This is a genomic window from Pseudomonas duriflava (genome assembly GCF_007830155.1).
GTDB lineage: Bacteria > Pseudomonadota > Gammaproteobacteria > Pseudomonadales > Pseudomonadaceae > Chryseomonas > Chryseomonas duriflava.
Genome location: NZ_VLKY01000001.1, coordinates 288,358 through 342,923 on the forward strand (window position 1 = coordinate 288,358; position 54,566 = coordinate 342,923).

The 54,566-nt window shown below is 52.2% G+C and carries 62 protein-coding genes, 2 tRNA genes and 1 pseudogene (2 of these 65 only partly in view); 40 read left to right on the forward strand and 25 right to left on the reverse strand.

The annotated features are described in order from the left end of the window. Window positions 1-191: the beginning of an NCS2 family permease gene (locus tag IQ22_RS01370; RefSeq protein WP_145136907.1), read on the reverse strand. The gene continues 1,105 nt to the left of window position 1, outside the view; 191 of the gene's 1,296 nt are visible here — the first part of the coding sequence; it begins with the start codon at window positions 189-191; its stop codon lies beyond the left edge, outside the window. Between the two features lie 803 nt (window positions 192-994). On the opposite strand from IQ22_RS01370, the gene IQ22_RS01375 reads away from it, so the two are divergent. Further along, window positions 995-1,213, forward strand: a complete 219-nt coding sequence (locus IQ22_RS01375) for a hypothetical protein (RefSeq protein WP_145136910.1) — start codon at window positions 995-997, stop codon at window positions 1,211-1,213. 515 nt (window positions 1,214-1,728) lie between these two features. Next, a complete protein-coding gene (locus IQ22_RS01380) occupies window positions 1,729-2,283 on the forward strand; it encodes a DJ-1 family glyoxalase III (RefSeq protein WP_145136913.1) in 555 nt (184 codons plus the stop codon). A gap of 24 nt (window positions 2,284-2,307) precedes the next feature. On the opposite strand, the gene IQ22_RS01385 is transcribed toward IQ22_RS01380, so the two are convergent. After that, window positions 2,308-2,634, reverse strand: coding sequence for a DUF3509 domain-containing protein (locus IQ22_RS01385; protein WP_145136916.1), 327 nt, complete (start codon window positions 2,632-2,634; stop codon window positions 2,308-2,310). Between the two features lie 289 nt (window positions 2,635-2,923). Here IQ22_RS01385 and IQ22_RS01390 point away from each other — a divergent pair, with 289 nt between their 5' ends. Genes IQ22_RS01390 through IQ22_RS01400 form a run of 3 tightly spaced genes read left to right on the forward strand, consistent with a single transcriptional unit; the run spans window position 2,924 to window position 6,647 of the window. Beyond that, window positions 2,924-3,451, forward strand: a complete 528-nt coding sequence (locus IQ22_RS01390; protein WP_145136919.1) for a (2Fe-2S)-binding protein — start codon at window positions 2,924-2,926, stop codon at window positions 3,449-3,451. Next, the gene (locus IQ22_RS01395; protein WP_145136921.1) at window positions 3,448-4,437 is read left to right on the forward strand and encodes an FAD binding domain-containing protein; all 990 of its coding nucleotides are present in this window, start codon (window positions 3,448-3,450) and stop codon (window positions 4,435-4,437) included. Before IQ22_RS01390 ends, IQ22_RS01395 begins: the two co-directional genes overlap by 4 nt. Next, complete coding sequence (locus IQ22_RS01400) at window positions 4,434-6,647, forward strand: xanthine dehydrogenase family protein molybdopterin-binding subunit (protein ID WP_145136924.1); 2,214 nt, start codon at window positions 4,434-4,436, stop codon at window positions 6,645-6,647. The genes IQ22_RS01395 and IQ22_RS01400 overlap by 4 nt, the downstream gene beginning before the upstream one ends. Window positions 6,648-6,702: 55 nt before the next feature. Here IQ22_RS01400 and IQ22_RS23295 read toward each other — a convergent pair whose 3' ends face one another. The 4 genes from IQ22_RS23295 to purM all read right to left on the reverse strand — a co-directional run bounded on the left by IQ22_RS23295 (window position 6,703) and on the right by purM (window position 9,533). Beyond that, window positions 6,703-6,876 (reverse strand): hypothetical protein, encoded by a 174-nt coding sequence (locus IQ22_RS23295; protein WP_167654140.1) that lies wholly within the window; start codon window positions 6,874-6,876, stop codon window positions 6,703-6,705. Window positions 6,877-7,097: 221 nt separating this feature from the next. Continuing rightward, window positions 7,098-7,814, reverse strand: coding sequence for a DUF3108 domain-containing protein (locus tag IQ22_RS01405; RefSeq protein ID WP_145136926.1), 717 nt, complete (start codon window positions 7,812-7,814; stop codon window positions 7,098-7,100). Window positions 7,815-7,824: 10 nt separating this feature from the next. Then, complete coding sequence (gene purN, locus IQ22_RS01410; protein WP_145136929.1) at window positions 7,825-8,475, reverse strand: phosphoribosylglycinamide formyltransferase; 651 nt, start codon at window positions 8,473-8,475, stop codon at window positions 7,825-7,827. Continuing rightward, complete coding sequence (purM, locus tag IQ22_RS01415; protein WP_145136931.1) at window positions 8,475-9,533, reverse strand: phosphoribosylformylglycinamidine cyclo-ligase; 1,059 nt, start codon at window positions 9,531-9,533, stop codon at window positions 8,475-8,477. Before purM ends, purN begins: the two co-directional genes overlap by 1 nt. A 277-nt stretch (window positions 9,534-9,810) precedes the next feature. Here purM and IQ22_RS01420 point away from each other — a divergent pair, with 277 nt between their 5' ends. The 3 genes from IQ22_RS01420 to hda all read left to right on the forward strand — a co-directional run bounded on the left by IQ22_RS01420 (window position 9,811) and on the right by hda (window position 12,704). Next, on the forward strand, window positions 9,811-10,848 hold the full coding sequence (locus tag IQ22_RS01420; RefSeq protein ID WP_145136934.1) for a DUF2066 domain-containing protein: 1,038 nt from the start codon (window positions 9,811-9,813) through the stop codon (window positions 10,846-10,848). A 69-nt stretch (window positions 10,849-10,917) separates the two neighbouring features. Continuing rightward, entirely contained in the window at window positions 10,918-12,003 is a 1,086-nt protein-coding gene (locus IQ22_RS01425; protein ID WP_145136937.1) for an AI-2E family transporter, read from the forward strand. After that, window positions 12,000-12,704: a DnaA regulatory inactivator Hda gene (gene hda, locus IQ22_RS01430; protein WP_145136940.1), complete on the forward strand. Its 705-nt coding sequence runs from the start codon at window positions 12,000-12,002 to the stop codon at window positions 12,702-12,704. The genes IQ22_RS01425 and hda overlap by 4 nt, the downstream gene beginning before the upstream one ends. Before the next feature lie 36 nt (window positions 12,705-12,740). Here hda and wrbA read toward each other — a convergent pair whose 3' ends face one another. Together wrbA and arsC are read right to left on the reverse strand one after the other, a co-directional pair. Continuing rightward, complete coding sequence (wrbA, locus tag IQ22_RS01435; RefSeq protein WP_145136943.1) at window positions 12,741-13,346, reverse strand: NAD(P)H:quinone oxidoreductase; 606 nt, start codon at window positions 13,344-13,346, stop codon at window positions 12,741-12,743. After that, window positions 13,343-13,696 carry an arsenate reductase (glutaredoxin) gene (gene arsC, locus IQ22_RS01440; RefSeq protein ID WP_145136946.1) on the reverse strand — a complete coding sequence of 118 codons (354 nt, stop codon included), beginning with the start codon at window positions 13,694-13,696 and terminating at the stop codon, window positions 13,343-13,345. Before arsC ends, wrbA begins: the two co-directional genes overlap by 4 nt. Window positions 13,697-13,805: 109 nt before the next feature. Between arsC and IQ22_RS01445 the strand changes: the two genes are divergently transcribed. Genes IQ22_RS01445 through IQ22_RS01455 form a run of 3 tightly spaced genes read left to right on the forward strand, consistent with a single transcriptional unit; the run spans window position 13,806 to window position 15,798 of the window. Then, window positions 13,806-15,062, forward strand: coding sequence for a YihY family inner membrane protein (locus IQ22_RS01445; protein ID WP_145136949.1), 1,257 nt, complete (start codon window positions 13,806-13,808; stop codon window positions 15,060-15,062). Next, window positions 15,059-15,523, forward strand: a complete 465-nt coding sequence (locus IQ22_RS01450) for a TlpA family protein disulfide reductase (protein WP_145136952.1) — start codon at window positions 15,059-15,061, stop codon at window positions 15,521-15,523. The genes IQ22_RS01445 and IQ22_RS01450 overlap by 4 nt, the downstream gene beginning before the upstream one ends. 2 nt (window positions 15,524-15,525) lie before the next feature. Continuing rightward, complete coding sequence (locus IQ22_RS01455; RefSeq protein WP_145136955.1) at window positions 15,526-15,798, forward strand: acylphosphatase; 273 nt, start codon at window positions 15,526-15,528, stop codon at window positions 15,796-15,798. A gap of 115 nt (window positions 15,799-15,913) precedes the next feature. Here IQ22_RS01455 and IQ22_RS01460 read toward each other — a convergent pair whose 3' ends face one another. From IQ22_RS01460 to IQ22_RS01470, 3 genes are all read right to left on the reverse strand, one after another. After that, window positions 15,914-16,873: a hypothetical protein gene (locus tag IQ22_RS01460; RefSeq protein ID WP_145136958.1), complete on the reverse strand. Its 960-nt coding sequence runs from the start codon at window positions 16,871-16,873 to the stop codon at window positions 15,914-15,916. A gap of 8 nt (window positions 16,874-16,881) precedes the next feature. Beyond that, window positions 16,882-18,597 (reverse strand): proline--tRNA ligase, encoded by a 1,716-nt coding sequence (locus IQ22_RS01465; protein ID WP_145136961.1) that lies wholly within the window; start codon window positions 18,595-18,597, stop codon window positions 16,882-16,884. Between the two features lie 154 nt (window positions 18,598-18,751). After that, window positions 18,752-20,050 carry an OprD family porin gene (locus tag IQ22_RS01470; protein ID WP_145136964.1) on the reverse strand — a complete coding sequence of 433 codons (1,299 nt, stop codon included), beginning with the start codon at window positions 20,048-20,050 and terminating at the stop codon, window positions 18,752-18,754. Between the two features lie 415 nt (window positions 20,051-20,465). On the opposite strand from IQ22_RS01470, the gene IQ22_RS01475 reads away from it, so the two are divergent. Both IQ22_RS01475 and IQ22_RS01480 read left to right on the forward strand, forming a co-directional pair. After that, window positions 20,466-20,903 (forward strand): HIT domain-containing protein, encoded by a 438-nt coding sequence (locus IQ22_RS01475; protein ID WP_145136967.1) that lies wholly within the window; start codon window positions 20,466-20,468, stop codon window positions 20,901-20,903. Then, window positions 20,890-21,096 carry a SlyX family protein gene (locus IQ22_RS01480; RefSeq protein ID WP_145136970.1) on the forward strand — a complete coding sequence of 69 codons (207 nt, stop codon included), beginning with the start codon at window positions 20,890-20,892 and terminating at the stop codon, window positions 21,094-21,096. The genes IQ22_RS01475 and IQ22_RS01480 overlap by 14 nt, the downstream gene beginning before the upstream one ends. Window positions 21,097-21,144: 48 nt before the next feature. Here IQ22_RS01480 and IQ22_RS23490 read toward each other — a convergent pair whose 3' ends face one another. From IQ22_RS23490 to IQ22_RS01490, 3 genes and pseudogenes are all read right to left on the reverse strand, one after another. After that, window positions 21,145-21,378, reverse strand: coding sequence for a cold-shock protein (locus tag IQ22_RS23490; protein WP_244308881.1), 234 nt, complete (start codon window positions 21,376-21,378; stop codon window positions 21,145-21,147). A gap of 75 nt (window positions 21,379-21,453) precedes the next feature. Beyond that, window positions 21,454-21,798 (reverse strand): annotated as a pseudogene (locus IQ22_RS23805) (cold shock domain-containing protein membrane protein); the annotation flags it as partial. 172 nt (window positions 21,799-21,970) lie between these two features. Further along, window positions 21,971-22,441, reverse strand: coding sequence for a Dps family protein (locus IQ22_RS01490; RefSeq protein ID WP_145136976.1), 471 nt, complete (start codon window positions 22,439-22,441; stop codon window positions 21,971-21,973). A gap of 320 nt (window positions 22,442-22,761) precedes the next feature. Between IQ22_RS01490 and aspS the strand changes: the two genes are divergently transcribed. The 16 genes from aspS to nadA all read left to right on the forward strand — a co-directional run bounded on the left by aspS (window position 22,762) and on the right by nadA (window position 35,832). Beyond that, entirely contained in the window at window positions 22,762-24,537 is a 1,776-nt protein-coding gene (gene aspS, locus IQ22_RS01495) for an aspartate--tRNA ligase (protein ID WP_145136979.1), read from the forward strand. 64 nt (window positions 24,538-24,601) lie between these two features. Continuing rightward, a complete protein-coding gene (locus tag IQ22_RS01500; RefSeq protein ID WP_145136982.1) occupies window positions 24,602-25,348 on the forward strand; it encodes a YebC/PmpR family DNA-binding transcriptional regulator in 747 nt (248 codons plus the stop codon). 117 nt (window positions 25,349-25,465) lie between these two features. Then, window positions 25,466-25,990 (forward strand): crossover junction endodeoxyribonuclease RuvC, encoded by a 525-nt coding sequence (ruvC, locus tag IQ22_RS01505; RefSeq protein ID WP_145136987.1) that lies wholly within the window; start codon window positions 25,466-25,468, stop codon window positions 25,988-25,990. 11 nt (window positions 25,991-26,001) lie between these two features. Next, window positions 26,002-26,604: a Holliday junction branch migration protein RuvA gene (gene ruvA, locus IQ22_RS01510; protein ID WP_145136990.1), complete on the forward strand. Its 603-nt coding sequence runs from the start codon at window positions 26,002-26,004 to the stop codon at window positions 26,602-26,604. Between the two features lie 2 nt (window positions 26,605-26,606). Beyond that, a complete protein-coding gene (gene ruvB / locus IQ22_RS01515; RefSeq protein WP_145136993.1) occupies window positions 26,607-27,659 on the forward strand; it encodes a Holliday junction branch migration DNA helicase RuvB in 1,053 nt (350 codons plus the stop codon). A 51-nt stretch (window positions 27,660-27,710) separates the two neighbouring features. After that, a complete protein-coding gene (gene ybgC / locus IQ22_RS01520) occupies window positions 27,711-28,157 on the forward strand; it encodes a tol-pal system-associated acyl-CoA thioesterase (RefSeq protein WP_145136996.1) in 447 nt (148 codons plus the stop codon). Between the two features lie 2 nt (window positions 28,158-28,159). Beyond that, window positions 28,160-28,852 (forward strand): protein TolQ, encoded by a 693-nt coding sequence (gene tolQ, locus IQ22_RS01525; protein ID WP_167654141.1) that lies wholly within the window; start codon window positions 28,160-28,162, stop codon window positions 28,850-28,852. A gap of 11 nt (window positions 28,853-28,863) precedes the next feature. Next, entirely contained in the window at window positions 28,864-29,310 is a 447-nt protein-coding gene (tolR, locus tag IQ22_RS01530) for a protein TolR (protein ID WP_145136999.1), read from the forward strand. Beyond that, window positions 29,310-30,434, forward strand: coding sequence for a cell envelope integrity protein TolA (tolA, locus tag IQ22_RS01535; protein ID WP_145137002.1), 1,125 nt, complete (start codon window positions 29,310-29,312; stop codon window positions 30,432-30,434). Before tolR ends, tolA begins: the two co-directional genes overlap by 1 nt. A gap of 26 nt (window positions 30,435-30,460) precedes the next feature. Then, window positions 30,461-31,732, forward strand: coding sequence for a Tol-Pal system beta propeller repeat protein TolB (gene tolB, locus IQ22_RS01540; protein WP_244308884.1), 1,272 nt, complete (start codon window positions 30,461-30,463; stop codon window positions 31,730-31,732). 53 nt (window positions 31,733-31,785) lie between these two features. Further along, window positions 31,786-32,304 (forward strand): peptidoglycan-associated lipoprotein Pal, encoded by a 519-nt coding sequence (pal, locus tag IQ22_RS01545; protein ID WP_145137007.1) that lies wholly within the window; start codon window positions 31,786-31,788, stop codon window positions 32,302-32,304. Between the two features lie 6 nt (window positions 32,305-32,310). Beyond that, window positions 32,311-33,138: a tol-pal system protein YbgF gene (gene ybgF / locus IQ22_RS01550; protein WP_145137010.1), complete on the forward strand. Its 828-nt coding sequence runs from the start codon at window positions 32,311-32,313 to the stop codon at window positions 33,136-33,138. A 75-nt stretch (window positions 33,139-33,213) separates the two neighbouring features. Beyond that, on the forward strand, window positions 33,214-33,864 hold the full coding sequence (gene queE / locus IQ22_RS01555; protein WP_208733587.1) for a 7-carboxy-7-deazaguanine synthase QueE: 651 nt from the start codon (window positions 33,214-33,216) through the stop codon (window positions 33,862-33,864). 1 nt (window position 33,865) lies between these two features. Next, window positions 33,866-34,540, forward strand: a complete 675-nt coding sequence (queC, locus tag IQ22_RS01560) for a 7-cyano-7-deazaguanine synthase QueC (protein WP_167654142.1) — start codon at window positions 33,866-33,868, stop codon at window positions 34,538-34,540. Between the two features lie 58 nt (window positions 34,541-34,598). After that, window positions 34,599-34,674: transfer RNA gene (locus tag IQ22_RS01565), tRNA-Lys, on the forward strand. A gap of 99 nt (window positions 34,675-34,773) precedes the next feature. Continuing rightward, window positions 34,774-35,832, forward strand: a complete 1,059-nt coding sequence (gene nadA, locus IQ22_RS01570; RefSeq protein ID WP_145137020.1) for a quinolinate synthase NadA — start codon at window positions 34,774-34,776, stop codon at window positions 35,830-35,832. Window positions 35,833-35,861: 29 nt separating this feature from the next. Here nadA and IQ22_RS01575 read toward each other — a convergent pair whose 3' ends face one another. Further along, window positions 35,862-37,298 carry a M48 family metalloprotease gene (locus IQ22_RS01575; protein ID WP_145137023.1) on the reverse strand — a complete coding sequence of 479 codons (1,437 nt, stop codon included), beginning with the start codon at window positions 37,296-37,298 and terminating at the stop codon, window positions 35,862-35,864. A 104-nt stretch (window positions 37,299-37,402) separates the two neighbouring features. On the opposite strand from IQ22_RS01575, the gene IQ22_RS01580 reads away from it, so the two are divergent. Next, entirely contained in the window at window positions 37,403-37,657 is a 255-nt protein-coding gene (locus IQ22_RS01580) for a sulfurtransferase TusA family protein (RefSeq protein WP_145137026.1), read from the forward strand. 32 nt (window positions 37,658-37,689) lie between these two features. Here IQ22_RS01580 and IQ22_RS01585 read toward each other — a convergent pair whose 3' ends face one another. Further along, window positions 37,690-38,160: a peroxiredoxin gene (locus IQ22_RS01585; protein WP_145137029.1), complete on the reverse strand. Its 471-nt coding sequence runs from the start codon at window positions 38,158-38,160 to the stop codon at window positions 37,690-37,692. Between the two features lie 10 nt (window positions 38,161-38,170). Further along, window positions 38,171-38,731 (reverse strand): glycine cleavage system transcriptional repressor, encoded by a 561-nt coding sequence (locus tag IQ22_RS01590; RefSeq protein ID WP_145137032.1) that lies wholly within the window; start codon window positions 38,729-38,731, stop codon window positions 38,171-38,173. Window positions 38,732-38,884: 153 nt separating this feature from the next. Between IQ22_RS01590 and dapA the strand changes: the two genes are divergently transcribed. The 10 genes from dapA to IQ22_RS01630 all read left to right on the forward strand — a co-directional run bounded on the left by dapA (window position 38,885) and on the right by IQ22_RS01630 (window position 47,133). Next, window positions 38,885-39,763, forward strand: coding sequence for a 4-hydroxy-tetrahydrodipicolinate synthase (dapA, locus tag IQ22_RS01595; RefSeq protein WP_145137035.1), 879 nt, complete (start codon window positions 38,885-38,887; stop codon window positions 39,761-39,763). A 14-nt stretch (window positions 39,764-39,777) separates the two neighbouring features. Further along, entirely contained in the window at window positions 39,778-40,959 is a 1,182-nt protein-coding gene (bamC, locus tag IQ22_RS01600) for an outer membrane protein assembly factor BamC (protein ID WP_145137038.1), read from the forward strand. Continuing rightward, window positions 40,898-41,656, forward strand: coding sequence for an MBL fold metallo-hydrolase (locus tag IQ22_RS01605; RefSeq protein ID WP_145137041.1), 759 nt, complete (start codon window positions 40,898-40,900; stop codon window positions 41,654-41,656). Before bamC ends, IQ22_RS01605 begins: the two co-directional genes overlap by 62 nt. A 28-nt stretch (window positions 41,657-41,684) precedes the next feature. Continuing rightward, window positions 41,685-42,395, forward strand: a complete 711-nt coding sequence (gene purC, locus IQ22_RS01610; protein ID WP_145137044.1) for a phosphoribosylaminoimidazolesuccinocarboxamide synthase — start codon at window positions 41,685-41,687, stop codon at window positions 42,393-42,395. An 87-nt stretch (window positions 42,396-42,482) separates the two neighbouring features. Then, window positions 42,483-42,572: transfer RNA gene (locus IQ22_RS01615), tRNA-Ser, on the forward strand. A 485-nt stretch (window positions 42,573-43,057) separates the two neighbouring features. Beyond that, on the forward strand, window positions 43,058-43,804 hold the full coding sequence (locus IQ22_RS23115; RefSeq protein WP_158635395.1) for a hypothetical protein: 747 nt from the start codon (window positions 43,058-43,060) through the stop codon (window positions 43,802-43,804). Beyond that, the gene (locus tag IQ22_RS23980; RefSeq protein WP_425298828.1) at window positions 43,720-44,343 is read left to right on the forward strand and encodes a biosynthetic peptidoglycan transglycosylase; all 624 of its coding nucleotides are present in this window, start codon (window positions 43,720-43,722) and stop codon (window positions 44,341-44,343) included. Before IQ22_RS23115 ends, IQ22_RS23980 begins: the two co-directional genes overlap by 85 nt. Window positions 44,344-45,405: 1,062 nt before the next feature. Beyond that, complete coding sequence (locus tag IQ22_RS01625; RefSeq protein ID WP_145137047.1) at window positions 45,406-45,828, forward strand: DUF3597 domain-containing protein; 423 nt, start codon at window positions 45,406-45,408, stop codon at window positions 45,826-45,828. A 309-nt stretch (window positions 45,829-46,137) separates the two neighbouring features. Continuing rightward, complete coding sequence (locus IQ22_RS23120; protein WP_158635397.1) at window positions 46,138-46,308, forward strand: hypothetical protein; 171 nt, start codon at window positions 46,138-46,140, stop codon at window positions 46,306-46,308. Between the two features lie 633 nt (window positions 46,309-46,941). Then, the gene (locus IQ22_RS01630) at window positions 46,942-47,133 is read left to right on the forward strand and encodes a hypothetical protein (RefSeq protein ID WP_145137050.1); all 192 of its coding nucleotides are present in this window, start codon (window positions 46,942-46,944) and stop codon (window positions 47,131-47,133) included. Window positions 47,134-47,171: 38 nt separating this feature from the next. Here the strand turns inward: IQ22_RS01630 and IQ22_RS01635 are convergent, their stop codons facing one another. The 8 genes from IQ22_RS01635 to IQ22_RS01670 all read right to left on the reverse strand — a co-directional run. Continuing rightward, window positions 47,172-47,879, reverse strand: coding sequence for a DUF3053 family protein (locus IQ22_RS01635; RefSeq protein WP_145137053.1), 708 nt, complete (start codon window positions 47,877-47,879; stop codon window positions 47,172-47,174). Window positions 47,880-48,057: 178 nt separating this feature from the next. Beyond that, window positions 48,058-48,930, reverse strand: coding sequence for a hypothetical protein (locus IQ22_RS01640; protein ID WP_145137056.1), 873 nt, complete (start codon window positions 48,928-48,930; stop codon window positions 48,058-48,060). A gap of 144 nt (window positions 48,931-49,074) precedes the next feature. After that, window positions 49,075-50,319 carry an L-fucose:H+ symporter permease gene (fucP, locus tag IQ22_RS01645; RefSeq protein ID WP_145137059.1) on the reverse strand — a complete coding sequence of 415 codons (1,245 nt, stop codon included), beginning with the start codon at window positions 50,317-50,319 and terminating at the stop codon, window positions 49,075-49,077. A 78-nt stretch (window positions 50,320-50,397) separates the two neighbouring features. After that, entirely contained in the window at window positions 50,398-50,751 is a 354-nt protein-coding gene (locus tag IQ22_RS01650; protein ID WP_145137062.1) for an L-rhamnose mutarotase, read from the reverse strand. Further along, on the reverse strand, window positions 50,748-51,524 hold the full coding sequence (locus IQ22_RS01655; RefSeq protein ID WP_145137065.1) for an L-fucose dehydrogenase: 777 nt from the start codon (window positions 51,522-51,524) through the stop codon (window positions 50,748-50,750). Before IQ22_RS01655 ends, IQ22_RS01650 begins: the two co-directional genes overlap by 4 nt. Continuing rightward, a complete protein-coding gene (locus IQ22_RS01660; protein ID WP_145137068.1) occupies window positions 51,521-52,396 on the reverse strand; it encodes an amidohydrolase family protein in 876 nt (291 codons plus the stop codon). Before IQ22_RS01660 ends, IQ22_RS01655 begins: the two co-directional genes overlap by 4 nt. Window positions 52,397-52,497: 101 nt before the next feature. Continuing rightward, a complete protein-coding gene (locus IQ22_RS01665; protein ID WP_145137071.1) occupies window positions 52,498-53,784 on the reverse strand; it encodes an L-fuconate dehydratase in 1,287 nt (428 codons plus the stop codon). A gap of 79 nt (window positions 53,785-53,863) precedes the next feature. Further along, window positions 53,864-54,566, reverse strand: the 3' portion of a protein-coding gene (locus IQ22_RS01670; RefSeq protein ID WP_145137074.1) for an ureidoglycolate lyase. The gene runs 146 nt beyond the window's last position; 703 of the gene's 849 nt are visible here — the last part of the coding sequence; the start codon falls outside the window, past its right edge — the gene reads right to left on this strand; it ends in the stop codon at window positions 53,864-53,866.

Sequence of the window (54,566 nt, forward strand, 5' to 3'; positions counted from 1 at the left end):
ATGGCCGAACCGATGGCGGCAGCCAGGCAGGTCGCTACGAACACGGCGCCTTTGTCCATGCCGGTCTCGCCGAGAATGCTCGGGTTGACGAAGAGAATATAGGCCATGGCCAAAAAGGTCGTGACACCGGCGAGAAGCTCGGTGCGGACCGTAGTGTTATGGGCCTTGAGTTGGAAAAGTCTTTCCAGCATGGAACGGGCTCCGATCAATGACGGTTACGGCAGAAAAAGGCGCGAATCATACCAGCTGGCGATAAGATCGACAGAGGTGTTGTATCGATCGGTTTCCGTCAGTCAGAAATTAGAGACTGGTGCCCCTGCCCATGTTCGTTGAGCGTATTGCCGGCAACTCGCTTGGGTAAAAAGCGGTCTGGCCTGTTCCGTCAGTCAATAACGGCAGTGACCGCAACCGCCATATGAGAATCCTCGAGTCGGGCACTGCCATTGCCGTGTCATTCCATGAGTTGCCTGCGCAGCCGATGAAAGCCTATAGGCGTTCATACTAACGTTGAGATTTACCTGGGCTCGGTGGAAAACTCGCCTCGTTGAGGTAAAGCCGTAGCGATTACTGGCATCTGGAGTTTTTCCATGAAAAAAGTTGTAGCGACTAGAAGCGCGACCACTATCGCTTGGCGTTCGGATAAAGGCATGGCGAACGGTAGGCGATAAATGTGTCCGCCCTCCTGTTGTCGAAGCCAAAGACGGCATGGCTTAACAGAACACTGGCGCTATTCCACTGTTCTTTCTTCTCAACAAAACATCGATATATCAATCAATTATCTTTATTAAATCCCTCAAGGATTACATTTTTATAGGCAAAAAGCATGTAGTTTTGCTCATATTGATGTAATGGTTAATCTCCTTGTAGCCCGCGTCATGACTGGCTTTACGCTTCGCTTATTGACAGATGAAAGGTATGCATTTTGTCGGATTTAGGTTTGTCAACCTGTCTTATTTGTGTACTGTATATACGTACAGTAAAGAGGGCTCCCTTTATGCAGGACGACCTGTTCAGCACCGATGCGATTTCTCTACGTCAGGAAAATGAACTGTTACGCCATGAGCTTGAGCAACAGAAGTACACCATTGACGGATTACACGTTTCCTATCAAGAAGCGCTGGACCGTATTGAGCAACTCCAGGCACGCCTGGGCCTATGGTCGCCCAGCCTCCGGTCACGTAAAACAACCCGAACCTATCAAGCAGGTGCTTGATCGAGTCTTATCTAAAATGGTCTGTGAGGTGCCGGATGCAACCAACAGCAGGCAAGCGGAACACGAAAAAGCGCCAGCTTGAAACTGGCGCTTTTTCTTTTGAGTGATAGAAAACTTGACCTCTGTCTTCAGCTGAGCGGGCAATACGGATGTATGTCCTGGTCCTGTAGAGTGAAATCCTGCCTATTTCCAGTACGAGCGAAGGGCGGAAGCTTAAAAGCTGTATCCGCGGGTTTGTAAGTACCTTCCGGGTGTAAACAAGCGATATGCCCTGAAAAGTATCCATCAGTATTGGTATCCCTTTCACTCCTGTGTATCACTACTGGCTTCTTACCATTCTGTTGTAACTCTAGACCTATACGAGTGAGCAAATCGCTTTGGCGCAAGGTGTTCTAGTGCCTGTGTGCTCCTGGTTTTACAAATACTCGTGAAATGGATTATCAATCTGAACCGTTTATGGTTTTTCGAACCTATGCTTTGGACTAAGGTAAGCGTCTCTGACAGCAGGAGGTTCCATGACACGCGCATTGCTCGCCGTTGCCGACGGCAATGAAGATATCGAAACCGTTACGCTGATTGATGTATTGCGCCGGGCCGGTATCGAAGTGCTCGTGACCAGTATCGAGGCGCGCCGTCACGTGACGCTTGCCCGTGGTACACGATTAACCAGCGATGTGACCTTGCTGGAAGTACAGGCGTTGTCCTTTGATTTGATTGTACTGCCAGGCGGTATGCCGGGTGCGCAACGATTGGCCGATAGTGTTGCCCTGAGGCAGTTCATGCGCCGCCATGTAGAGGCCGGCAAGCTATACGGTGCGATTTGTGCTGCGCCTGCAGTAGTCTTAGAGACATGGGGGCTTCTGGATGGGCGCCGAATGACCTGTTATCCCTCTTTTATCGAGCAAGTAGAGCAGGGGCAGTATGTCGATGAGCCCGTCGTGGTCGATGGATCCTGCGTAACAAGCCAGGGACCTGCTACAGCCCAGGCCTTCGCTTTGGAACTGGTGCGCCAACTTCTGGGTGAAGAGGCACGTATATCAGTTGCCAAGGCGCTTCTAGCACCGTATTGAATGGACAAGGTGCGCTGACATGGGTCAACGGCGCACCGTGTCAGTGCCTTCGGCCACTGCGTCGCTCGACGGAGTGACGAGCATTTTTTCATTGGCCGGCTCTGATAGGGCTTTCATGACCGACAATCCATGGCCAGCATCGATGGCCAGGCCGAAACGGATCGCATTGATGATCCGCTTCACTTTGAGCGGATCGGCCAGTTGCTCGGCAGTAATCAATCGCCGAATCTTGGTGCCAGCCTGATCCGTCAGGACCAGCACAACGTTACCGTCGAGGCTCTCGATCAAAAAGTTGATGCTGAATTCGGCTTCGAACGCTTGTGCAATAGATTGCAGGGGACTGCTGCTCATTACGCCTTTCCTCGCTGTCTTGACGCACAGCTCAAACACAAGCAAGACATTGCAAAAAACAAGCCTCTCTCGTTGCGGATACCGTAAACACATCCTTTAGTCTCGTTTTAGGCTACCACCAGCAATGCTCTTGCCTGATTCTTCAATGCTGGTATTCCAGCTTTCTCCCCTGCGACGCTGAACCCAGGACCCTTGGTTTAAGTCGTACCTCCTGAAGTAGCCATGTCGACATGGACTCAACAGAGGAGTGCCACCTAAAAGCGCTCCCGCTTATTACCGTGAGGCCCTTATGAACGCGACCCCTGTACGCCAACATCGGCCTGAGGCCGAGAGCGAAACCCATTCGATTTCCCTATTACTGAACGGCAAACAGGTGCAACTGACGGTAGAACCCTGGACTACTCTGCTGGATTTGCTCCGTGAACATCTCAATCTGACTGGAACGAAGAAGGGCTGCGATCATGGCCAGTGTGGAGCGTGTACCGTTCTGGTCAATGGAACCCGCATCAATGCCTGTCTAAGCTTGGCGGTCATGCAGGATGGAGCCGAAATCACCACGATCGAAGGCCTAGCTAATGGCGACCAGCTGCATCCCATGCAAGCCGCTTTCGTCGAGCAGGACGCCTTTCAGTGCGGTTACTGTACGCCCGGGCAGATTTGCTCAGCTATTGGCATGATCAAGGAAGGCAAGGCGAAAACGCGGGATGAAATCCGCGAACAGATGAGTGGAAACCTGTGCCGTTGCGGTGCGTATACCAACATCCTGGCGGCCATTGAACAGGCTATGCCAGCGTGCCAGGGAGAGTCGCGCGAATGAATCGCTTCAGTTACTCCAAACCGCAACAAGTTTCCGAGGCACTCCAGCAGTTAAGCGATACCGGTCGTTTCATTGCCGGAGGCACTAATTTGCTCGACCTGATGAAGGAGAACGTCGCACGGCCCAGCCAACTGGTTGATATCAATGCACTGCCCTTGAATAAGATCGAAACCACCCAGGCGGGTGGGCTGCGCATTGGAGCCTTGGTCAAAAATTCTACGGTGGCGTATCACCCCGATGTAGAGCGTGTCTATCCGTTGCTTGCTCACGCCATACTGGCCGGTGCGTCGGCTCAATTGCGTAATATGGCGTCCACGGGTGGCAATCTATTGCAGCGTACCCGCTGTTATTACTTTTACGATGTTGGAACCCCGTGTAACAAGCGTGAGCCGGGCTCAGGCTGCGGAGCGCTCGAAGGACAAAACCGCATCCACGCCATTTTAGGGCATAGCGAACAGTGCATAGCTGTTCACCCGTCCGATATGTGCGTCGCGCTCGCTGCATTAGAGGCCACCGTACATGTATCGGGCCCCTCGGGTAACCGGAGCATTCCGTTTGCAGATTTTCACCGGCTTCCAGGTGATACGCCTCATCTGGACACCAACTTGGCGCCAGACGAAATCATTACTGCTGTCGAGTTACCGCCCCGCGGCTTTGCCGAGAACTTCGCCTATCTCAAGCTACGCGATCGGGCATCCTACGCGTTTGCCTTGGTTTCAGTTGCCGCTGGACTCGAACTCAATGGCACCAGCATCGGAGCGGCTCGTATTGCCTTAGGGGGCGTTGCCCATAAACCCTGGCGCTGCCCAGAGGTTGAAGCTGCGCTGATCGGCAAGCCGGCTACCGAGGAAAGTTACCGTATGGCAGCCGATGCCTTACTGCAAGGCGCTGTAGGTTTCGAGCACAACCGCTTCAAGATCGAACTGGCCCGGAGGGCTATCGTTCGTGCTCTGAGCGAAGCCGCTGCTGGAGTAAATGCCCAATGACAATCCATCTCGAAAAAGCCGTTTCCCGAGTTGACGGCCCGCTCAAGGTCACGGGGCGGGCATTGTATGCCGGTGAGTTTGGTACAGCTGATCTCTGTACCGGTTATGTGGTCAACAGTTCGATCGCCAAAGGACGCATTCTGCGAATCGATACCACCGAAGCGCTCAAGGTAGTGGGTGTGCTGGATGTGCTCACTCATGAGAATCGACCCGCAGTAGCCTCGTACAATGAAAGCTATACGGATATGGATGCTGCTGACGGTAAACACTTCCGTCCACTTTATAATGACCGCATTCTGTACAGCATGCAGCCAGTGGCGTTGGTTGTGGCGGAAAGTTTCGAGGCCGCTCGCTATGCCGCTTCGCTGGTACGTGTAGATTATGAAAGCGAGCCGCCCCAGGCTGATTTGTATGCCCAGCGCAGCGAGGCGCATAAGGCACCTACAGAGCTACCCCCGGATCGTGGTGATGCGGAGGAGGCTTGGACTCAGGCGCCAGTAAAAGTAGAGGCGGAATACCACTCTGCCGCCGAGTTCCACAACCCTATGGAAATGCATGCTTCCACGGTGATCTATAGCACTGATGGTAAACTGACCATACATGATAAGACCCAGGGGGTGCAGAACAGCGCCCAGTTCATTTCGAACATCTTTGGGTTACCTGATGGTGATGTGCGCGTTGTGACACCCTTTGTCGGCGGTGCCTTCGGCTCTGGTTTGCGTCCTCAGTATCAGCTAGTGCTTGCGACCATGGCTGCGCTTAAGCTCAAGCGCTCGGTACGAGTAGTTTTGTCGCGTGAGCAGATGTTTTCTTTTGGGCATCGCCCGGAAACCCTTCAGCACCTGAAACTGGCCTGTGACCAGGACGGCAAGCTTGTCTCGACGATCCATGAGGTTATGGGTGAAACCTCGAGTTTTGAGGATTTCACCGAAATGGTCGTGGTCTGGTCCGCGTCGCTGTATCAATGCCCCAATGTGCGTTTGAAATATGATCTGGTTCCTCTGGATCTCTATACACCGTTAGATATGCGCGCCCCTGGCGCAGTGCTGGGCGTCTATGCACTAGAGTCGGCTATGGACGAACTGTCCTACGCGGCCGGGATCGACCCGCTGGAGCTACGTATTCGTAATTTTACGGCGACGGATCCGGCTTCCGGAAATAACCCCTACTCAAGCAAAGAGTTGCTCGAATGCTACCGTCAAGGGGCTGAACGCTTTGGTTGGAACAAGCGCAGCCCTCAGCCGCGCTCGATGAAGGAGGGCCGGCAGCTGATCGGTTATGGTATGGCAACCGGTGTATGGGAGGCTATGCAGAATCCAGCCAGTGCCAAGGCGGTCATCACAATCGATGGCAGTGTGGTTGTTTCCAGCGCCACGGCAGATATCGGCACGGGCACCTATACCGTCATGACGCAGATCGCCGCAGAATGCTTTGGCCTGCCTTTGGAAAAGGTCACTTTCAAATTGGGCGACTCTACGTTGCCCAAAGCACCGCTGGAAGGCGGCTCCTTTACCGTTTCGTCGGTAGGCTCGGCCGTCAAGCAAGCCTGTGAAGCGCTGCAACAGCAATTGTTGGATCAAGCCAAACAGGATGATCAATCGCCTTTCAAAAATTTCGAACTTACCGACGTCATTTTCGAAAATGGCACGATGCGTATCAAGGCTTCACCTCAAGAGTGCATAGAGATCACCGAGTTACTCAAGCAGGGCGGGTCGCCCAGCATGGAGGCTTTGGCCAGCGCATCGCCCAAGGAAGAGCGTGATAACTACACCACGGCAACCCACTCGGCGGTCTTTGTAGAGGTCCGGGTGGACGAGGATTTCGGTACGGTTCAGATCAGCCGAATGGTCAGTGCCATTGCAGCCGGACGGATATTAAGTCTTAAGCCAGGACGTAATCAGATCCTTGGCGGTATGGTCTGGGGGATTGGTATGGCGTTGCAGGAAGAGGGCATGCTGGACAAGAAACTGGCCCGCTGGATGAACCACAACATTGCCGAGTACCACTACCCAGTCAATGCCGATATTCATGACCTTGACGTTATCTTTGTCAAAGAGCATGACGAGATCGTAAATCCGTTGGGAGCCAAAGGGATTGGCGAAATAGGAATTGTGGGTGTTGCAGCTGCTATTGCCAATGCGATCTATCACGCTACAGGCAAACGCATCCGTGATTTACCGATTACCTTGGACAAGGTTTTTCAGAGCTAACAGCGTTCTTGAAAGCATAAAGCCCGCTTAACAGCGGGCTTTATTTTAACTGGGCCTACTTGGATCGGCCGGCTCGTTCAATTTCGGCCTTGTAGGCAGCTGCCTCTGCTCTAGAGTGATAAATCCCTACCAAGTGACCCTCCTGATAAACATCCCAAACGGTGAGTCCTAGGGCACGGGCTTCTTGAGACATATGAGTTTCGTCACGCTCAGTAATAGTGATCGTCATTAGCGTATCTCCTTGGTTGCATAAAGGCACAAGGTGTCTCTTCGCTCGATCATAAAGGTTTAGTAATGCAGACCAAGCCTGCATTCCGCAATAAACTGTTACATTTAGGGTGACAATATGTCACATCATGAACCCAGGCCTGTTTAACGCTCAGGTCGATCATCTGTGTAAACGCAACAAAAAACGCGCCTCAAGGGCGCGTTTTACGGTACAGAGGTAGGTTAGTTGCTGCTGCCTTTCACAGGCTTTCCTTCAACGATGCCTTCCTTCAGCATGATCTGATATTCCTTGCCGTCCGTTTCCATTTGATACAAGCGAACTAACAAGTAGCCCCAGTTTTTGGCGAACCACAGCTCAGTCTTACGACTGCTTTTGGTTGGATCACGTACGCGCTCTACCTTGATGGCATCAATCAGCCCCACCTGGGTTCTTACGCGCTCTTCGCCGATGACACGAAAATCATAAGTATCGATTTCGTCACCATCAACGACTTGATAGCTCATGCTTTTCTTGCCATCCGCTACGTCGTGTTGCAAAAGTAGCTGATACGTTGACTTATCGACCAGACCACGATCAAGCGGCAGGCTGACAGGGTCCTTACGATCGGTACCGGTCACTTTCTTGTTGGCCCAGTCGAACGAGAGCTTACTGCCGCGACTCTTACCTAGCCCATGCCGGGAATAGGTATAGCTGACGGGGAGGAACGCATCACCCTGGTATCGGAATGTACTGCTTTCGGAAAGGCCAGCCACCAGCATCGATGCATTGAATTCAAGCTTCCAGATACCATCCTGCTGTTGTGTCAGGCTCCGCTCCGCCGAGCCGCTCATAGGCATCTGTTTCCAGTCGGCGGTATATGTTGCTGAGAATGGTTTCAGGTCAAAGGCATGCGCAGGTAACGCCAGTGCGCATGCGAGAAGGAACAGTAATCGTCGCATGGGATATCTCCTAGGATCGAATGACATGGCCGGTCAGCGGCAATGGCTGACCATCCAGTTCAGCTCCTCGCTCGGTCAGACACAGACGTCCTTGAGCGAACCAGCTGACGGCGAGGGGATAGATCATATGCTCCTGGGTATGTACTCGCTCGGCCAGGGTTTCCGGCGTATCGCCCGCATGAACCGGCACGACGGCCTGGGCGACAACAGGCCCACCATCGAGCTCTTCGGTGACGAAGTGAACACTGCAGCCATGTTCGAGATCACCAGCATCAAGCGCCCGCTGATGCGTACGAAGCCCTGTATAGCGCGGGAGCAACGAAGGGTGAATATTAAGCAGGCGACCTCGATAGTGCGTTACGAATCCTGTACTCAGGATGCGCATGAAACCTGCCAGGACCACCAGGTCTGGTGTGAAGCGATCGATAACTTCCATTAAAGCGGTATCGAACGTTTCGCGGTCCGCAAATTGTGTGTGATCGAGAACATGAGTCTCGATACCAGCCTGTCGCGCACGCTCTAAACCGTAGGCTTCTGCACGGTTAGATACAACCGCGCAGATTCGACTCAAGGATCCGGGTTTGGCCGAGGCGTTGATCAGGGCCTGCAAGTTACTGCCGGCACCTGAAATCAACACTACAACATTACACAGTGAGGGCATCAGTGCGCCTTCAGGTTATTCAACACAACACGTTCGGCACTCTCGTCGCATGCAGCGATCTGGCCGATAACCCAAGGCTGTTCACCGGCGTCACGCAGATTTTGCAGGGCTGTGTCGACCTTATCCTGAGCTACGCAGATCACCATGCCTACGCCACAGTTCAATACACGGTGCATTTCTACTTCTGCAACGTTGCCCTGCTGCTGCAGCCAGTCGAAAACGGGCGGACGCGTCCAGCTGTTCACGTCGAGGACTGCCTGGGTACCTTTCGGCAGCACGCGTGGAATGTTTTCGGTCAGGCCGCCACCGGTGATGTGAGCCATGGCTTTAACAGCACCGGTTTCCTTGATCAATTTTAGAAGGGGCTTGACGTAAATACGCGTCGGCGCCATCAGGAGATCCGTCAAGGGCTTGCCGTCGAGCTGAATTTGTTCGATATCGGCACCAGCTACTTCAATGATCTTGCGGATGAGGGAGTAACCATTGGAATGCGGACCAGACGAGGGTAGGGCAATCAAGGCATCGCCAGTCGTGACCTTGGACCCATCAATAATCTCGGCTTTCTCTACAACGCCCACGCAAAAACCGGCCAGGTCGTAATCTTCGCCTTCGTACATGCCGGGCATTTCGGCGGTCTCACCACCTACCAGAGCACAGCCAGCCTGTTCGCAGCCCGTGCCGATACCGGTTACCACCTGAGCGGCTACATCGACGTTGAGCTTGCCCGTGGCGTAATAGTCCAGAAAAAACAAGGGCTCGGCGCCGCAGACGACCAGATCGTTAACGCACATGGCGACGAGGTCGATTCCAATGCTGTCATGCTTTTTCAGGTTCATTGCTAGGCGCAATTTAGTGCCTACGCCATCGGTGCCGGATACCAGAACCGGTTGCTTATAACCGGCCGGGATCTCACAAAGGGCACCGAAACCACCAAGGCCGCCCATAACCTCGGGGCGTGCGGTCCGCTTGGCAACGCCTTTGATGCGTTCGACTAGGGCTTCGCCTGCGTCGATATCCACACCGGCGTCCTTGTAGCTCAACGAGGGTTGCTTGCTCATGAATCCAGGCCTTTATAAATGCTGCTAAAACAGGCTATAGGGGGTGGCATAGCCTTGGGAGGCGGCGATTTTACCAGAAGCGATTGAAAAACGGCGTCTTTGAAAAGGCTGGGTTGGCAATAAGCTGGGCCGGATATCGGCTTCATTCAGTTCATGTTCAGTCAGGAAGATTGCTGAAATTGGATGGTTATGATGCAGATTCACTGTCAGTATGCTTGCCGCCAAACAGAGGGGCTTTTAAGGTATGTCTCTTCCTTCTTGCTTGCTGAGAGTCCCCATGCGCCGTTTTGCCCTGTCACTGATGCTCTGCCTGCCGCTGCTGAGCCAGCCCGTAACCGCCGAGGTTGTCGAGGGGTTATATCAGGTGCGTGAGCCGGTTTCGTCGCAAAGCCCAGCAGATCGTGACGCCGCGCTTGCTAAGGCGCTGCAGGATCTCGTTATACGCCTTACGGGTGATCCTCAAGCTACACAGAAGCCTGCCCTGGCTGAGATGCTCAAAGATCCTCAGCAATTGATTACGCAGTATGGCTATGATGCCGGTCCGCCGGCCGGTCTGGTCATCAATTTCGATCCGGCGTCAATCAACCGGACATTGACCCAGGCAGGCTTGCCAATCTGGGGCGCGAATCGTCCAGTGGTGCTTGCCTGGTGGCTGAACGATTCCGAGACGGGGAGTACCTTGATTGGAGATGGCCAGGCTGCGGCTGAACCCTTGCGCCGTGCGGCTCGAAATAGTGGGTTGCCCCTGCGCCTGCCTTTGGCCGACCTAAGCGAGCAACTGGTTGGAACTGCGGAAACGATTGATGCAGGTAAGCCCGACGCTTTACGAGAGGCGTCTGAGCGCTATAACGCCGATGCCCTGTTGACTGTACATGCAAAGCAGGTCGGGAATGGCTGGCAGGCCCAATGGCGCATGTGGACCGGTACGGCAACCGAGCAGGGTAGCGCCCAGGGTGCCGATAATGACGCACTGGTCTCCGCTATCCTGCAGGACATCACTACGCGTCTAGCCAGACAGTACGTGGTAAAACCAGGCGCGGCTCAAGCTCTTACGCTGGTTGTTGATGGCGCCAATTTTGAACGTTACGCTCAGCTGCAGAAGTTGCTTGAGCCGATGGGCGGGCGACTGCTTCGAGCTGAAAACGGCCAGTTGCGCTATCAGCTCAATGTGAATCCTGCCCAGTTGCAAGCACAACTGGGCTTGGCCAATTTGGAGCAGACCTCTGCACCGCTCAATGCCGATACGGCGCCTACCCAGCCCCAGGCAGCTGCCGTCGAGCCTGCTCAGAACGTTCTCTATTATCGCTGGCCATAAGCGAATAGGCCGGCCGCATCAGGCGGCTGGCTCCGCTCCTTCAAAAAGTAGTCTCATCGAGTATCAAACATGATTTCACGCCGCTGGTATGTCATAGGCGGATTGGCGCTTGTGCTGTGGCTGTTACATTCTGTACAACCGATTCTTTCGCCTTTTCTGGTTAGTATGCTGCTGGCCTATCTGGGAGATCCCTTGGTTGATCGTCTAGAGCGGCTGGGCTTGTCTCGTACCCTGTCCGTTCTGATTGTTTACCTAATTTTTCTGCTTATTTTATTGGGCCTGCTGCTAATCATTGTGCCGCTGTTGTTCCGTCAACTAATGCGGCTTTATGAGCTCATGCCACTCATGCTCGACTGGCTGCAGTTCAAGGCGCTGCCTTGGATACAAGTAAATTTAGGACTTGCCGACAGTTTCTGGCGTTTCGACCGTATCAAGGCGGTAATAAGCAGCCATCTAGACCGTACTACCGATATTGTTGGAATCATTGTGGCACAGGCCACTACGTCAGGCTTAGCCATTCTAGGCTGGCTGGGCAATGCTCTATTGATTCCGGTCGTCAGCTTTTATTTGTTACGGGATTGGGATGTCATGGTGGCAAGGCTTCACAGCTTATTGCCGCGCCGTCACGAGGCCTTGGTCAACCGGCTGGTACGAGACTGCCATGAAGTACTTGGAGCCTTTCTGCGCGGACAGCTTATGGTCATGGTGGGGTTGGGCGTGATCTATGCGGTCGGCTTAATGCTGGTCGGACTGGAGTTGGGCCTGCTGATCGGTACTCTCGCAGGGCTCGCCAGCATTGTGCCTTACATGGGGTTTGCTATTGGGCTTACTGCCGCGATGATAGCGGGCTTTTTTCAGTTCGGTCTCGAAGGCTATTCGCTACTAGCCATTCTAGCTGTTTTCGTGACGGGTCAGATGGTAGAGGGTATGCTACTAACACCCTTGCTAGTAGGCGATCGGATCGGCCTGCATCCAGTGGCCGTTATCTTTGCTGTATTGGCCGGTGGCCAATTGTTCGGTTTCAGCGGTATTCTCCTGGCACTGCCAGTAGCGGCCATTATGATGGTACTGCTGCGCCATGTTCATGATTTGTATAAACTTTCCGACCTTTACTCAAAACCCCGTGACGTCAGCGAGCCGCCAGACACGGCATGAAACCTATACAACTTCCTTTGGGTGTTCGTCTCCGCGATGACGCCACCTTTGCCAATTACTACCCCGGCGCCAATGCTGCCGCGCTGGGGTATGTGGAGCGTTTGTGCGAGCGGGACGCCGGCTGGGCCGAAAACCTGATCTATCTATGGGGAGGAGAAGGAGTAGGACGAAGCCATCTGATGCAGGCAGCTTGTTTGCGTTTCTATCAGTTAGGCGAGCAGGCGGTGTATCTCCCCATGGCCGAGCTGTCCGATTATGGTCCTGCACTTTTCGACAACCTTGAGCAGTGCGAACTGGTCTGCCTGGACGATCTGGATGCCTTGGCGGGTAAGCGAGAATGGGAAGAGGGCATGTTTCATCTTTTCAATCGGGTGCGGGATGCTGGCAAGCGGCTACTGCTGTCCGGCTCGGTGCCGCCACGATCGTTACCAGTCAAGCTGCCTGACCTCAAGTCACGCCTGACCATGGCACTGGTTTTTCAGCTCCATCCGCTATCTGACGAAGACAAGCTACGTGCCCTTCAACTCCGGGCTTCGCGTCGAGGTTTGCACCTCAACGAAGAGGTAGGACGCTATATCCTTACCCGCGGCTCGCGCAGCATGAATGCCCTGTTCGAAGTTCTTGAACGGCTTGATCACGCTTCGCTACAAGCTCGACGCAAGCTGACGATTCCCTTCGTCAAGCAAATCATGCGCTGGTAGCGGACCTGGCCTACTAGCAGGCCGCTATTTCTGAAGTCAACGCTTGCTCGAGAGCTTCTGGGCTGTCTCTGCCAAGCGCCGCCCTAAGGCGCGGCATAATGTGATCTCATGTTCATCCAGCGGGCGTTTGCCATCCGTTCCGGCAAAATGGCTTGCTCCATAAGGCGTTCCCCCGCCTCGAGTTTCCAGCAAAGCACTTTCGCTGTAGGGCAGGCCCGCTATAAGCATGCCATGATGCAGCAGAGGTAACATCATAGAAAGCAGCGTACTTTCTTGACCGCCATGCAGGCTCGCCGTGGACGTGAATACGGCCGCCGGTTTGCCTACTAACTCGCCGGTGAGCCAGAGGCTATTGGTCCCGTCTAGAAAATATTTGAGCGAGGCCGCCATGTTGCCATAACGCGTTGGGCTGCCCAGGGCGAGACCGCTGCAATTTCGCAAGTCGTCCAGGGTAGCGTACAGCGCTCCCTCAGCAGGAATTTCTGGGGTAGTTGCCTCGCACGTAGCCGATACGGAGGGAACCGTTCGTATCCGTGCTTCCATCCCGCCCATTTCCACGCCACGTGAAATTTGGTGAGCCATTTGGGCTGTTGCGCCATGGCGGCTGTAGAACAAAACCAAAATGTAAGGCGTATTGCTCATGGCAGGAGCTCCAAAACGGTCTCTGGCGGACGGCCAATCACGGCTTTGTTGCCTACGATCAAGATTGGACGCTCGATTAGAATGGGATGGGTAACCATGACATCGATCAAAGCCTCTTCAGACAGGCCTGGATCAGCCAGATTCAGCGTCTTGTAAATCTCTTCACCTGTGCGCAACAGCTTGCGGGCAGGCATGCCAAGCTTGTCCAGCAAAACTTTAAGTTCCGCCGCGCTGGGAGGATTTTCCAAATAGCGGACAACCCGGATATCCAGGTTTTTTTCCTGCAGCAACTCTAGAGCGCCACGTGATTTCGAGCAGCGCGGATTGTGAAAGAACAGGGTTTCGGTCATGGAAAGGTCGCATCCTAGTGAAGGAGCCCGCTATTCTAACGGGCTTGCCGGGTGGTCTGAATGAGCGTTGTACCGGTCATATCCATCAGGGTAAACGGAGAAACTGCGGATGCGCCAACGCCTGAGCGATGCAATCGAATGGGGCCGCTTCCTGGTCAAGCGATTCATGAACGACCGAGCGCCCAATAATGCGGCAGCCTTGACCTACACGACCTTATTCGCCGTCGTGCCTATGATGACCGTAACGTTTGCCATGGTATCGGCAATCCCAGCCTTTCAGGGTACGGAAGAGCAGATTCAAGTTTTTATCTTCCGGAATTTCGTACCGTCAACGGGCGAGACGCTAGAGCAGCACTTGCGCGGTTTCATCGAGCAGGCGCGGCATTTGACCTGGATTGGTGTAGCCCTGCTGGCCGTGACATCCATTACCATGCTGATCACCATTGAGAAAACCTTCAATGATATCTGGCGTGTCACCCAGCCTCGCCGGGGCATCTCGAGCTTTTTGCTGTACTGGGCCATTCTCAGCCTGGGGCCGTTGCTACTGGGTGCCGGCTTTGCCGTAAGCACCTACCTAACCTCACTGTCCCTCCTGTCCGGGCGTTATGCCGTGCTTGGTGTCGCGGTGCTGTTCAAGTTCATGCCGCTGATCTTTAGTATGGCGGCCTTTACGCTGCTCTATGCAGCCGTGCCCAATACGCGGGTGCCGCTCAAGCACGCTCTGATCGGTGGCGTGTTCACCGCTGTGCTGTTCGAGGCAGCCAAGAGTTTGTTTGGGCTTTATGTCATTTTCTTTCCAGGCTACAAGTTAATTTATGGAGCCTTTGCCACGATTCCCTTGTTCTTGGTCTGGATCTACGTGTCCTGGCTAATCGTACTGTTTGGCGCCGAATTGGTATGCAACCTGTCGTCTTCCAAGCACTGGCGGCGTGATCCGTTACCGACTTCTTTGGTTTTGCTGGGTGTCCTGCGAGTCTTTCTCGATCGACAGCAGACAGGAGCATCGTTGGATTTGCCCTCCTTGCAGAAAAGTGGCTGGCGATTGCCAGGGGAAGAATGGCAGGCCATTCTGGACTTCCTGGAGCGCGAAAAATTGGTGTGCCACACCAGTGGGGGAGGTTGGGTGCTCTGTCGGGATTTGAATACCTACGCACTGACTGAGTTGCTGCAGAAGAGCCCTTGGCATTTACCAACAGGTAACCGGCTTCCTATGGTCGAGCGCTGCCGGCATGACTGGTATCCTCCATTGCGCGAGGCTTTGCTACAAGTCCAAGCCCAGCAGGAAAAACTTTTGGGGGGAAGTCTCGCTCAGTGGTTGCGGCCATCTGTCCAATCCGTATCAACACAGGAAACACAGTCTGTATGAATGTGCGAATCTTAAGGCATGGGCTACTGTTGCTACTCGCTGTTCTGCTGGCAGCGTGTTCACCTGATTTTGGTCTCGATCAGCATGGCCAGAAGATCAATCGTTCACAGTGGGAAGACCGCTGGTTGGTCATTAATTACTGGGCGGAATGGTGCGGCCCATGTCATAAGGAAATTCCTGAACTGAACGCCTTGGCTCAATCAGAGGGTGAGATTGCCGTATGGGGAGTCAATTATGATCACTTGCAAGGCGAGGCCCTGCGACAGAGTGCAGAAAAAATGTCTATTCGCTATGGTGTGTTCCAGAGCGATCCGGCGACATATTTTTCTTTACCTGTCAGCAATGTGCTGCCGGCCACCTATCTAATCGACCCGCACGGTAAGGTAAGGGCTCATCTGGTCGGTGAGCAGACAGCCGAGGCCATTCGTCAGCGGATAACGGCCTTAGAGAAAGACTCCTGATCATGAGGCGGGAGGCATGGCACATCCATATTAGCGGCCGTGTTCAGGGTGTCAGCTATCGTGAAAGCGCTCGGCGTAAAGCAGAGCAGCTTAACGTTACAGGATGGGTGCGTAATCTCACAGATGGCCGTGTTGAGCTCTTGGCTGAAGGCGAACCCGAAGCGCTTGAAGCATTCAAAGCGTGGTTACGGCAAGGTCCTGAACACGCTAGCGTTGTTAAGTTCGAGAAAGAGTCATGTCTATTAGAAGGTGCTATGGATTTCCGTATCCGCTAGTAGCGCATCATCTGGGTAGGCATGTTGGCGGTGTGTTTCTACCATAAGATATTGCTATCACCGCTCTGTAAGATTTCTTCACATCCAAGCGGAATGCTCTGGTCTTGCGCTGGATTTAAAGAGCCGAGCGCTTTTCAAACGCTTCGATTTTGGGCATGGCTTTGGCTAAAGCCTGTATAAATTCTTGTTGCAGCTCAGGGTCGTTATGTGTGAGCTCAATAAGGTTTTGTTCCAGTGTATTGGCTTCTTCATCAAGTCCTAACTCAACAAGGCGCTTGACGCGATGAACCCAGCGGGGCACATCATCTTCTTCAAGGTCATCATAAATCAGTTCATGGGCCTCGAGCAGTTTGCTGCGCAGGTTCCTACTGACGAGCAATGATTTGCTCGCCCAAGTATGATCCTGAGGGTCCTCGACATGAATCTCTAGTCGACCAATACGGCTAATGTCGTGCTCGGCAAAGGGCTCATCGAGAAGATTGAGGCGGAAGCCTCCGTTTTTGTCAGTCAGGAAGTCGTAAGTGCCCTTACCGGCCTTAACTGAAACGGGGCGTTCGGCCCAGGGAAGGCTAGTATATTCCGTCCTTTGGTCCACTTGTTTCTCATCAATACTGGCCAGATTTTGTTCAGAACGGCCGTTCGACTCGACATTCATAAACGGATTTAGCCCATCGATTCCATACTGCACGAGTCCATGAGTCGCGCTGTTGGGCAGGTTGCCCAGCAGCGGAACATTAAGGATGTTCGCACTTATACCCATGACTAATGTCACGCCCCCTAGGGGAACTTCATAAAGTTCTCGCCAGAGTTGGTAAGGGGTATAGCGATCATAATGGCGCGTGACCTCGAACTGCGTCACTTCATAACGGTGCTGATCAAGAATCTTGACCCGGCGCTGTGGCAGTTCGAGTGCCTCTTTCTCTCTGGCATCGATTTGCAGCGTGTGCTCAACTAGCTTGCGATCGACACGTTCTTCATGTTCGCTGCGCTGAGGCAGCTGATTGGCGCAGCCGGGAAGTACCGTCACGCAGGCAAGCGTGACGGGCAGTAAGAAAGAGGCGTTTCGTAAAAACATGTCTTTGCTCAACGATTGATGCGCGCTTCCAGGAATGGCAGCACTTCATCGATCGGCATGTTCTGACTCTCCTGATCGAGGCGACCTTTGTACTCTAGGACACCTTCGTTCAGGCCACGGTCACTCACGACGATACGATGAGGAATGCCGATCAATTCCATATCAGCAAATTTGACGCCCGGGCTGGTCTTTTTGTCACGGTCATCAAGTAATACATCGAACCCTGCTGCCTGCAGACGTGCATATAGAGCGTCGGTGGCCTCCCGCACGCTGGGCGTCTCATACTTGAGCGGGACCAGGGCCACCTGGAAAGGAGCCAATGCTATAGGCCAGGTAATACCACGGTCATCATGGTTCTGCTCGATTGCTGCCGCCACAACACGAGACACGCCAATACCATAGCAACCCATGGTCAAGGTAACAGGTTTACCCTGTTCGCTCAGTACCGTCAGGTTCATGGCCTCGCTGTACTTGGTGCCCAGCTGAAAAATATGGCCAACTTCAATGCCGCGCTTGATGACCAGAGTGCCTTTGCCGTCCGGGCTGGGATCACCTGCAACTACGTTACGTAGGTCTGCAACGTCTGGAAGAGGTAGGTCACGCTCCCAGTTCACGCCGAAGTAGTGCTTGTCATCGATGTTTGCGCCTGCAGCGAAGTCGCTCATCATGGCAACTGAGCGATCAATAATGCAGGGCATGGGCAGATTCAGCGGGCCGAGTGACCCTGGGCCGGCGCCAATAGCTTCACGTACCTCGGCTTCGCTGGCAAATGTTAGCGGACTGGCTACCAGAGCTTGATTGCCTGCCTTGATTTCGTTGAGTTCATGATCACCACGAACAATTAGTGCTACTAACGTACCTTTCTCGACACCATGCACAATCAGCGTTTTGATGGTTTTTTCAATGGGTAGCCCAAAGTTTTCTACCAGCGCAGCAATGGTTTTGGTGTCTGGCGTATCTACAAGGCGCAGCTCTTCTGTAGCAGGCCCCCGAGCGCGCTCTCGAGGTAATGCTTCGGCTTTCTCAATGTTAGCGGCGTACTCGGAGCTGTCGCTAAATACAATATCGTCTTCGCCGGAGCTTGCGAGTACATGGAACTCATGCGAGCCGCTGCCTCCGATTGAGCCGTTATCCGCTTCGACTGGGCGGAAGTTCAGGCCCAGGCGCGTAAAGATATTGCAGTATGCTTGGTACATCCGCTCGTAGGTTTGCTGGAGTGAATCCTGGGTCATATGGAAGGAGTAAGCGTCCTTCATAATGAACTCACGTCCGCGCATCAGGCCGAAACGGGGACGGATCTCATCACGGAATTTCGTCTGAATCTGGTACATATTGATAGGCAACTGCTTGTAGCTGTTGAGCTCATTGCGTGCCATATCGGTAATCACTTCTTCATGAGTTGGGCCTACGCAGAAGTCGCGCTGATGGCGGTCCTTAAGACGTAGTAGCTCCGGGCCGTATTGCTCCCAGCGGCCCGATTCCTGCCATAGCTCGGCAGGCTGAATGGCTGGCATCAATACCTCCAGAGCGCCAGCGGCATTCATTTCCTCGCGCACTACTGCTTCTACCTTGCGTAACACACGCAAGCCCAGTGGCAGCCAGGTATACAGTCCTGAAGCCAGCTTGCGGATCATTCCGGCGCGTAAGAGCAGTTGATGACTGATAACCACTGCATCCGCAGGGGTTTCTTTAAGAGTAGAGAGCAGATACTGGCTTGTACGCATGAGGACAGGTCTATTCTGATCGGCGAAAAAGGCATTGTACGGTGGGTTAGTCTAAACCGTATAGAACCGATAGATTTCTTATAAAACATATGTTTCTATCCATTGAATAAAAATACCCGGCAAGCCGGGTATTTTTATTCATAAGCCTTTCTGCTTAGAGGATGCTTAATGGATATTCGATCATTAGGCGAGTTTGGTTGGTGTCGCCATCGGCATAGTCGCTGTTCCCACGATGAAATGCTTGACGAAAGCGAAGAGAAAGGTCTTTGGCTGGTCCACTTTGAACGACATATCTAGCTTCTAGGTCGAGCTCATGATGCTTACCATTATTACCATAAAGATCAGCATACGCTCCGCCATCAGCTTTAGTGCCGTCAGCATCCCAGCCTTTCACGTAGCGAGTCATAAAGCTTAAGCCTGGCGCGCCATATGTACTCATGTTTAAGTCATAGCGTGCTTGCCAAGATTTTTCGCTAGGACCATTGAAGTCAGAAACATGGATGGAATTGGCCAGGAAAATAGAGTCACCAGTACTAATTTCGTCGCCAGTCCCTATATAATCAAAAGGAGTGTCGCCTCTAACTTGTTGATAGGCAAGTGTGAAGGTATGAGCACTAACGGAGTAAGCTCCAGCTAAGGACCAAGTAGTGTTATTAATGTCGCCAGCTTCTTTACTGCCCTCATCAAGCGTACGGTAAATATTAATATCGAAGGTTAGTGCTTGATTGTTACTCAAAGGTAATGCGTAGTTAACATTGCCGTAGTATTGGCGCCAAATATCTTCAAATTCTGAGCCATATAGGCTGATGCTCATGTTGTCATTAACAGCATAGCTGCCGCCTAGATAGTCAGCGCTTTTAGCATCAACTCCGGCATAGCCTGCGGTCAAGGGTTCGTGGTTACTTTGACCGCGAGGACCTGTAGTCGAAGTGAAGTGTCCAGCGTTTAGATCTAGACCTTCAATTTCACTGCTAATCAAGCTAAAACCGGTAGCGGTTTGAGGGAAAATACGAGAGCCGCCAACTGCAAAGACAGGAGCGGTAGGCGCCATTTGACCATATTTCAACACGGTATTAGATATACGCAATTTTACTGCGCCACCTACGTGACTCCAGTCATCAGCAGCGTCGCCGCCGTCACGAATAGGCACATTTCCTGCGCCACCCTGAACCTCATCAAGCTTAAGGCCAAGGTAGGCAAACAAGTCAACGCCAAATCCTACAGTTCCTTGAGTAAAGCCTGAATTGAAATCAGTTAATACTGCATGTGACCAGTCTCGACCGTCGCCAGCTCCATTTTTCCCATCATGATTAAAGTAATAATTACGGTTGATAAGAGTTAGGCTGCTGTCTTCGACGAAGCCTTTTGATTCTGACTGTTCGCTCGCTACTGCCATTTGAGTGGTCCCGGCAGCTACGGCCAGGGCAATAATGCTCCACTTCATCACTTGCATTGTGATTGCTCCTTTGGATTGAAAATACTGCCATCGTTACACGTAGCAGGTTGTTCTTATTCGGCGCCACTTATAGCACCCAAGTACTTTTCTTGGAAAGTTCCCTTGTTTAGTTTAAGGCTATTCCATGGGTTACATGTATGTCCCGAATAGATATCGCCTTGTCTCATCCTCTTGGCGTAACAATTCCGGCATACGAGTATCCCAGTTATTGAGCGAAAGCTTAGCAAGGAACGTGCACAAACGGTTTTTTGTAAAAAAGCAAAGAAACGCTGCCCTTATTCAGGCATTTTGAGCCTGTTTTAGGGCGACGCATGATCAGCGTAGTACAGTTGTGCCTTATTGTGGTGCGCTGCCGAGTTTTTAATGCTTACTGATGTAGCCTTCGCTAGCTTGTATTTTTACATGAGGTGTTATGTTCAAGCTTGATAGTCGTCTTGAAAACGACACGGTTTCAATAGGTGAACTGCCGCTGTGTACGGTGCGGCTTATGAAGGATGCCAACTACCCTTGGGTAATACTCATTCCACGGGTGCCTGACGTTACTGAAGTTTTCGATCTGACGGTTGAGGATCAGGCTCAACTGATGCGGGAAATTTCTCTAGTGGCCAGCAAGTTGCGTGATTTAACCGTTGCCCGAAAAATGAATGTTGCAAACTTAGGGAACATAGTCGCCCAGTTGCACGTTCATGTTGTTGCTCGTTTCGAGACGGATGCTGCCTGGCCAGGACCTGTATGGGGGCAGGCTCCAGCGAAACCTTACCAGGTTGGAATGCTCGAACAATTAAAAGGCAAGCTTCAAGCGGTGCTAGCAGATGAGTTGAAAGAGGAGATACGTCATGATGAACGATGATCGAATCGCTGAGCTCGAAGTGCGCCAAGCTTTTCAAGATGATCTGATCCAAACGTTGAACGATATTATTGTCGATCAACAAAAGCGCATCGAACGGCTGCAGTTGCAAGTAGAAGTACTAGCTCGCCGTCAGGCTGAAATGGCCCTAGCTCAAGGAGGAGGTGACGACGAAGCGCCTCCTCCTCACTATTGATTAGCGTCTTTTCAAATGGGCCGGCCCATTTTACAGGGCCGGTCTGTTTTAGTCGGAAAAGGAGAGAGTGACATCTTCGGCTTGCAGGCCCTTGTCTCTTTGAATAACGGAAAACTCTACGCGCTGACCTTCAACCAGAACCCGGTGCCCCTCTCCACGAATGGCGCGGAAGTGAACAAAGATATCCTCGCCCTGATCGCGAGAAATAAATCCGAATCCCTTAGACGTGTTGAACCACTTTACCGTACCGATTTCCCTACCTTGCGCTAAGGGAGCGCTCAATGCTGAAGAGCGGGAAGGGGAATAGTGAGGGAGGGCGCCTGGGGCTTTGCTCTGACATATATCGACGATATGAATCAGGGTTGCGATTGCTGCAATCAAAAGAATGATAGCGGTACTCGACGGCAGTCCGGGTATCGCATAGGTCGTAAATAGCGCCGTAGCTTGAAAAAGAATGGCGATTACGAGCAAGGTCAAGGAAAGCGTTTGCATAACGCTTTTTTTGCTTCCTTGCGGGGAGGGGGTAGATGCGAAGGTTAGTAAGCCAAGAAAAGCCATGTAAAGGGCTTCAGGGTGATGTAGGAAATGGGGTTTTTCTGCCTGTAAGGAGGAAGTCAAAGCTAACGAAAGGGCAGCGACACCCGATGCGATGTGAACAAATGTAAGTGTATTCAAAATGGTATCACCTTGGATAAAAAACAAGCTGATCGATGTTGTTGACCTTGATAGGGGCCTTTAATGTAGTCAGCTTATGTGCATAAGCACATGGTGTTATTTAACCGTAAAGGGGATGCCTTCTCAATCAATGCATTGCAAAGATCAAGTGTTGATTGTTTGTTACGAAAAAAAGCCCGGCTGGCCGGGCTTTTTACTATCAATTAGCGAGCAGGCTGCGCAACATCCAAGCGGTCTTCTCATGGATCTGCATGCGCTGGGTTAGCAAGTCGGCAGTAGGCTCGTCGCTCGCTTTGTCAGCGGCAGGGAAAATGCCTCGAGCAGTGCGGATCACTGCTTCCTGTCCTTGTATGAGAAGACGGATCATATCTTGTGCGTCAGGAATGCCTTCCTCTTCTTTAATGCTGGAAAGCTTCGAATAGGCAGAGTATGTGCCAGGTGCCATAAAGCCCAGTGCTCGAATCCGCTCGGCGATATCGTCTACCGCTACTGCCAGTTCGGTATATTGAGTTTCGAACATGGTATGTAGAGTGTTGAACATAGGCCCTGTTACGTTCCAGTGAAAATTGTGGGTTTTCAGGTACAACGTGTAGGTATCTGCCAGCAGGCGGGACAAACCTTCGGCAATGGCGGCTCGATCCTGTTCGGTGATTCCAATATTGATTTCCATACCACTCTCCCCTTGGACAGTCACATTGAGAAATTCAAAGACTAACATAAGCGCTTTTATAGCAGGTCAGGCATTGGAGGCAGGAGCTGTCGGCAAGTTCGATGGAGCATGAACGGAGCTAATGAACTCCCACAGCCTGTCATGGTCCGGCTGCGCCATACTCTGCAAATGTTATAGAATCTTTCTTTTGCACAAGAAGCATTTGGAAACGGCCTTGATGAGGTCTTTCACACCATGACGGAGTCCGCTGCCAGCACTCGTGAATCAGTGTGTATCCATATGCTTTTACATTCCGGACTGAAGAGAAGCGAAACACGACCATGATGCGCAGCCATTATTGCGGCCAATTGAACGAGAGCCTGGACGGCCAGGAAGTCACTCTGTGTGGATGGGTTCACCGTCGGCGTGACCATGGAGGAGTGATTTTCCTGGATATACGTGATCGTGAAGGCCTGGCTCAGGTAGTGTTCGACCCAGATCGTGCCGAAACTTTTGCTAAGGCAGATCGTGTTCGCAGTGAATATGTGGTTAAGGTGAGCGGTAAGGTCCGGCTGCGTCCTGCTGGAGCTGTGAACCCGAACATGGCCTCCGGTGCGATCGAAGTGCTGGGGTATGATCTTGAAGTGCTTAACCAGGCAGAAACACCGCCGTTCCCGTTAGATGAATACTCCGATGTCGGTGAAGAAACGCGACTGCGTTACCGCTTCATTGATCTGCGTCGTCCGGAAATGGCTGCCAAACTCAAGCTGCGTTCCAATATTACCTCGAGTATTCGTCGTTATCTTGACGAACAAGGCTTCATGGATGTTGAAACGCCAATCCTGACGCGTGCCACGCCTGAAGGTGCGCGTGACTATCTGGTTCCTAGTCGTACTCATCCTGGTAGTTTCTTCGCACTACCGCAGTCGCCCCAGCTTTTTAAGCAGCTGCTCATGGTGGCGGGCTTCGACCGCTATTACCAGATTGCCAAATGCTTCCGCGACGAGGACCTGCGCGCCGATCGTCAGCCAGAGTTTACTCAGATCGACATCGAGACCAGCTTCCTTGATGAGCAGGATATCATGGGGATTACGGAGGGCATGATTCGCTCCCTCTTTAAAGAAGTGCTGGATCTAGAGTTTGGTGATTTTCCGCACATGACTTTCGAAGAAGCCATGCGCCGCTACGGCTCCGACAAGCCGGATCTGCGGAACCCACTAGAGCTGGTAGATGTAGCTGACTTGCTCAAGGATGTGGACTTCAAGGTGTTCGCCGGTCCGGCAAACGACCCCAAGTGCCGTGTGACCGCGCTGCGTGTGCCGGGTGGTGTCAGCATGCCGCGCAAGCAGATTGATGACTACACCAAGTATGTAGGTATCTTTGGTGCGAAAGGGCTGGCTTACATCAAGGTCAATAGTCGTGCTCAAGGTGTGGAAGGTCTGCAGTCGCCAATTGTTAAGAACATTGCTGAGCCAAGCCTCAATGCAATTTTGGATCGTGTTGGCGCGGTAGATGGTGACATCGTGTTCTTTGGTGCAGATAAAGCCAAGGTCGTTAGCGATGCGTTAGGCGCTCTGCGTATTAAGCTAGGTCATGACCTGAAGCTGTTAACGTGTGAATGGGCACCGCTGTGGGTTGTCGACTTCCCGATGTTCGAAGAAAACGATGACGGCAGTTTTTCAGCATTACACCACCCATTCACTTCACCCAAGTGCACACCGGAAGAGCTTGAAGCAAATCCTGGGGCGGCTTTGTCGCGTGCCTATGACATGGTACTCAATGGCACCGAACTAGGTGGCGGCTCGATTCGTATCCATCGTAAAGACATGCAGCAGGCTGTCTTCCGTGTGCTTGGGATCAGCGAGGACGAGCAGCAAGAAAAATTCGGCTTCCTGCTCGATGCCTTGAAATATGGCGCACCACCCCATGGCGGCTTGGCGTTTGGTTTGGACCGTCTGGTCATGCTGATGACCGGTGCGCAGTCCATTCGTGAAGTCATTGCGTTCCCAAAAACGCAGAGCGCTGCGGATGTAATGACCCAGGCGCCAGGTGCTGTAGACGCCAAAGCTTTGCGCGAATTGCATATTCGCCTGCGCGAGCAGCCCAAGGCTGAATAATGAGATCAACCGGGCAGCTCTATAGAGGGCTGCCCTTTAATTTAAAGAGTGTGTGGAGTTCGTTATGGCGGGTCATTCCAAATGGGCCAACATCAAACACCGCAAAGAGCGGCAGGATGCCAAAAAAGGTAAAATTTTCACTAAGCTCATTCGTGAGCTGACTGTCGCGGCTCGTCAGGGTGGAGGTGTACCGGCTGATAATCCGCGTCTGCGTTTGGCTGTTGATAAGGCGCTAACTGCGAATATGACGCGTGACACTATTGATCGGGCTATTGCCCGTGGTGTTGGTGCCAACGAAGGCGATAGCGTTGAAGAGCTGACCTATGAAGGGTACGCGCCGAGCGGTGTAGCCTTGATCGTAGAGGCTATGACCGACAACCGAAACCGTACGGCTGCTGAAGTACGCCATGCTTTCAGCAAGTGCGGTGGTAACCTGGGAACCGACGGCTCCGTTGCCTATATGTTTGAGCGTAAGGGCCAGATCAGCTTTGCTCCTGGCGTGGATGAAGACGCTCTGATGGAGGCAGCACTGGAAGCAGGCGCAGATGACGTTGTCAGCCATGACGACGGCTCCGTTGATGTATTTACTTCGTTCACTGACTTTATTGCTGTAAACGAAGCGCTAACGGCGGCTGGTTTCAAGGCGGAAGAAGCTGAAATTTCAATGATTCCTTCTACCACGACGCCACTGGATGTAGAGACGGCGCAGAAAGTTCTGAAGCTGATCGATATGTTGGAAGATCTGGACGATGTGCAAAACGTCTACTCCAATGCTGAGATTCCTGAAGACGTTATGGCTCAATTGAGCTGAGTGTTCTCTCAGTTGTCTTGTTTACAAGAAATAAATAGTGGTTGGTGGCATGATACGCATTGCGAGACTGTGCTCAGCCACTTTTATGGCCGGCCTGGCCTGGTAAGGACGTTATAGATGACCCTTGTGCTAGGCATTGATCCCGGCTCGCGGATTACAGGTTTCGGTGTGGTGCGGGATGTGGGCAAGGGGTGCGAGTATGTAGCTTCCGGCTGTATCCGTACCGGCAGCGGGCCTTTACCTGAACGGCTACAGATTGTGTATCGCGGTGTACGTGAGGTCATTGGCCTTTACGAGCCGGTCACAATGGGCATTGAGCAGGTCTTCATGGCCCGTAATGCGGATTCCGCTCTCAAATTGGGCCAGGCGCGCGGGGCAGCTATCGTGGCGGGCGCCGAGGCAGGCTTGGAAATCGCTGAGTACACTGCTACTCAGGTCAAGCAAGCGATTGTAGGCTCCGGTGGAGCTGACAAGGAGCAGGTGATGATGATGGTCATGCATCTGCTCAAGCTGACCGAAAAGCCGCAGATCGATGCCTCCGATGCGCTGGCTATTGCCTTATGTCATGCGCATACGCGTCAAAGTCTTACTCCTCATGGTCTTTTAGGTGCTCGCCGACGTAGTGGTCGCTTGCGTCTCTGATAGGTGTTTCGGTGATTGGACGTCTTCGCGGTACGTTGGTTGAAAAGCAGCCACCTCATTTGATGGTGGATGTAAACGGTCTGGGGTACGAGTTGGAAGTTCCCATGACCACGCTTTACCGCTTACCTTCGGTAGGTGAGACGGTGACGCTGCACACACATCTCGTGATCCGAGAGGACGCCCATTTACTCTATGGCTTTGCTGAAAAGCGCGAGCGAGAGCTTTTTCGTGAGCTGATCAGGCTTAATGGCGTTGGACCGAAGCTGGCTTTGGCTTTGATGTCCGGTCTGGAGGTTGATGAGTTGGTGCGCTGTGTGCAGGCTCAGGATACGTCAGTGCTGGTCAAGATTCCGGGGGTTGGCAAGAAAACTGCGGAACGATTATTGGTCGAGCTCAAAGATCGCTTCAAAGCTTGGGAAAGCCTGCCGGCTATTGCTTCGTTGGTAATTGAGCCGGCGAACAGCCAGGTCGTCAATGGCGAAGCCGATGCAGTCAGTGCTCTAGTGTCCCTGGGCTTTAAGCCCCAGGAGGCTAGTCGGTCAGTAGCGGCTGTGGCAGAAAAAGGCTTGAGCAGTGAAGAGCTCATCCGTCGTGCCTTGAAAGGCATGGTGTAATCATGATTGAAACGGATCGAATTATTTCAGCTGCAGGACGTGATCGCGAGGAGCAGCAGGACCGTGCCATTCGTCCGCTCAAGCTGGCGGAGTATATTGGCCAGCCTGTTGTGCGGGAGCAGATGACACTGTTCATCCAGGCTGCAAAGGGGCGAGGGGAGGCCTTGGATCATACTTTGATCTTTGGGCCGCCTGGCCTTGGTAAGACCACCCTGGCGAATATCATTGCCCAGGAAATGGGGGTGGCGATCAAGAGTACTTCAGGTCCGGTGCTTGAGCGTCCGGGTGATCTCGCGGCGCTATTGACCAATCTAGAAGCCGGTGACGTCCTTTTCGTAGACGAGATTCATCGCTTGTCGCCTGTGGTGGAGGAAGTTCTCTATCCAGCCATGGAGGACTACCAGCTCGATATCATGATTGGTGAGGGGCCGGCAGCGCGTTCAATCAAATTGGATCTGCCGCCGTTTACGCTTGTAGGTGCTACTACCCGGGCGGGTATGCTGACCAACCCGTTGCGTGATCGCTTTGGGATTGTGCAGCGTCTGGAGTTTTATAGCATCGATGATCTGGCCAGTATCGTAATTCGCTCGGCTAAGATTCTGAACTTGAGGATTGAGCCCGAAGGTGCATTAGAAATTGCCCGGCGCGCACGAGGTACGCCCCGGATCGCTAATCGGCTTTTGCGTCGAGTACGTGATTTTGCTGAGGTGAAAGCTCAGGGTCACATTACGCGGGAGATCGCTGATAAGGCATTGGATCTGCTGGATGTGGATGCTCGCGGATTTGACCATCTCGACCGTAGGCTGCTGCTGACCTTGATTGATAAATTCGATGGCGGCCCAGTAGGGGTCGATAGCTTGGCGGCAGCCATCAGTGAAGAGCGTCATACCATTGAGGACGTTTTAGAGCCTTACCTGATTCAGCAAGGTTACATTATGCGTACTCCTAGAGGACGCGTAGTAACACGCCATGCCTATCTCCATTTTGGGCTTAACGTTCCTAAGCGAATGGGGCCTGGAACCGTGCCGGATTTATTTGAAGAAGATAATAACTAATCGCAGTTGCAACTATTTCCGATTGGCAAAGGCGAGAGTTGGTTCTAGAGTATGCGCGCGCAATCTGATACATGGCCGTTTTCGCTACGGTGTCGAGTTTATTATGAGGACACCGATGCAGGAGGCGTCGTCTTTTACGTTAATTACCTCAAATTCATGGAGCGGGCGCGTACCGAGAGGTTGCGTACGTTGGGCTTCGTTCAGTCCCGTCTGGCGGAAGAAAACATCCTGTTTGTCGTTCATTCAAGTGAGGCACGCTACTATGCGCCCGCTCGATTGGACGATGAGCTTGAGGTAACGGCCCAAGTGGTTGAGTTGAAGCGGGCAAGCTTGCGTTTTTGTCAGCAGGTCCGGCGACGGCAGGATGATGCCTTGTTATGCGAGGGCTATGTGACGGTTGCGTGTGTTCGTGCAGACAATTTCAGGCCAAGGGCTATCCCTGAGGCTATGCGTACGGCATTCGCCGGCGATTCGGACTTATTTCAAGCAGGAGATTAAGCGTGGAACCAACAGTCGACCATACCTCCATGTGGAGCCTTGTCAGTAATGCCAGCCTCGTAGTTCAGCTGGTCATGCTGATTCTGGTGGCTGCCTCAGTAACCTCATGGATCATGATTATCCAGCGCGCTAATGCTATTCGTGCGGCGAAGCGCGCACTCGAGGGCTTTGAAGAGCGTTTTTGGTCGGGTATCGATCTTTCTAAGTTATATCGCCAGGCGGGTAGCAACCCTGATCCAGACTCTGGGGTCGAGCAGATTTTTCGTGCAGGTTTCAAGGAGTTCTCCCGCTTGCGTCAGCAACCCGGCGTGGATCCTGATGCTGTTATGGAAGGTGTGCAGCGTGCCATGCGTGTAGCTATTTCTCGTGAAGAGGAAAAGCTTGAGCAGAGCTTGCCGTTTTTGGCCACGGTAGGCTCTACCAGTCCTTACGTCGGCCTGTTTGGTACTGTATGGGGCATCATGAACTCTTTCCGCGGCCTGGCTACTGCACAGCAGGCAACGCTGGCTACGGTTGCTCCGGGTATCGCCGAGGCATTGATCGCAACAGCCATCGGTTTGTTCGCAGCTATTCCGGCTGTTATCGCATACAACCGGTTTGCGGCTCGCTCCGAAACACTGATTAGTCGTTACTACACCTTTGCCGATGAGTTCCAGGCCATTTTGCATCGTAAAGTCCATACCAGCGACGAGTGATAGGTACTGCCATGGCTAGGGGAAGACACAAGCGTAAACCGGTTGCAGAAATGAACGTAGTGCCCTACATCGACGTGATGTTGGTACTGCTAGTCATTTTTATGGTGACTGCTCCCATGATTAACCAGGGGGTCAAGGTTGACCTGCCTAGTGCTGACAGCCAGCCGATGCCCCAGGACAATAACAAGCAGATTCTGACTATCTCGATCAAGGCGGACGGCACTTACTATTGGAATACAGGGACAGAAGTTGAGACGGAAAGGCAGCGCGAAAGTGCGAGTGCCGTGACGATTGATCAATTGACCGAACAGGTCACCAAAATCATGAGGGCTCGTCCTGATACGCAGGTATTTATTCGTGGCGATAAGGCAGTCAATTATGGGGTGGTCGCAGCCGCAATGGGCGGGTTGCAAACGGCCGGTGTGCCCAATGTCGGTTTGATTACCGAGGCTCCTTGATGCACGACCGTGAGCGTTCTCCTTCCGAGAGCTATTTCTGGCCTGTAATTTGGGCTGTGGCCCTGCACGTCATTATATTCGCTGCGTTGTTCGTAAGTTGGGCCATGGCGCCTGACTTACCGCAATCAAAGCCGATTGTGCAGGCCACTTTGGTCCAGTTGAAGTCCAAGAGTCCGGCTCAAGTACAGACGGAACAGAAATTGGCTGGTGAGGCCAAGAAAACATCGGCTCGGCAATATGAAGCAGAGCAGATGGAGCAGAGGAAAGCTGAGCAGCAGGCGCAGGCTGCAGCAGCGGCGGCTGCCAGGGCGGCTGAACAAAAAGCTACGGAACAAAAGAAAGCTGAGGATGCTCGAAAAGCCCAGCAATTAGAAGCCGCTCAAAAAGCAGCTGAGGCCAAGGCGGAAGCTGCCAGGGCGGAAGCTACTGCTAAGGCTGAAAAAGCGGCTCAAGAAAAAGCGGCTGCCGAACAGCAGCGTAAATCCGAGCTGGCCAAGCGTCAGGCGGAAGAGGCGGCTCAGAAAAAGGCTGCAGCCGAAGAAGCGAAGAAAAAAGCGGCTGAAGAGGCTAAAGCCAAGGCTGCTGCAGCTGCCGCAGAAGAGGCGAAGAAAAAAGCAGCGGCTGATGCTGCTAAAAAACAGGCGGCTGAAGAAGCTAAGAAAAAGGCCGCTGAGCAAGCTAAGGCTAAGGCGGCCGAAGAGGCGAAGAAAAAAGCTGCGCAAGAGGCTGCCCGTAAAGCAGCCGAAGAGAAAAAGGCTCAGGCCCTGGCTGAACTGCTATCCGACGATACGCAGCGACAACAAGCGATGGCCGATGAGGTAGGGGATGAGGTCGCAGGTGATTTCGATGACCTGATCAGGCAGCGTGCGGCAGAGGGATGGACACGTCCTCCGGGTACAAACAACGGCACTACCGTCATTCTGCAAATAGCTATGTTGCCTGATGGAACGATAACCAGCGTCAGTGTGGCAAAGTCGAGTGGTAACAGGGCTTTTGATAACTCAGCTATGGCAGCTGTGAAAAACATAGGCCGTATTACCGAAATGCAAGGGTTGAGTCCTAAAGATTTCAGTCCTTACCGTTCATTCAAAATGACCTTTAGACCTGAGGATTTAGCGTTGTGATCACTATTCTTCGAGGCTTCCTTATTATGCTCTGTTGTGCCGCAGGACTTGCTGTAGCACAAGAGAAGAATATTTTGGTAACGTCCGGATCTGATCGTGCCATTCCCATTGCCGTGGTGCCTTTCGGCTGGCAAGGTGGACAGCCGCTTCCCGAAGACATGGCGAACATCATTGGCAACGATTTGCGTAATTCCGGCTCGTTTGCACCGTTCGAGCGGCAGAACATGCTTAGTCTGCCCACCCAGGCAAGCGAAGTAATTTACCGGGACTGGCAAGCGCTAGGGGTAAGCTATGTTCTGATTGGCAATATTGTGCCCAATGGTGGCCGTTTGCAGATTCAGTACGCTCTGTTCAATGTGGCAACGCAACAGCAGCTCATGACGGGAAGTGTTGGTGGCAGCATGGATCAGCTGCGTGACATGGCGCATTACATTTCAGATCAATCATTCGAAAAGCTTACGGGTATTAAAGGCGCTTTCTCTACCAAATTGTTGTATGTGACGGCGGAGCGCTTTTCGGAAAATAATACACGTTATACGCTGCAGCGCTCTGACTACGATGGCGCTCGTGCGGTTACCTTGTTGCAGTCTCGCGAGCCTATTTTATCGCCGCGTTTTGCTCCTGACGGAAAACGCATCGCTTACGTTTCCTTTGAACAGCAACGCCCGCGTATTTTCATCCAATATGTAGATACGGGTCGTCGTGAGCAGATCACTAACTTCCCGGGCCTCAACGGTGCACCAGCTTTCTCGCCGGACGGCAATCGCTTGGCATTCGTATTGTCCAAAGATGGCAATCCTGAGGTGTATGTAATGGATCTTGGTTCACGTCAGATCCGACGTGTAACTAACGATTCGGCCATTGATACCGAGCCTTTCTGGGGTAAGGATGGCCAGAGCCTTTACTTCACGTCTGATCGGTCCGGCAAGCCTCAGATCTACCGCACTAGTGTTAACGGTGGTGGAGCGGAGCGTGTCAGTTTCGTAGGCAACTACAATGCTAACCCGAAGTTGTCGGCTGATGAAAAAACCTTGGTCATGGTGCATCGTCAAGAAGGTTTCACCAATTTCCAGATTGGAGCCCAGGACTTACAGCGCGGCAGTGTTCGGGTGCTTTCTAACACTAGTCTGAACGACTCTCCCACTGTTGCGCCCAATGGCACCATGGTAATCTACGCGTCCCGCCAGCAGGACCGAGGCGTATTGATGCTTGTGTCCATTAATGGACGTGTGCGCATTACGTTACCTACCACTCAAGGCGACGTTCGCGAGCCTTCTTGGTCCCCTTACCTGAACTGACGGAAATATAATCTGTTCTATAGAAAACACTTTGCGGTTCTTAGGAGTTAACGATGGAAATGCTGAAATTCGGCAAGTTCGCAGCTCTGGCCTTGGCCATGGCCGTTGCAGTAGGTTGTTCGTCAAAGGGTGGTGATGCTTCGGGTGAGGGTGCTGGTGCTGGTGCTGGTGCTATTGATCCAAACGCTGGTTATGGTGCCAACTCCGGTGCTGTTGATGGCAGCATGGGTAGTGAAGAAGCCGCTCTGCGCGCAATTACTACCTTCTACTTCGAGTACGATAGCTCTGATCTGAAGCCAGAAGCCATGCGTGCACTGGATGTTCATGCTCGTGATCTGAAGAGCAGCGGTCAGCGTATTGTTCTGGAAGGCCATACCGACGAGCGTGGTACTCGCGAATACAACTTGGCTCTAGGTGAGCGTCGTGCCCAGGCCGTTCAGCGTTACCTCGTACTGCAGGGCGTTTCCCCAGCTCAGCTGGAAGTTGTCTCCTATGGTAAAGAGCGTCCTGCTGCTATCGGTCACGATGAGCAGTCCTGGGCTCAGAACCGTCGTGTAGAGCTGAAGAAGTAAGAGGTTATGCCTAAACGCCTGGTTGTTCTGATGTCATTGGCTCTAAGCACTTCCTTTGCTTGGGGGCAGGTTCCAGTTCAAGAGGGAGGCTATGGCGGAAGCGGCTCGGTGAGCTCTCCCGCTTATGGCTCTTCAGGCGCGGCATATGCCGGAGATGGGGGTAGCGCTAGCGCCCCCGTTTCTGCGCAGGGCCAGTTGTTTATGCAGTTGCAGCAGATGCAGGACGCTATTGCTCGTCTGCGCGGCCAGCTTGAAGAACAGCAAAATGAAATCAATCAATTGAAGCAGCAGGGTCTTGAGCGTTATCAAGATCTTGATCGTCGAATCTCGGCCAGTGAAGCGGCCGGAGCAGCTTCTCAGTCTTCTAATGTTCCTATAGGAGATGCAAGTGGTGCAATCCATGCAAACGCTGCTCCTGTATCGCCGGTCTCCCAAAGTTCCAGCGAGCCGGGGGATCCTGCAAAAGAAAAGCTGTATTACGATGCAGCCTTCGACTTGATCAAAGCCAAGGACTTCGCCAAGGCGAGCCAAGCTTTCAATGCTTTTTTGCGTAAATATCCTAACAGTCAATATGCCGGCAATGCGCAATATTGGTTAGGTGAAGTAAACATGGCGACTGGGGACCTCCAGGCGGCTGGTCAAGCATTTGCTCGAGTAAGTCAGGCTTACCCTAATCACCCTAAGGTGCCGGACTCTCTGTACAAGCTGGCTGGTGTCGAGCAGCGCTTAGGAAATCGAGACAGAGCACGTGCAATGTATCAACAGGTCATTGCTCAATATCCTAATAGCTCAGCCGCTCAACTCGCTCAGCGCGATATGAAAAGCCTGCCGTAAGGGCTGGTCTTTTTACAATTCCTATTTCTGCAACGGAGGCGGATGGCCTGTATCGCTGTCACGCCCGTGGCCTTTATGCAACCAAATACTCTACGCATTACCGAGATTTTCTATTCATTGCAGGGAGAAACGCGTACGGCAGGATTGCCTACCGTCTTTGTGCGTCTGACTGGATGCCCCCTGCGTTGCCAATATTGCGATACGGCCTACGCCTTCAGTGGAGGGGAAATCCTTTCCCTTGAAACCATTTTGGAGAAGGTGGCGAGTTATCGCCCTCGTTATGTATGTGTAACAGGTGGCGAGCCATTGGCTCAACCAAACTGCCTTCCTCTCTTGAGTCGCCTGTGTGATGCGGGTTATGAGGTTTCGTTAGAAACCAGTGGCGCACTTGATGTTGAGCCTGTAGATGCACGAGTTGTAAAAGTCATTGATCTTAAAACGCCAGGCTCGGCCGAAGTCTCTCGAAACCTATATAGCAATCTTGAGCATGTAACATCTAACGATCAGGTAAAGTTCGTGATCTGCTCTCGAGAGGACTACGAGTGGGCTGTTTCCAAGCTAATCCAGTATCAGTTGTCTGATCGCGTGGGAGAGGTGCTGTTCTCGCCCAGTCATCAGCAAGTAACGCCACGTCAATTGGCTGAATGGATTGTGGCAGATAATTTGCCAGTACGTTTCCAGCTTCAACTGCACAAGCTTCTCTGGAATGACGAGCCAGGACATTGATATGACTCAGAAAAAAGCGGTAGTTCTGCTTTCCGGTGGGCTGGATTCGGCTACTGTAGTGGCCATGGCACGTGCTGAAGGCTTTGCCTGTTACACAATGAGCTTTGATTATGGTCAGAGACACAGATCAGAACTCGCTGCTGCCCAGCGAGTAGCTCAGCAATTAGGTGTAATTGAGCATAAGGTAATTGGACTCAATCTCAACGGTATTGGTGGTTCAGCCTTAACCGACACATCTATTGATGTTCCAGAGGCGTCTACGGAAGGCATACCAGTCACTTATGTCCCGGCTCGCAATACTGTTTTCCTCTCTTTGGCCTTGGGTTGGGCGGAGGTGCTTGAAGCGCGGCATATATTCATTGGAGTTAATGCGGTTGATTACTCAGGATATCCAGATTGTCGTCCTGAGTTTGTTGAATCATTCGAGCGTACGGCAAATCTGGCAACCAAGGCTGGAGTTGAAGGCGAAGGTTTTCGAATCGTAGCGCCGTTGCAATATCTCTCTAAGGCAGAAATTATCAAGGCAGGGCTTGCCCAAGGTGTGGATTATTCCCTAACGGTTTCTTGTTATCAGGCCGATGAGGCGGGGCGTGCCTGTGGCCGATGCGATAGTTGCCGTCTTAGAGCGGAAGGCTTTCGTTCTGCAGGAGAAAAGGATCCGACCCGTTATCAGTAATTTTTTCTCTAGGGTATTGATTCCACGAGAAAAATCATTATTATAGCGCTCGCTTTCGGGGTCGTTAGCTCAGTCGGTAGAGCAGTTGGCTTTTAACCAATTGGTCGTAGGTTCGAATCCTACACGACCCACCATTTTCTCTCTTGTCCTTTCTCTAGGTTCCGTGCGTTAGCCATTTCGCGTTGAATGGCAATGCAAATTCCCTCTTCGCTTAGCGTTTGGGTGCCGCGAACATGTCGAAAATCTCAGAACGACTCTTAGTTCAGGCTCACTTGGCAGCCAAGCAACCAAAGCCATTGAGTATCGCTCAGGAAAATGAGCTTAGATTGGCTATAAAAGCCGAGCTTAAGGCGCAAGATGCTGTTTTGTTGGCCCATTACTATACGGACCCTGTTATCCAGGCCTTGGCTGAGGAAACGGGTGGCTGTGTAGCTGATTCACTCGAAATGGCTCGCTTTGGTAACCAGCACTCAGCGTCTACAGTTGTTGTGGCAGGGGTGCGTTTCATGGGTGAAACGGCCAAGATCCTTAATCCAGAAAAACGTGTTCTGATGCCTACCTTAGACGCAACCTGTTCGCTCGACATTGGTTGCGCTGCTTCAGAGTTCACAGCTTTCTGTGATCAGCATCCTGAACGGACTGTAGTGGTTTATGCCAACACTTCCGCTGCTGTGAAGGCCCGCGCGGACTGGGTCGTTACATCTGGGTGCGCGCTTGAGATTGTCGAGCACCTAATGGATAACGGAGAGCCCATTTTATGGGCTCCGGATCGTCACTTAGGACGCTATATCCAGAAGCAGACCGGTGCAGATATGCTCTTGTGGGAGGGCTCATGCATCGTGCATGAAGAGTTTAAATCCTCTCAATTGTTCGATCTCAAGGCGCTGTATCCTGAGGCGGCTATTCTTGTACATCCTGAATCGCCAGAGTCGGTTATCGCGTTAGCCGACATGGTGGGTTCGACTAGCCAGATGATCAAGGCGGCCCAGACGTTGCCTAATTCTGCTTTTATTGTGGCGACTGATAAAGGCATCTTTTACAAGATGCAGCAGCTATGCCCTGATAAGGTATTTATCGAGGCTCCTACAGCCGGAAACGGTGCGGCGTGTCGTAGCTGTGCGCACTGCCCTTGGATGGCCATGAACACTCTCGAGCGTACCCTGAGCTGTCTACAGCATGGTACGGACGAGGTATTTGTCGACTCCTCTCTCATCCCTCGGGCAGTAAAGCCACTGAAGCGCATGCTTGATTTCACCCAGGCCGCACGCTTGAAGCACCTGGGTAATGCTTAAGGGCTACTTAAATAGGCGGTGTTCCAAGCCTATTTAAGTAATTGTTCGGCAGCTCTCTTCTGAGAAATAAACTCCTGCTGCCGTGCATCGATACGTGCTGCCAGTTGGAAATTAGTAGCTGCTCTTTGTTTAGCAAAACTCAATTGCTGAATGGCTTGGTCATAATCGCCGGTTAATGCAAAGTATTCCGCCCGCGCCTGATGAACACCAATTAGCTCTCCAGCCTGGCCGCGTGTTTCCGCTACGCGATACCAAACATCTGGGTCCAGCGGTCGGTTATGAGCAATCTTTTCCAGTAAGGCACTAGCCTCTTTAGGCTTGTTTAGTTTGACCAGCAGATCAGCCTGAGCCATGTTGACTGCAAAGTCGTCAGGATAGATTTCAAGCATTTTTAGCGTCCTTTGCTCCGCATCCTGCAAACGATTGTTTGTTATATCTAGTTCAACTTGGGCCAAGTTATAAGCGATATTATGAGGAGAGGCTGTTAGTAGCGGCTTTAGCAGGTCGCGGGCTTCGTTTAATTGACCTAAGCGGGTCAGGCCTAGGGCTAGGCCATAGCGTGCGGCATCTAGCTTAGGGTTTTCATTCAGCATGGCCCGAAAACGTTTTACCGCAATGCCGGGCGTTTCCTCGAACATCAACTGAACTCGAGCGCGCATCAATTGATAGGTCAAGCTGTCGTCAAGTCCTCCTGCCGGATATTGCTCAGCGCGGTTACGCGTATCGGCGATACGGTCCTCTGTCACGGGGTGAGTCAGCAGGAACTCCGGAGGCTTCTGGTCGTAACGGTACTGTTTGGCGAGACGGCTAAACATTTCTGGCATGCCGCGTGGATCGTAGCCAGCCTTGGCTAAGGTTAGAATTCCTATCCGATCCGCTTCTTGTTCATTCTGGCGTGAAAAGCGAAGCTGGCTTTGAATAGCGGCTGCCTGAGTGGATGCGATTGCTGCAATACCTGCGTCACCACCGCCAGCCGCAGCGGCAACGATGCCAGCCAGCATGGCGGCCATAAGCGGTAACTGCATGCGTTGCTGATTTTCTACCCCTCGGGCGAAATGACGCTGGCTTAGGTGTGCCAGTTCATGTGCCAGTACGCCTGCGTACTCATCCTCTTTCTGGGCATATAGAAATAACCCACCGTTTACCCCGATAACACCGCCTGGTGCTGCAAAAGCGTTGATTTGAGGATCTTTGAGAAGAATGAAAACGAGCCTGTGATCTTGTACCTGGCTGTTTTCTGCAAGTTTATAGACGCTGCTTTCCACATACTGTTTAAGCAGGGGGTCGGATAGTGTGCTGACCTGTCCTCTGAGCATGCTCAGCCAGGCCCGGCCCATTTGGAATTCCTGTTCGGGAGAGACAATTCCGGAACTTGCGTCCCCTAAAGAAGGTAAATTGTTTGCTGCAAATGTCGGAGCAGCAAGCAAGCAGGTTAAGCCGAGTAGGGCAGGTCGCAGAAATTTCATGGAAGACTCATGACTGCAAAATCCCTACTTTAGCGGTAGCTAACGCTACTTGCCTAGCGACTGGTTGCTGACAGCGTTATTCTGACCTTTTGCTGGAGTTTTCAATGATAACTGAAACCCAACCTTATGAAGGTATCTGTGATGCTGAACTGGATGCGACAGGGTTAAACTGCCCGCTTCCCTTGTTAAAGGCCAAGATGGAGCTTAATCGTCTTCCTTCGGGAGCTGTTCTGAAGGTGGTAGCAACGGATGCCGGCTCTCAGCGTGACTTCAGAACGTTTGCAAACCTGTCAGGACATGCGCTAATTGGAGAGCAGGCAGACGCTGGAATATTCCGCTATTGGTTGCGTAAGGCATGAAAGAAAAAGGCCATAGATAAGGCCTTTTCGTGTCATTGACTTAGAGCTTGCGCAGCGGCTAGAACGTCTTCGACATGACCTGGCACTTTAACGCCGCGCCATTCTTTGCGCAGGATGCCTTCCTTGTCGATTAGGAAGGTGCTGCGCTCGATACCCAGGTACTCCTTGCCATAGAGCTTTTTAGGCTTGATGACCTCAAATAGTGTGCAAAGAGATTCATCTTTATCGCTGACCAGGTCGAAGGGAAAGTTCTGTTTGGCCTTGAAGTTCTCGTGAGACTTCAAGCCATCACGAGAAACGCCCAAGACTTCAGTGTTGGCAGCCTGGAACTGTGGGTAGAGGTCACGAAAGCCCTGGCCTTGAGTAGTGCATCCCGGCGTGCTGTCTTTAGGGTAAAAGTACAGTACAACCTGTCGGCCTTTCAGATTGGCAAGGGAGATGTCTCGGCCTCCAGTCGCCTTAGCGGAAAAGGAAGGGAGGGGGGCGTCGATCATTATAGTCATAGTGTCTTGCTCAAGGATTCTGTGGGCGCCAAGGCTCGATCAGGGCGTCGAGATTCAAGGCGTCAGCAAAGTCGAGGAATTGATCACGGAGCCAGCTGATCTGAGTACCGGCCGGTAACGTCACGGTAATAGTAGCCGTCAGCATAGTACTGCCGGTTTGAGGAGCCTGATAGGTATCACATACCAGGTTCTCCACATCAATATGGTGATCGCTAAAGAATTGGCAGAGCTCGTTGAGGATATCTGGCCGATAGGCAGCACTAACGTAAACAACATAAGGTAGTGCTTGTGGTCGGCTGTCCAATGCAGCGCTACGCGTGACTCCAATAGTAAATCCATGGCGCTTTGCCAGAGCTGGAAGACCTGTTTCCAGACGAGCAAGGCCATCCCAGTTGCCGGAAACTTGAAGAATAAGGGCGCTGAATTCTCCGTGCCGGCTCAGACGGCTGCTAACAACCGCACAGCGGCTTTCCAGGCAGCTGCGGTAGAGCACATTGGTCAGCTCCATCGGATTGGCGCCCAACGCACTAATAACTAGAAATTGCTCACGAGGCGGAGGTGTAGCGGACATTCAGTGTTTCCTGATGAAGAAACCGGCAAACCGGCCAAAGCAGAAGGGTAGCGAAAAGCGAGGTATTGGGGAATGCCCTAGGAGTACTTGGCTTGTGCAAGGCTGGTGGCGTCAGTACCATTACAGCTCTCTAATTTCGGCAGGAGCGGTTGCATGATCACAGGCAGTATGGTGGCGCTGGTCACGCCCATGGATGCACAAGGGCATCTGGACTGGTCCAGCCTGACCAAGCTGGTTGATTTTCATCTGACCGAAGGCACTAATGCTATCGTCGCGGTCGGTACTACGGGAGAATCCGCTACGCTGGATGTCGATGAGCATATTGAGGTCATTCGTCGGGTTGTTACCCAGGTCGCGGGGCGTATTCCAGTTATTGCTGGTACAGGTGGAAATTCTACCCGAGAGTCCATTGAGCTTACCCAGGCCGCCAAGGAGGCCGGTGCCGATGCTTGCCTGCTAGTAACTCCGTATTACAACAAGCCGACCCAGGAAGGCTTGTATCAACACTTCCGGCATATTGCCGAGGCCGTGGCAATTCCTCAGATTCTCTATAACGTACCGGGCCGCACCGCCTGCGATATGTTGCCGGAGACTGTTGAGCGTCTTTCTAAAGTACCGAATATTATTGGTATCAAGGAAGCAACTGGTGATTTGCAGCGTGCTCGGGATATTCTCGATCGGGTCGACGGCGATTTTCTCCTCTACTCAGGGGATGATCCAACCGCTGTCGAGCTGATTCTGATGGGAGGAAAAGGCAATATTTCCGTTACTGCCAATGTTGCGCCGCGTGAAGTAAGCAATCTGTGCGCCGCCGCTTTGCGTGGTGATGCCGAGACCGCACGGAGCATTAACGAAAAGCTGATGCCTTTGCATAAGAATCTCTTCATTGAGTCCAATCCGATTCCTGTAAAGTGGGCCCTACATGAAATGGGTATGATGCCCGACGGTATTCGCCTTCCCCTAACTTGGCTGAGCCCTCGTTGTCATGAGCCGCTGCGCCAGGCAATGCGTCAGTCCGGTATATTGGCCTGATGGAGTATGTACGCATGAAGCGATTGGTAGAAATGTCGGCCCTTGCAGTCATTATTGGTACAACCAGCGGCTGTGGTTGGCTATGGGGCGAACATGGCTATTTCCGTGATCGCGGCAACGATTATTTGGATGCTCGTCAGACGGCTCCTATGCAAGTTCCGTCTGATGTGCAGGCCAAACCCCTTGATCCGCTGTTACCGCTTCCGGCTAACGTCCCGGATGTACAGGCACGCTCGTCCAGTTTTGAAGTGCCTCGCCCACAGTCTTTGCCAATTCAAGCTGATACGGGCGACTATAGTCTTCAGCGCAGCGGCTCTTCCCGCTGGGCATTGGCGCAGCGGCAACCTGCAGAGGTATGGCCGGTAGCGCATCAGTTCTTTACGGATAATGGTTTCATTATTGCTGAGGAGCGGCCGCAGACGGGCGAGTTCGTGACGCAATGGCAACCACTGACCGACCTGACCACTCCTCTGGCTCGTAGCCTGAGTAGCAGTAGTGGACTTGAGCCGGGTAGCGAGACGCGGATACGGGTTCGGATCGAGCCTGGAGTTTCTAGTAATACCAGTGAAATTTTCGTTCAGAATCAAACGCGCCGAGTGGGAAGCACCAGCGAACCGGAGTGGTCCTCGCGCTCGAAGACTTCACCCTTCGATGCTGCTCTCTTGAATGAAATGGTCACCAGCTTGGCCAGTGCTGACACGCAAGGCGGTTCGGTGTCGTTACTGGCCGCGGGCTCTTACGATACGCCTGAGCGTGTTGCCTATTCTCAGGACGGTAATGGTAATCCCATGCTGACGTTGAGTAGTGATTTTGATCGGGCATGGTCCAGTATAGGTCGGGCGATTGAGGGGGCTAATATCCGGGTAGACGATCTTGATCGTAGCTTGGGTGTTTACTACATCAATCTTGCTGAAGGTGCGCTCAAGCCGGATCAGAGCAAACCAGGTTTCTTTGGTCGTCTGTTTGGTAGCCAGCCTTCTACAGAGGAGCAGGAGGCCCGTGCCGAACGTTACCAGGTACGGCTTACCCGAGTGGATGATGTCGTTCAGGTTACCCTCGACAAAAACATCAATACTGTGGCGCCGGCTGATGTCGCCGAAACGGTGCTGAAAAAGCTACAAACGAGCATGCAGTATGCGCTTCGCAGTCCTGGGCAGCGGGAGCCGGGGGAATTCAACCCTGGTTCACAGCCATAACACCTATATTCTGATCGACTGCGGTTTTCCGCTCCGTGAAACAATAAGACGCCTGGCTCGCCTGGGCGTCGAACCTTCACAGCTCGATGCCATTTTGGTTACCCATGAGCATTCTGACCATGTTCATGGAGTTGAGCTGTTGTCGCGTCGATACGGGATTCCGGTTTACCTAAGCGAGGGTACACGTCGCGGCTTACGCAAGCCCATCGATGCCGCTTGCATATTGAGCGCAGGCGATACACTCGAATTGGGCGCTTTGGAAGTCAAGAGTGTAGCTGTACCTCATGATGCTAATGACCCAACCCAGTTTGTGTTCTTTAATGGGAAACGTCGTCTCGGCGTGTTGACAGACTTGGGGGAAGCCACGTTAGGCGTACTGGAATGCTATCGTGACCTGGATGCTTTGGTGATCGAAGCTAACCATGATCGTCGAATGTTAGACGCAGGTCCTTATCCGTACTTTCTAAAGGCGCGGGTCGGAGGATCCCATGGGCATTTGAATAATCAGCAGGCGGCTGCACTTGTGGCCCGCCTGGAATGTGATGCGTTGCAGCATTTAGTGCTGGCGCACCTGAGTGAGAAGAACAACCGGCCGCATCTGGCCCGACAAACCTTCGTCGATACCTTGGGGTGCGACGCGGACTGGCTGCAGGTTGCCGATCAGCATGAAGGGTTGGAATGGCAATTAATTGCCTAGCCTTTCAATTTTTTACAGCGGAGCCACCATGGAAAAACGAACCGAACTCTACCGCGGCAAGGCCAAGTCCGTGTTCATGACAGATGATCCAGATCGTCTCATTCTCCTATTTCGAAATGATACGTCAGCATTTGATGGGCAGAAGGTCGAGCAGCTTGATCGCAAAGGCATGGTAAACAACAAGTTCAATGCCTTTATCATGCAGAAGCTCGAGGCAGCAGGGATTCCAACCCAATTCGATGCGTTGCTTTCGGACAATGAGTGTTTGGTTAAGAAACTCGATATGATTCCGGTCGAGTGTGTGGTGCGTAATTATGCTGCTGGCAGTCTCGTCCGCCGTTTAGGTATCGAGGAAGGGCTTCAGCTGACGCCACCGACGTTCGAGTTGTTTCTGAAAAATGATGCGCTGCATGATCCTTTTATCAACGAATCGCATGTATATGCTTTCGGCTGGGCGACGCCAGAGCAACTGGCGCGCATGAAAGAATTGACGTTCAAGGTTAACGATGTGTTGAACGCATTGTTTGATGATGCTGGCTTAATGCTGGTGGATTTCAAGCTTGAATTTGGCGTGCATCAGGGTGAGATTGTATTGGGTGATGAGTTCAGCCCTGATGGCTGTCGTTTGTGGGACAAGGCAACACGTAAGAAAATGGACAAAGATCGCTTCCGTCAGGGGCTCGGCAACGTGATCGAGGCCTATGAGGAAGTAGCTCAGCGTTTGGGTGTGCCGCTCTAAAAAGCGCGCAAGCGACTGATAACAGATGAAATTTTTATGTTTCGGGCTTCGCCTGTAGCTTTTCAGCTGATATCATGTGCCCCCATTGGAGAGATGCCGGAGTGGCCGAACGGGACGGATTCGAAATCCGTTGAGTCAGCAATGGCTCCTAGGGTTCAAATCCCTATCTCTCCGCCACTATATAAAAATCTTTGTAAATCAATTATTTACAAAGATATAGAAACAGCGGTTTGTAGCAGTGGTTTGCAGAAGTTTTGCCAAGCCGCAGTGATCAAATCGCTGTTTTTTTTCGCCTACCTTAATTGGGTCCGCTGATTAGTCCTTTCGCCCGGTATATCGCCTGTATTACCTCGGCAACCGTCTGAGGTGCGAAACGGCGTGTTTGCCTCGCCTCGTATAACCGGCGAGCGAATATGAATTAGAAGCTTGCATTTCGATACTGAGAGTTTGACGTCCGTAACTTCAGCAGTGCGGTAAATAGTCAGCTAACGGTTGCATGGGGGCGAAGCTCAGGCGAAGATTGAGCTTGGCACATAGCTATCATGGAAGAGACTCTCGCAATGCAGTATCGATATCAAATTGTCTGCTTGGCCAATTCGCAGAAACCTTACGGTAAGTGTGTGCTGGAAAATTTGGAAAGGTAATAACCGTAGCACGTGGGTATGTCCGATGAGCAATCGCCAGCAAGACTCCATCCGGCAGCTCTTTCAAGCAATCGAATTCTCTGTCTTGGAATCAACAACTTAAAATTGAGTAGGCTACGCCTCATGTCCTTTTGCGATACGGTTCTAGTTACGATTTCGTCAATCGAAGATAAAGTGAAAATTTGTCTCGATGCGATTCATTCTTTTGGAAATCAATCTTCTAATTATGGATCTTTGGCTGCAGCTATTATCGTAGCAGTGCTATTGTTTGCAGTTCGCGAGTTTTCTATTAAAGCCAAGAACTATTCAGGTATCTACTATGCAGTTAGTACTGTAGAGGATACGTCTTATAATCCCTTTCGCGAAATGAAAATGTTTCATACACTTGTCTTATTCTCAGACGGTTATGTCATTTCTGGAACAACTGAAAAGACCGGTGATATAGATAAGATTAGGTCTTATGAATACGAAGGCTCTGGAAAAATCAGGGGTGAGGTCAGCGGTAGGGTTGAGCGAAACTATTTCGGAAGTAGTGTGATGAACCTTCACATAGTGGAGCAGGGAAAGGATCGAGAAAGTACCTCATTTATGACTATAAAGGTTCGTCGATTTAGGTTCTTAAATCCATTGAGTTCTGGATCTTTTTACTCGACTGCTGCAAGAACGAAAGGAAGTGTGCTGTGTGGCAGAGAACCATTCAAAGAGCATCCTATAGGACATGTACCATTCCAATCTACTGCGGAATCGCAATCGTCAAATTGCTGAACTATAAACCGATTTTCTCAGATTTAGAGAAGTGTGCAGAAGTTGTTAATCATCTTCAAGGAGAGCATAAAGCCGAGATTACCGGTTCTCTAATTCATACCTTGGTTGTTGCAGAGGATCATCGGAATTCCTTGCACTTTGGTGTGGATCCGATAGCTATTCTTCGCTCCATAAAGGTCCGTATATTGCAAGGGAAACGGCAAGGAGCTAGTACTATTGAGCAACAATTTGTTCGGACGATAACAGCTCGCTATGAAAAAACTCCGAGACGTAAAGTGCGAGAACAAATTTTGGCAGTTATGCTGAGTTCGAGATTTAGTAAGGACGACATTGCGTCGTGTTATCTAAAAGTAGCCTACTACGGTGTGTCACTAGTCGGAATTAAAGGTGTGCGGGTTTTGAGAGCCGACAGTCGAGAATCCGCAAATGAAATAATTGTCGCCCATCTGAAGTATCCTAGGTCATCTAACCCAGAAGGGATGATGGCAAAAAAACATTCTATTAGAGTGACTCATATAAAAATGTTGCTTGCTAGATAGAATGCATTTGTTCTATTAGCTAAAAGAAACTTGAGGGTTTTGTAGCGGAGTTTTGTAGCAAAATACTCAAAATAGCCTGTGCCTATTGGTCTAGACAGGTTGTCGAGTATGACTCTGAGGGTCCCTATCTCTCCGCCAATAGCGAAATCAAAAGCCCCGGCTCTCGGGGCTTTTGCGTTTATGGGTATTCTAATCTGTAGCTTCCCCGACACGCTGTGCCAGAACATAGGAATCTTGTGCTCAAACTGAGCGTGATTACTTATACCTGGTGCAAGCTTGAAGCTGACTTATACTAAAGCGCCATATGAGGTCTGTCACTATTACACGCAGAGGCAAAGGCTCCAAAGCTTTTCCTTTAAGTTCTGTCTTATAGCTTTATCAGGAAACAAATCCGCTATAAGACAGTTGAGCGTGGTATTTTTTTCAGCTCTTTTATTCAGCATGCCTCTAAACTTTTTACTCTAGTTATAGAGCGTCGCTTCGCTGACAATTATCTTGCACACCTAGGTGCTGCTGTACCTAACTCTGCCTGTTTAAGAGCGAAGACATCTGGTCTAAACGATCCGAAGCCGTAGACAAGGCTCACTCCTAGCGTTGGGTAGCATGATTTAAACGGAGTGACGTCGCTTAAAGCTGATATTGAACAGACGACACAGTAAAAAATACAGCCTACCTCTTGCCTGAATACAGGCCAGGCGCCTGATTATGTCGAAGGGTTTACTCAGATTTTACCTATGCTCACTAACACACTTACATTCAAAAGTTTATAAATAAAGGGCTGGTGCGCGTATCGCCAGTGGTTTGACAATCCTTTTACCACCCCCAGCAACTGAACTAATCCCCCTGGTTCCGTTGTAGCTCCTCTCACAAACGTGGGGGTAGTTTTTTACAATAGTTTTTATGCGCGAATATCTAAGGCTGTAGGTTTGATACTAACCGTCTAGTAGTGGAGTTGCTGATTGAGGGTACTTCTAAAACTTTGAGTAGGGGTGGGTGTCGGACTACTGACATGGGTTAACGCTAAGTTAACTGTTGGTTTTATCGACGATAAGAGGAAAATGCATGAGCCTGTTCGGTAACATTCTGGCAAAGCTGGGTATCGGTAAGGATCAGCCTGCCACTTCTAATGAGACTCCTGGCGTTACGCCGTCCCCCTCTGATACCACGTCGGCATCTACGCCTACTGCTCCGGATACAGGCGCTGCTGCACCGCAGGCCATGAGCCAAGTGGATGTGGCGGCCAAGTTAGATAGTCTGGCTGCTAGTCACGCTGAAAAGCTGAACTGGAAGAGTTCTATCGTTGATTTATTGAAACTGCTCGATATGGATAGCAGTCTCTCGGCTCGGCAGGCCTTGGCGAAGGAATTGAATTGTCCCTCGGACAAAATGGACGATTCCGCACAGATGAATATGTGGCTGCATAAAGCCGTGTTACAAAAGCTCTCGGAGAACGGTGGTAACGTACCCGCTGATCTATTGGACTGATACGCAGTCGAAGCGTACAAGAGGCTACCTGATAGGTGGCCTTTTATATTTTTGAAAGTTAGGTATTGAATAGGCAAAAGCCTGAGGAATAGGATGCTTTCCTCTATTTCGCAGGGAGGAAAGACTTAGAGAGTGCTGATGTTCACAATGTGTCGTGCTTCAAGTGTTTAGAAATGCTTATTAAAAATGTACATGGAATGCCTTCTGGATCACTAATCAGTTCTTGCCGACACCGTTTGTCGATATCTATATTGCTGCTTCCCCTGTTTCGGTATGCTGTATATAGGTACAGTATTTAAGGATGATATCATGTCGATGAACCAGACTACGCTAGTCAATCAGGAAGACTCCGAAGAGGTTATGGGCGCGCTTTACATGCAGCAGGCCGATTACTTGGCTTTAGCCAAAGAGTTAAGACAGATAGCTCAGCGGCAGGCAATTCAAATGTCTCAAAGGCCCTTGGCTTGCAGTGAAGAGTGATAGTTACCTCAGTCGATGAAGAAAGAGTATCTCTTTCTTCATCGATGTGCTTTTCGCTTTTCAGCTCCGATTACTAATTGCTTCCAAGAGCCATTACTCGCTTAAGTACCGCCAAGGTACCTCTCAGGGGCTTCTAGGGTTAAATTACCCAGCACCTAAATAGATATAATATGTAAAGCGAAAGGCGTTGCTTGGGTGTTCTAGTTATCGCATCTGGGCATGAGCCTGTCTGTCCGTTTCGGCTGTACTAGGGCCAGATGGCTAAGTGTTGTGATATCTGAAGTTAGGCTTCAAATTTTGCCATGAGCGCCAATAAAGTGGTCTCTCCCGCATGAAGCGTGGGTTATATAACGCAGCGGATGGTTTACCCACGGTCTTGCGCGTTTGGCTAAAAATGATATTGAAGCGACTCACACCTTTTGAGAAGTTTCCCTTTGTCACGGTCCCTATGGTCTAGGTCGCTCTGTTTTGCACCTTGTTCTCTCACGTCTAGATGTGTGTAGGCCTAAATTACGCTCTGTTGGATGCAGTTTTCCTTCCATGATGGCTGGCCCTCTCAAAATGTCGAACGTTCCTCTATAAGTGGGTTCGAATCACAGTGAACCACCCACGCATAGACGAGAGAGGTGTGTCATGAGTAATTATCTGCAAGAACCCTTAAGGGCTCAGGACCCGAGTCCGATAAATCCTGATCCGGGTGCCGATGCCGAACATGATCCTTGGACCGAAGAGCCGGTTGGTCCGGATGGGTTGATTGAGAGGCCTGACGGTATTACGGATAATCCAGACGTGATAGGCGGAGATACGCCGCTGGTGCCAAGTTGATCAATGCTTTCCATGGCCGAGTCTTTTGCGCTCGGCCTTCATTTTTGTACATAGGTCAGGTTGATCAAGGTTCGTTGACTCTGGATGACCGAGCGACTTTGAACAGCCAATGTTTGTAGGCGCGCATTCAATTCCTTCTGTACTTTTAGGTCGGATACTTCAATCATTGAGCCGTTAAGGTTGATAACGTCAGCGTGTGCGTTGATATAGTCCAGCGTATCCACCACTGTTGTGAGTGCCTCATGTGCGGAGGGCAGCAACCTGTTAACGGCCTCTGCGGGCTGAGTAATAACCCTGTTGTATGCCTGATCATATACAGCAAGAAGTGGCTCGGATTGGCTGAGGGTACGCCGTTTCGCATCGGCCTTGTTCAATTCCTCTTTGATTAAAGTAGGCAGGTTCTCGATCTGGATGCGGGCCAACTCGATAGCCTCGCGGCGCTGCAAGGCTTCGCTCATGGACAAGGAGAAAAGTTGTTTGAGCGCTTCGGCGAGCGGTTGCCGGATGCGATGATTAAGTGAGGCCTGGAAGTCTTCCATCACGGCATAGTAGGCGACATAGTCGCCAAATATTTGCTTTTCCTTATCCGTTAGTACGGGAACATGCACGCCAGGTTTGTTGATAATGCGAGTCTGCAGGAAATTCGTGAACGCTTTGCGCTGCCTGTCTTCGTTCGAACAAGCACTCAACAACCCTGGGAAAAGTACTATCAACAGCAGGGCGAATACAAAATGACGTGCGAGCATGGGCGCTTCCTACGATGATAAGCAAAAGGCCACTAGATCTTTTCGCGTCGTACCTTATAGGGCAGGCGGCACGAGCGTCACTTGGTTTCGGAAGGTCATGCAGGAGGAGTGAACCCGATCAAGACAAGAGTGTGACAGGCCCTAAAAGAAGGCGGTATGCCTACAACAAATCGAGTGCCTATCCTATGGGGTTAAAGCTGTTTCCTGCCGAGCAATAGCGTTGCTCCTGGCGCCGGCTGTAGCTTTGTCCGTCACGTTCATATCGATTTTGCCAGGCTTGGCATTGTTGCTTGAAGTACTGTTTCGCACCTTTTCGGCATTCGCGGTAATCGATAGAACCCCTACGATGATTGCTGCAGACGCTAGTTCCATCGATACGGTTATCCACGACGTCCCATACCGCAAGATAACGTTCACCGCCGCTCCATTTCTCTATCCAATGTTGCTCATGCTCTCGTGGCGTTGCTGTGTGATGCTCGGCTCCTGAGGCCATATCTGCTTTGTACTGAGCCAGATAAGCAGCCGAGACCATTCCCTGTGCAGGTTTAGCAGCTTGAGCTTGCGTGCGAGGTACTTCACCAAAGCGGCAGTGCAAGACAGATTCGTCAATCGTATTGCTCCCCTGCATACATTCCCGTAACGGCTTAGGAACGTGAGTAACAACAGGCTCTTGTACTGTGATGGGACGTAGCTGTGAAGGTAAGGCAGATGATGAGGGCGTCTGGGTTACTGGTGGCGGGAAGGAGCTGGGTTGATCTGGTTTTAACTGCACGAAGCCATCAAGCGAATCCCAAATGACGACCATTATGGTGACGGCAACTGCCAGCCAGAAAACAGACACGATGGAAAAAGATTTACGCCGTGTAGGTGGCCGCGGCGCAATAGGCTCTCGTTTGGGGTTAGAGTTTTGCCGATATCGCTCTCGATGCCAGTCACGGTCATACATGCCCATGATGCTTCCTTGCTGGACAAAATAAGAGATTTTGCTTGTTTCAATATGTGATGAATATAGCTTTTTAGGGTATCCAAGGTCCTTTGTAAAAGCTAGCAATGGCAAAGCCTATTAAGGCTTGGGTTGCCAAGCGATAAGAGCATGCGGGCCACTATGTTCCGACTGTGAGTTATCTGAAGAGGTGTAACTGATCAAAGCATGAGGCCCTCCGCCGATGAAACGGCAGGAGGGCTAAAAGCTTCGTTATGATGTGTGTCGCTGTTGGCTGGCGCCATACCAGATAACCAGGGCAAAGCAGAGCATGGGTAACGAGTAGGCATAGGCGGTGCTACTCATGTCCGCAATCAGCCCCATGAAGTAAGGCATGATCGCGCCGCCTACAATAGCCATGATCATAAAGGAGCTGGCGCGCTTGGTGTGTGGGCCAAGGTTCTTCACGCCCAGGGCAAAGATGGTTGGGAACATGATCGACATGAAGAAGAACACTGCGATCAGGCCAATTACGGCAACACTGTCGAATCCGGCAATGACCAAGGCACATAGAAAGAAGTTGATCACGCCATAAATCATCATCAGGCGGGCTGGAGCGATGAAGCCCATCAGCCAAGTGCTGAAAAAGCGGCCCAGCATAAAGCACAGCATGGCGATGGAGAGCATGTAGGAGGCCGATTGACTGGAGGTATCTGTCCAATGCTCGGTTACATAGTTTATAAAAAATGCACCGATACCCACCTGCGCCGCTACATAAAAGAATTGGGTGATTACGCCGCCTACAAAGTGTTTGTGCTGCCACAGGGTACGGTTGTCTTGCCGGGCGATAGCCTCTTCCTGGCTGCGTAAATCTGGCAGAGATGTTTTGGCAAAAAGAAAGGCGATTATCAGGACCAGCGCGGCGATAGCCACATAGATCATGCTGACCGAACCAAGGCTTTCGGACGAGGCGGTGCCTGTGCTGCCTGTGGTAGAAAAGAACAGCGTGCCGCCGATGATCGGGCCGGTAAATTGGCCAAGGCCATTAAAGGACTGAGCGAAGTTAAGCCGGCGTTCGGCCCCGTTGGGATCGCCTAAAACAGTTGCGTAGGGATTCGCTGCCGTCTCCAGACAGCCCAGGCCGCAAGCGATCACAAACAGCGCAAAAAGAAACATGGCGAAGCTGGCCGAAGCTGCAGCCGGAACGAACAGCAGGGCACCCAAGGCATACAAGCATAGGCCGACCAGGATGCCGGCTTTATACCCACGTTTGCTCATGAAGATGCCAGCGGGTAGGGCAACGATGAAGTACGCACCAAAATAGGCGGCTTGAAGCAAGCCGGACTGAGCCTTGGTAACGTGCAGCGTCTCTTGAAAGTGCTTGTTGAGTACATCCAGCAGGCCATACGACAGGCCCCACATGAAGAACAGGCTGGTGACAAGGATGAATGCCCATTGATAGCCCGAGCGTTCCTGGCTGGCAGCGGGTGCGGCCGTTCTGCTTTGGTTGACTAACATGACAGCTCTCCGTGGTTCTTATTGTTGTGCAGCGTTGAGGTCATTGCAGGTGCTGTGAAATCGGGATCGTGGCGTCGCCTAATCGGGTGCTGGCTGATCGGCCAGACCAAAGATCTTTTGCATGGGTATCCATTTGCTACCCTCCGGCGTCCAGGGTGTAGGCGCCTGATAGCGCCACATCAGAGCTTCCCACTCCTGCACCTTGGGATTGGCGGCCGCGGCGGCATCAAAGGCTTCAAAGTTGAAGCCGGGTATGACGTCCATGATCATGACCAGTCGTGTGCCGAGCCGGTAGAGTTGCATGTCTTGTATGCCGGCGCTGCGTAGGTGCGTATCGATTTCCGGCCAGAGGCGCTGGTGCAGCCGTTCGTATTCGGCGATAAGGGCTGGGTCCTCCTTGAGGTCCAGTGCCAGGCAGTAGCGAGTGTTCATGTCAGGGCCCTATCGAGATGTGTATAGCCACCATCGACCGTGAGCCATTGTCCGGTGGTGTGGGCGGCGCGGGGCGACAAGAGAAACACCACGGTGCTGGCAATCTCTTCTGGAGTGGTCATACGCTTACCCAGCGGGATTTTGCTGACGATCTTGTCCAGCTTGCCGTTGGGGTCATCAAACGTGTTGAGCCAGTTTTCATAGAGTGGCGTCATTACCTCGGCCGGAATCACGGCATTTACACGAATGCCGTCAGCCAATAGCGAGGCCGCCCATTCGCGAGTCAACGATAGCTGCGCTCCTTTGGCAGCCGTGTAGCCGCTGGTGTTGCCTTGACCGGTCAGGGCCGTCTTGGAGCTGATATTGACGATACTGCCTTGGCTGTCCCTCAGCGCATCCAGGCAGAGGTGGGTCATCACGTAGTAGTGGATGAGGTTCTTTTCCAGCGACTGGATAAACGCCTCGCGACCCGCTTCCAGGCTTACCCCATCATTCACGCCAGCGTTATTGACCAATCCATCGATGCGGCCAAACTGAGTCCGAGTCTGCTCGACCGCCGCACGGCAAGAGGCTTCGTCGCACAGTTCGGTTTGGATAAAAAGCGCTTGAGGCTGGAGTCCATCCAGCTTAGCGGCAAAGTCGTTATCCAACGGCGTACGGCTAACGATAACTGGGATGGCGCCTTCTTCAGCGAGGCACAGAGAAATCGCGCCGCCGATACCTGAGCCGCCGCCGGTCACGATAAACACTTTTCCATCGAGATGCAGGTTCATGCAGCGTACTCCTGGGCTTGCTCCGTTAGGCCATACAGACGAATCGCATTACCGCCCATGATGGCGGCCCGTTCAGAGGCAGAAAGCGATGCGAGGGCTTGTTGCGTCAGTTGATAGACCTGATCGTACTCACCGGCCAGACGACATACCGGCCAGTCCGAGCCGAACAGGAGCCGCTCGGGGCCAAAGAGTTCCAGTGCCTGATTCAAATACGGAAGAAGCTGATCGGGCTGCCAGGTAGCCCATTCGGCTTCGGTAATCAGCCCAGATAGTTTGCAGTGCACATGGGGCAAGGCGGCCAGCGGTGCCAGCTGCTCGGCCCAGGTTTGAAAATTGCCATGGGTGACGGGAGGCTTGCCTAGATGATCGAGTATTAGAGGTTGCCGGTCGTGACGTCGGGCAAAGTCATAGGTAGCTGCAAGCGAGGAAGATTTAATGAGGATCTCGTAGAGGTAGCCTCTGGTTTGCAAAATAGCCACGCCCTGGTTAAAGGCTGTGTCAGCCAGAAACTCATTCGGATTCGCTTCATCCTGAATCTGATGGCGAAAGCCACGCAGGCGTTGTACGTCTTGCCAGCGATCAAGCGCATCGGGCAGGCTGGCGTCTCGCACATCTACCCAGCCGATAACACCGGCAATCCAAGGGTGTTCCTTTGCCAGCGCAAGCAGGGCGTTGGTTTCTTGTTCTGATTGCCGTGCCTGAACGGCAATACAGCCGCTGATCTGGTGTGCCTTTAGCAACGGCTTCAGATCGTTTGGCAGGTAATCGCGCTTGAGTACCAACATGCTGTCGTCGATCCAGCGGTAGTGGTCTGGCACGTAGCGCCAGAAGTGCTGGTGTGCATCGATTCGGGGTATTTCAGGGCATGTCATTGTTGTCGTCTCCTGAAATGTTGGGGTGGATATCAGGACGATCATTAGCCCAATCGGTTTGCCCGTTGGGTATCGGAGCTGGTCCTCTACCCAATCCTTGGTTAGGTATTACGGGGAAACCGATACTGCTGGCGTGAGGCTGGTTTCATGGTGATCGAAAAACCTGGCGCACTGGGTGGCATGTAAGCCGGACCTTTCATCTCGCAGGGGTCTTCGAAATGCTCATGCAAATGATCGACATACTCCACGACGCGGCCTTCATGAGTGCCGGCTACACAGAGATAATCGATCATGGCGATGTGTTGCACGTACTCGCACAGGCCTACACCACCGGCATGAGGGCAGACCGGTAGTTCGTACTTGGCAGCCATCAACAGCACGGCGAGCACTTCGTTCAGGCCGCCCAGGCGGCAGGCATCGATTTGCACCACATCGATGGCATTGCGCATGATGAACTGCTTGAACATGATACGGTTCTGACACATCTCGCCTGTGGCGACCTTTACCGGCGCAACACCTTCTTTGATCGTCCGATGGCCTTCTACGTCGTCCGGGCTGGTGGGTTCTTCGATGAACCAGGGCTTGGCAAAGGCGAGCCGGTTTACCCAGTCGATGGCTTCTCGCACTTCCCAGACCTGATTGGCATCGATCATGAGGTGCCGGTTGGGGCCGATAACCTCACGGGCGATCGTGACGCGGCGGATATCATCGTCAAGGTCACGACCAACTTTGAGTTTTACATGGGAGAAACCCGCATCGATGGCTTCCTGGCAGAGGCGACGCAGCTTGTCGTCCGGGTAGCCAAGCCAGCCAGCAGACGTGGTGTAGCAGGGGTAGCCGTGTTGCTTGAGCAACTGGATACGTTCTCTCTTGCCTTTAGCGCGTTCGGTGAGTAGTTGGACCGCCTCATCCGGCGTGATGCAATCAGTGATGTAGCGGAAGTCGACGCATCGAACCAATTCTTCAGGAGTCATATCGGCGACAAGTTGCCAGACCGGCTTGCCGACCTGCTTGGCCCAGAGGTCCCAGGCTGCGTTTACCACCGCGCCAGTAGCAAGGTGGATGGCGCCTTTGTCCGGACCAATCCAGCGCAGTTGGCTGTCACTGGTCATATGACGCCAGAAGCGACCCATGTCGGCAGTGATCCAATCGAGATCAAGTCCCTTGATCTGGTTTTCCAGCGCCTGGATAGCGGCACAGCAAATCTCGTTGCCGCGGCCAATGGTAAACGTCATGCCGTGGCCTTCGAGGCCAGACTGGTCTGTTTCCAGAATGACATAGGCGGCGGAATAGTCCGGGTCCGGATTCATGGCGTCCGAGCCGTCCAGTGCCTGGGAGGTGGGGAAGCGAATGTCCTCTACGCGAAGACCAGTAATTGTTATTGTCATATCGGCTCCTCTTCGTATCAGGGCAGCGGCCTGCTACAGGCCGCTGTTTAACGCATGGCGGGCGAGGGCGGCTGGAGGTTCAATCCGCCTGAACGGTGCGCTGCTTCTGCTCGCCCAGGCCGGCGATGCCCAGGCGCATTTCCTGGCCGGGCTTGAGATAGATGGGCTCGGGTTTGATGCCTAGGCCGACTCCGGGTGGCGTGCCGGTGGAGATCACATCGCCCGGTTGCAGGCTCATGCAGCGGCTCAGGTAGGCAATCAGTTCCGGTACTTTGAATACCATGGTGCGGGTATTGCCGTTCTGGTAGCGCTTGCCGTCCACTTCCAGCCAGAGGTCTAGTGCATGGGGATCGGCGATTTCGTCTTTGGTTACTAGCCAGGGGCCGAGCGGACCAAAGGTGTCAAAGCCCTTGCCCTTGTCCCAGGTGCCGCCGCGTTCGATCTGCCATTCACGTTCGGACACGTCGTTAATTACGCAATAGCCCGCCACATGATCCATGGCGTTGGCTTCATCGATATAGCGACCAGCCTTGCCGATAACCACGCCCAGCTCTACTTCCCAGTCTGTTTTGATCGAGCCGCGCGGGATTTCCACATTATCGTTCGGACCGCAGATAGCGCTGGTCCACTTGTTGAACACGACCGGCTCTTTGGGCACATCCAACCCTGATTCGGCGGCATGGTCGGCGTAGTTGAGGCCGATGCAAATGAATTTGCCAACGCGGCCTACGCAGGGGCCAATGCGTGGGGAGCCAGTAACAACAGGAAGACTGGTAGGGTCG

Bases quoted from the DNA above. Each gene is read 5' to 3' on its own strand.
- IQ22_RS01375 (WP_145136910.1), top strand. From the start codon at position 995: ATGCAGGACGACCTGTTCAGCACCGATGCGATTTCTCTACGTCAGGAA.
- IQ22_RS01380 (WP_145136913.1), top strand. From the start codon at position 1,729: ATGACACGCGCATTGCTCGCCGTTGCCGACGGCAATGAAGATATCGAA.
- IQ22_RS01385 (WP_145136916.1), bottom strand. From the start codon at position 2,634: ATGAGCAGCAGTCCCCTGCAATCTATTGCACAAGCGTTCGAAGCCGAA.
- IQ22_RS01390 (WP_145136919.1), top strand. From the start codon at position 2,924: ATGAACGCGACCCCTGTACGCCAACATCGGCCTGAGGCCGAGAGCGAA.
- IQ22_RS01395 (WP_145136921.1), top strand. From the start codon at position 3,448: ATGAATCGCTTCAGTTACTCCAAACCGCAACAAGTTTCCGAGGCACTC.
- IQ22_RS01400 (WP_145136924.1), top strand. From the start codon at position 4,434: ATGACAATCCATCTCGAAAAAGCCGTTTCCCGAGTTGACGGCCCGCTC.
- IQ22_RS23295 (WP_167654140.1), bottom strand. From the start codon at position 6,876: ATGACGATCACTATTACTGAGCGTGACGAAACTCATATGTCTCAAGAA.
- IQ22_RS01405 (WP_145136926.1), bottom strand. From the start codon at position 7,814: ATGCGACGATTACTGTTCCTTCTCGCATGCGCACTGGCGTTACCTGCG.
- purN (WP_145136929.1), bottom strand. From the start codon at position 8,475: ATGCCCTCACTGTGTAATGTTGTAGTGTTGATTTCAGGTGCCGGCAGT.
- purM (WP_145136931.1), bottom strand. From the start codon at position 9,533: ATGAGCAAGCAACCCTCGTTGAGCTACAAGGACGCCGGTGTGGATATC.
- IQ22_RS01420 (WP_145136934.1), top strand. From the start codon at position 9,811: ATGCGCCGTTTTGCCCTGTCACTGATGCTCTGCCTGCCGCTGCTGAGC.
- IQ22_RS01425 (WP_145136937.1), top strand. From the start codon at position 10,918: ATGATTTCACGCCGCTGGTATGTCATAGGCGGATTGGCGCTTGTGCTG.
- hda (WP_145136940.1), top strand. From the start codon at position 12,000: ATGAAACCTATACAACTTCCTTTGGGTGTTCGTCTCCGCGATGACGCC.
- wrbA (WP_145136943.1), bottom strand. From the start codon at position 13,346: ATGAGCAATACGCCTTACATTTTGGTTTTGTTCTACAGCCGCCATGGC.
- arsC (WP_145136946.1), bottom strand. From the start codon at position 13,696: ATGACCGAAACCCTGTTCTTTCACAATCCGCGCTGCTCGAAATCACGT.
- IQ22_RS01445 (WP_145136949.1), top strand. From the start codon at position 13,806: ATGCGCCAACGCCTGAGCGATGCAATCGAATGGGGCCGCTTCCTGGTC.
- IQ22_RS01450 (WP_145136952.1), top strand. From the start codon at position 15,059: ATGAATGTGCGAATCTTAAGGCATGGGCTACTGTTGCTACTCGCTGTT.
- IQ22_RS01455 (WP_145136955.1), top strand. From the start codon at position 15,526: ATGAGGCGGGAGGCATGGCACATCCATATTAGCGGCCGTGTTCAGGGT.
- IQ22_RS01460 (WP_145136958.1), bottom strand. From the start codon at position 16,873: ATGTTTTTACGAAACGCCTCTTTCTTACTGCCCGTCACGCTTGCCTGC.
- IQ22_RS01465 (WP_145136961.1), bottom strand. From the start codon at position 18,597: ATGCGTACAAGCCAGTATCTGCTCTCTACTCTTAAAGAAACCCCTGCG.
- IQ22_RS01470 (WP_145136964.1), bottom strand. From the start codon at position 20,050: ATGCAAGTGATGAAGTGGAGCATTATTGCCCTGGCCGTAGCTGCCGGG.
- IQ22_RS01475 (WP_145136967.1), top strand. From the start codon at position 20,466: ATGTTCAAGCTTGATAGTCGTCTTGAAAACGACACGGTTTCAATAGGT.
- IQ22_RS01480 (WP_145136970.1), top strand. From the start codon at position 20,890: ATGATGAACGATGATCGAATCGCTGAGCTCGAAGTGCGCCAAGCTTTT.
- IQ22_RS01490 (WP_145136976.1), bottom strand. From the start codon at position 22,441: ATGGAAATCAATATTGGAATCACCGAACAGGATCGAGCCGCCATTGCC.
- aspS (WP_145136979.1), top strand. From the start codon at position 22,762: ATGATGCGCAGCCATTATTGCGGCCAATTGAACGAGAGCCTGGACGGC.
- IQ22_RS01500 (WP_145136982.1), top strand. From the start codon at position 24,602: ATGGCGGGTCATTCCAAATGGGCCAACATCAAACACCGCAAAGAGCGG.
- ruvC (WP_145136987.1), top strand. From the start codon at position 25,466: ATGACCCTTGTGCTAGGCATTGATCCCGGCTCGCGGATTACAGGTTTC.
- ruvB (WP_145136993.1), top strand. From the start codon at position 26,607: ATGATTGAAACGGATCGAATTATTTCAGCTGCAGGACGTGATCGCGAG.
- ybgC (WP_145136996.1), top strand. From the start codon at position 27,711: ATGCGCGCGCAATCTGATACATGGCCGTTTTCGCTACGGTGTCGAGTT.
- tolR (WP_145136999.1), top strand. From the start codon at position 28,864: ATGGCTAGGGGAAGACACAAGCGTAAACCGGTTGCAGAAATGAACGTA.
- tolA (WP_145137002.1), top strand. From the start codon at position 29,310: ATGCACGACCGTGAGCGTTCTCCTTCCGAGAGCTATTTCTGGCCTGTA.
- tolB (WP_244308884.1), top strand. From the start codon at position 30,461: ATGCTCTGTTGTGCCGCAGGACTTGCTGTAGCACAAGAGAAGAATATT.
- pal (WP_145137007.1), top strand. From the start codon at position 31,786: ATGGAAATGCTGAAATTCGGCAAGTTCGCAGCTCTGGCCTTGGCCATG.
- ybgF (WP_145137010.1), top strand. From the start codon at position 32,311: ATGCCTAAACGCCTGGTTGTTCTGATGTCATTGGCTCTAAGCACTTCC.
- queE (WP_208733587.1), top strand. From the start codon at position 33,214: ATGCAACCAAATACTCTACGCATTACCGAGATTTTCTATTCATTGCAG.
- queC (WP_167654142.1), top strand. From the start codon at position 33,866: ATGACTCAGAAAAAAGCGGTAGTTCTGCTTTCCGGTGGGCTGGATTCG.
- nadA (WP_145137020.1), top strand. From the start codon at position 34,774: ATGTCGAAAATCTCAGAACGACTCTTAGTTCAGGCTCACTTGGCAGCC.
- IQ22_RS01575 (WP_145137023.1), bottom strand. From the start codon at position 37,298: ATGAAATTTCTGCGACCTGCCCTACTCGGCTTAACCTGCTTGCTTGCT.
- IQ22_RS01580 (WP_145137026.1), top strand. From the start codon at position 37,403: ATGATAACTGAAACCCAACCTTATGAAGGTATCTGTGATGCTGAACTG.
- IQ22_RS01585 (WP_145137029.1), bottom strand. From the start codon at position 38,160: ATGACTATAATGATCGACGCCCCCCTCCCTTCCTTTTCCGCTAAGGCG.
- IQ22_RS01590 (WP_145137032.1), bottom strand. From the start codon at position 38,731: ATGTCCGCTACACCTCCGCCTCGTGAGCAATTTCTAGTTATTAGTGCG.
- dapA (WP_145137035.1), top strand. From the start codon at position 38,885: ATGATCACAGGCAGTATGGTGGCGCTGGTCACGCCCATGGATGCACAA.
- bamC (WP_145137038.1), top strand. From the start codon at position 39,778: ATGAAGCGATTGGTAGAAATGTCGGCCCTTGCAGTCATTATTGGTACA.
- IQ22_RS01605 (WP_145137041.1), top strand. From the start codon at position 40,898: ATGCGCTTCGCAGTCCTGGGCAGCGGGAGCCGGGGGAATTCAACCCTG.
- purC (WP_145137044.1), top strand. From the start codon at position 41,685: ATGGAAAAACGAACCGAACTCTACCGCGGCAAGGCCAAGTCCGTGTTC.
- IQ22_RS23115 (WP_158635395.1), top strand. From the start codon at position 43,058: ATGTCCGATGAGCAATCGCCAGCAAGACTCCATCCGGCAGCTCTTTCA.
- IQ22_RS01625 (WP_145137047.1), top strand. From the start codon at position 45,406: ATGAGCCTGTTCGGTAACATTCTGGCAAAGCTGGGTATCGGTAAGGAT.
- IQ22_RS23120 (WP_158635397.1), top strand. From the start codon at position 46,138: ATGTCGATGAACCAGACTACGCTAGTCAATCAGGAAGACTCCGAAGAG.
- IQ22_RS01630 (WP_145137050.1), top strand. From the start codon at position 46,942: ATGAGTAATTATCTGCAAGAACCCTTAAGGGCTCAGGACCCGAGTCCG.
- IQ22_RS01635 (WP_145137053.1), bottom strand. From the start codon at position 47,879: ATGCTCGCACGTCATTTTGTATTCGCCCTGCTGTTGATAGTACTTTTC.
- fucP (WP_145137059.1), bottom strand. From the start codon at position 50,319: ATGTTAGTCAACCAAAGCAGAACGGCCGCACCCGCTGCCAGCCAGGAA.
- IQ22_RS01650 (WP_145137062.1), bottom strand. From the start codon at position 50,751: ATGAACACTCGCTACTGCCTGGCACTGGACCTCAAGGAGGACCCAGCC.
- IQ22_RS01655 (WP_145137065.1), bottom strand. From the start codon at position 51,524: ATGAACCTGCATCTCGATGGAAAAGTGTTTATCGTGACCGGCGGCGGC.
- IQ22_RS01660 (WP_145137068.1), bottom strand. From the start codon at position 52,396: ATGACATGCCCTGAAATACCCCGAATCGATGCACACCAGCACTTCTGG.
- IQ22_RS01665 (WP_145137071.1), bottom strand. From the start codon at position 53,784: ATGACAATAACAATTACTGGTCTTCGCGTAGAGGACATTCGCTTCCCC.